This window comes from Natronolimnobius sp. AArcel1, assembly GCF_011043775.1.
Classification (GTDB): domain Archaea; phylum Halobacteriota; class Halobacteria; order Halobacteriales; family Natrialbaceae; genus Natronolimnobius.
Map to the genome: position 1 here is coordinate 393,167 of NZ_JAAKXY010000004.1, position 54,702 is coordinate 447,868.

Here is a 54,702-nt window from a genome sequence, read left to right on the forward strand (position 1 = left end):
GTCCAGCACGGACTTCATGATGGCACAGTTTTGCGAGCCACCGGAGATGTACGTCTGGACGCTCGAGCCGTTATCGGTGTGTTCAGCTTCGATGACGGGGCGCTCTTGGGAGAGCACGGTTCGTTCCTCGCTGGTGACGGTGCCGACATCGTCGACTTCAATCTGGACGAATGAGCCGTTCTCGACGGCGAAGTTCGCAACGCCAGTGTCGATTTTGACGCGGGCTTTGCTCCAGGAAGTATCCTGAACGACGCCGCCTTTGACAGCGGGGTGTTTGAGCAAGAGGATTTCACCGTCCAGCATGGCTTTCTGGATCTGAAGTTCGAACTCGTGGACCTCGGCCATCGAGATCAGGTGCACGTCCGCGCCGACGTTGATGCTGATGTAATCAGAAACCTTCGCGACAGTCTGATTGACGTCGTAGCGGCCCTTGATCGAGATGATCTCCGAGAGCGGGATCGTCCGCTTGCCGTCATTGCTCGCGATCACCAGTCGCTTGTTCGAAAGGACGATTCGCCCGTTTGTCCAGTTGGTATCCGACAGCTTCCGGCCATCGCGCAGTACCTGCGTGAACTTCCCCGTCACATCCGCGAGTTTCTGTTCGGACTTACTCATGCGAAGTCACCACTCATCGCGCCTGCACCGCCCAGTTTCGACAGCGCAGAAAAGCCACGCTTTCGAAGCCGGTCACTCTCAGTTCGATCGACAAACGACGAAATCCGGGTGCGAGACTGCTCCCCACCGATTTTCCCCAGCACGAACAGCGCCTTCACGCGTGTCTCCTCGTCGCGGTGGGAGTCATCAATCAACTCGAGTAGTCGCTTCTCGAGCCCATCGCCGTCGAGCAACGAGAGGCTGGTCGCGGCGAACTTCGAGGTCATTTCGTCGTCGTCAGCGAGCGTTTCGATCAGCGCGTCCTGGGCGACAGTTCGGTACTCGTCGCTTGCAATCCGGCCAAGGAGCCACGCTGCGTTGCGTCGCTGGGCCGTCTCCGTACTCCGATCGAGAATATCGATCAGCGGCTCGATTGCCTCACTGGCGGTTGCCTGCTCGAGTTCGCCGACGATCTTCTCGCGAACCTTGTGACTCGCAGAGGCCGGGGCTTCGGAGAGTAACTGCACCAGCGAGAACATCGCCGTTCGCCGGACGGCATCGGAGTCATCGCGTAGCGCCTCAGCAAGGACTTCAACGGCACGCACGCTGCCGAGACGTCCGAGGGCGTCGACGGCGATTCGGCGAACTGTTTCGTCCTCATCGTTTGCAACCTCGATCAGTTCACGCAAGGCGTTGTCCGTCCCGATATCAGCGAGTGCGTACGCAATCTCAATCCGGACGTCGTACTGATCGTTGTGAAGCCGCTGTGAGAGTGCCGGAACGGCTTCGGGGGCTTCGATTCGACCGAGCGCACGGGCGACCCGTTTTCGAACTCGCGGGTCCGGATCGGCAAGTCGCTCGGCGAGTGCGTTCAACACGTTGTCCTCGCCGATGCGTCCAAGGCCGGTCGCGGCCGCCATGCGCAGTTCGGGCCGGTCAGCAGAGAGCCCGCGTGCGAGCAGTTGGGCTTTCTTCCACTCAGCGATGTTATCAATATCCTGGCCAGAGACCTCGCCGATAAACTGCTCTAAGGCGTCCTGTCCAAACTGGTCGAGCGCGTCGATAGCGGCTGCACGCACGCTATCGGCGTCATCCTCCTGTGAGACGTCGACGAGGGCGTCGATAATCTCATCTCGAGGATAGCCATACTCCTCGCCCTCGCTGGTTTTCGACTCTAAACTGCCGATGATTTCGGCAGCGCGCGTGCGGATGTCGTCGTTTGGACTTTCCTCGAGATAGGTGAGGAGTTGCTCGAAGTCAGCGTTGCGCTCGAGTTCGAATAGCGTCATGCTCCCTGATCACCTGCTCGAGTCCGGACACGTCACTCGGCCGTGACTGGCGAACTGTTGGTCGGTCCGATGATCGATACGACGATCGTGTGCGTAGGTTCGGTCCGTCGCCGTCCGGTTACGCACCGCCATCGTGCTCCTCGTCGTCAGTCGTCGCCTCGGCGTCATCATCGCCGATGTCGTCTCCGTTGCCATCGCCGTCGCCGTCGGTATCAGTCTCGGCCTCCGGAGTCGAATCGACGGTCGTATTTCCATCGCTGTCCTCGCCGTCTGCATCGTCATCCTCGTAGGCTTTCGACTCCACGATAGCACTCCAGAGTTGGTTTTCGTCAATCTCACCGTCTTCGAGCAACTCGATCCACTCAGTTTCAATTCCCCACCCGGTGGTTTGGCCGTCAAAGCCGTCGACAACCTCCGTGTAGAGTGCCTGAACGTCCGATCCACGCTCGAGGAGTCCGCCGCTGTAGACCTGGTAGATGATTCCAATCTCGTCGTCGGATTCAACCTCGTCTTCGGCGTCAGATTCGTAGAACAGACTGAGCGTGTTCTCCTCAGTATCGTGATACAGCTCATCGACGGAGATGTCGTTTTGCTCGAGGAGGTAGTAGAACTCGCCGGGAGTCCCGTCTGGATCGTCACCCGGTGATTCGGGCTCGACCGACGCTTGGTTGCCCGTGATACTCGCGACCGAGTCTACACAGCCGGCCGTCGTACTGAGTGAGACGAGCCCGACGGCAGCGAGTGCGTGCCGGCGGGTCAGACCACGACTCGAGCCGGTCGCAGCCGGCGGTCGTCTCGAGTTGTCATCACCGTCAGCTTGGTCGCCCCCACCATCAGACTTGCCCAGTGTATTCACAGGACCCGTTGGCATCGTTACGATATCGTCACACCAATCAGTGAAAAGCGCGTCGGCCGTCCCTGTGGGTTCCTCTCACGATTCGTGACGTATTTGCCCAGAGAGTATATTACACACCCGCTCAAAAACTTCCGACAGACTGGTGCAGTCAATGTACGTGAACGTGACGCCGATCACCCGCTTCTTGGCCAGCGGCCGCGACGCCCTCGCTGGCCGGATTGTGTTCCGTTCGTTTCGCCTCGGACGTGCTCCCGAGGGTGACTCGGCTGTTGCCCACCGCGGCGCCATTGTGTCGTGTATCTCGCGCGCGTTTGCGCTGGCTGTCATTACCCTCGCCTTGATTGGGCTGGGGCTGAGTGCAAGTGCTGTACTCGCCTCGAGCGGGGCGAGTGGTGCTGTCGTGAGTGCAGATGCCGGTCCGGAGACGGATCACACGGGGGTTGCAGATATCGAGGACGCTGATCGAGATGACCCAACAGCTGAGCTACTCTCGAGTGGGGTCGCGTCGGCCCAAAGCGATAGCCCGATTCAGACAACGCCGCCGGACGACGAACGTGTTGTAGTTCGGTTTGATGACGACCACATCAGCACCGCCGCGGTCGCCGAGGAGCTGCCGCCTGAGCCGGCGATCACCGTCGAAGACGACGGTCCGGAAATCGTCATTGACGACCACGACGACTACGATTTACCCGTCATGCAGACAACAGACGGCGAGGTCGCAAAAGCCAATGGAGATACGATCCATCCGGTCAACGACAATCCAGATTTGGTTACGTTTGACAACGAGACCGAAACTGTCGGTGACGAACTCGAGGTCGACCGCAGCAGTGGAGAGGTCCAGACGATCGAGGGGGACGAGGTTAGGGTGGACGACGACCGCGTGGTCTATCCGGAGTACAACACGCGCGATTACTCCCTCGAAATCACCGAGGTTGAGGACGTCGACGAAGGGGAGACGCTCAGTGTCACCGCAACGGTCAACAACTCGCGGTGGGCCCACAGTGACGACGACACGGCCTCGTTGAATCTCTCCGGAGGGGAGCGCGACTTCCTTGCGGACGAGGAAAGCATCGACCTCGAGGACGACGATGAGACAGAGCTAAGCTTCGAGTACGAAACGGGGGCCGGCGATCACGACATCGACGAAGCGGAAGTCACGATCGAACACCAAAACGGCGGCGACACCGTCAACGGAGACAGCGACACGGCGGATCTCACCATCGGTGCGGCAGGCGTGGCCGTCACGATCACCGAGACGAACACGCCGGTCGAGGGGTCAGATCTGGTTGTAGACGCTGACATCACCCGGTACGGAGACGTGCCGGAGGGAACGCAAAGCTACCCGATCAGCCTCTTTGTCGACGGATCACAAGCACAGACGGAGGTGCTCTCGTTATCCCCAGGCGAGTCGACGACACAGACGTTTACGTACGAGACAACCGAAGACGACGTCCCCGAACTCGAGGCTGAAGTCGCAAGTCGCGTTGACTCGAGTTCAGAAACGGTCTCGGTGATGACCGTCGAGGAACACAAAGACAACATCGGCGCAGAAATCACGGAGACGACGATTGGTAACATCAGTGAGCCACTGACCGTCGATACGGCATTTACGTACGACGATGAGCTTCCCTCCGGCCAGACCGAGTTCGATGCGAACCTGACGATTGACGAGACTGTCGTCGATCAGCAGACGTTCGAGTTCGGCGGGGTGCCATCGACGGACGACCCCGTGACAGAGACGTTTACGTACGACCGCGACGCTGAAGACCCGCCGGTGACTGACTTCGCAATCGAAACCCCGGGCGGAAACGAGTCGGTCAGTCTCGATCACGACACTGCAATCTCGTTCTCGAACGTTACCGACCCCGCCGCACGAAACGAGACACTCGAGGCGACCGTCACGCTCGAGAACACCGGCGAAGTCCCGGGCCAAGAAACGCTCAACATTTCAGCGCTGAATCCGTCGGCTGTCGACTCGAATGCGACGATTGAGACGACCGCCGAACTGAACCCGGGCGAATCAGTCAGCGAAGACGTCACGTTCGATCTGAGTGACAATGCGCCGCCACAACTCGAGTTAGAAGTACAGACGAGTACAACGACGGAGACAACGACAGCCGAAGTTCGGGATAACGAACCGGAATTCGAGATTACAGACACGGCTGTAACGGAAGCCGACAGCGACGAAAACGCGACGCTGCTAACCGTTGCCTCAACGGTCGAGAACACAGGCGGCGTCGCTGGCACACAGGACGTATCGCTCAGTTTCGACGATGAGACCGTCCACACGGAGTCTGTCAGCCTCGAGCCTGACGAAGAAGCAACGATCACGACCGAAGTCGAGGTGACGGAGGACCAGACGTACGGCTACGGCACGACGACGGAGGACGATTCGGTGAGTGAAACCACTGATGTCGCATCGTCGGCCACCGCCGATACGGGCGGCATACTGAGTCTCCTCCCTGTCGGCAGCATCCTCACACTGTTGCTCGCGCTCTCGGTTCTCGGTGCACTCGTCGTTGGGGCGGCGGTTATCAAACGGCGAACCGATCCGACCGATCTGCCAGACGGACTCCAGGATCGCATGGCAGCACTCCAGCCTGCTGCCCAGCGACTCCAGAACGCCGCTCGCAATCTCGTCTCGAACGACGGCACAGGAACCGTCGTCGTCCAGAACAACCTGCCACGCGACGCGCTGGTTCGCATCCGCGTTCGCTCCGGTGACGAGATTCAGTTCTTAGAGGACTTCGAACTCGCCGCCGAGGAACGTCGCACACTCGAGTGTTTACCGACTGATACCCAGTTTGAGGTTGGCTCAGGTGTCGATGACATCGCGGCGCATGAAGAGCGCTTCGACGGTGGGACGAGCGAAGTAGGCGTTATTCTTCGCCCGGAAGGAATTACGATCAAACCACTCTGAAGGGAGTTAGTGTGTCAGAACTAGCAACTTCTCGGTAGTACTGGCGAGACAGAACGGCCGATCCGGTGGCGACTCGAAGGAGTGTGTTTCGCGTTCGGTCACGAACAGGCGGTCGAACGGCTGGTTACAGGCTGGACATCGAAGCCCCTTCCGATTCTCGAGAGTTCGCGTCTCGCCGGTGTCATTGTGCAGTTTTAACAGAGCGCGGTAGTCGTGGATACTGAAGCCATCCGTGAGGTCAATTCGAGTCATATCGGAAGATTTGTTGCCGGTAATTCATAGCCATCGGCCGATTGTCGCCTGACTGATACTGCAGTGAGACCAAAGATGACCCCCAGCCAGGGCTGCGCGCGAGGTGTTTTTCGTGTCGAGTTTCTCGCTGACCGGCCATAACAGTATTATATCTCCACCCTGACCACGAAAAAGACTATATTCGTACCATTATCGGCGCGATGGGAAGAGGATGTGTTTATTTTCCGGCATCATTTGTGTCGCGCGAACACATTCAGTGAAAAATAGAGTTATTATGTCCGGACACCGGAGTTGAACTATCGGAATCTGTGACGTTCTCTTCCCTGTGGTTTAATATCTGTCAGTCTAACCGGTTTAGTCGTCGTGCGGGATCTCGCACTCGAGTCAACTCGGCAGTGTGTGGCCGAGAGGGTGACGCGAACCCGCCTACGAACCCCCATGGTGAACGGTAATGCGTGAGGAGACAACCAATACATCGTCCGTGTTCGACGATCTGTCAGACACGGCAGTGGACACTCAGTCGGAATCGTACGAAAGCCCTCTTGGCTCACTCGAGGGATCGAAACACACGACCGAATCGGTCGAGCGCGAACTCGAAGCCCTGATGGAGCAGGTAAACGGGACGCTCGCGACCGAGGACGTGCAGTTCGATGAGGCGATGATCAAGGAGAATCTCGAAGAGATTTTGCTCTTGCTCATCGCCGTTCGTGGGGAAGCCCACGGCAAGGAACTGCTCTCTGATTTGACACAGTTGTTCGACGCAACGCTCAGTCCGGGGACGGTCTATCCCGCACTGCACGCGCTGAACGAAGCGGACGTGCTGGCGATGCACACCAAAGTGCGAACAAAAGAGTATTCCATCGACGACGGGGCACACGTCCGTGAGACCGTCGAGCAGACGATGGTACAGCACCTGGCGTTTGGACTCTTACTGTACGCATTTCTCGGCCGACTCTAATCGGACGATTGCTGTCTGGACGACTTTCTTTCGCGCTGTTTCCGCGTTCCAATGGAGAGAGACGTCCTCGAGATCGATCTACTGGCCGTCCTCGAGGCTCTTCGCGATATCGCTCAGGCTCTTGCTTGGTGGCTCGGAAGCGTCGTAATAGTTCGTTTGTCCAGGCTCGCGCAACCCGTACGAAAAGTCGGGTTCGATGACGTCAACGAGGATTGAGCTACCGGGTGAAATGCCGTGGTCGTCGGCCCAGTCTCCAAGCAATTCGCGCCCGCTGCTTGGGTCTCGAGCGGTGTCAGGTGTCTCGTAGATGCCGGGGATCGAGAGGCCGTCACCGGTCAGTGGGCGCTCGATGCGAGCAAACCGCTCGTCACCATCGAGAGAGATGCGGACAACCTCGTCGGTCGGGAAGGCACCAGTGTCTGTGGCTGGCAGTTCGATACGAACGCCGGTTGCTGTCTCGGTACACGTTGCACGGACGGTCTGCACTGATGGGTGATCGCTTGCAATTCGGTCTGCCATGTGAGAAGTGAACGGAAATCGGCGTCGTTACTCGTCGTCGCCGTCGCCGAGCAGTTCGTCGACATCGGTGCTACCGCGGCCGGTGATCGAGGCGTTGATCTGTGCAACAGCGTCAGAGACTTCACGACCACGGACCGTGATACGGCGGCGCTCGCCGTCACGCGCTGGCTTGTAGCCAGTCTGGCGACCAGTCATCAGCACTTCGCTCAGGTTTGCACCGCCAACGTCCGGGCTGAGCGGGCGCCCAGCATCGTCGGATCCACCGGTGATCTCGAGCGTGTAGCCGTCAAGTCCAACGGCGGAGCCGTCGACTTCCTCGCCGATCGACTTGCCAATGAACCGGTTTGCATCCTGTTCTTCTGCCTCGAGCTGGTAGGACGACCCGTCTTCTGGGTCGCCAACGACGACAGTGAAACTTGCCATGTGGGACGGAAGACGGTCGCTGCTCAAAAGAACATCGATCGAACGCGGCCGACCCACCGCTGAGACTCAAGTGCCCTGTGCCCGTTTGTTGGGGCGTGTCTCTCGATTCTGATCGGCTTGAAACACGCCTGAATGAGGCGTTTGGTGGGTCAACAGGTGAGGCTCGAGTCGTCTCGCGCCAGGCGACAGATCTCGCGGAGTCAGGCCAGTACGAGACCGATACCGGAATCCAGCTGACCGCCGATATCGTCCTCGAGGAACTCACTGATGCGCCGGGCGGAACGCCCGCAGACCGATGGAACTGGTGGATCGGCGCACTCGAGATTGCCTACGGTGGCTATCGAGTGTTTGGCATCCGCCAGTATCGGAGGTGACAACCTGTGCGAACGAAACGACTTTTATGGGTACCTGACCAAGTAGTCAGCTAGTGACCGATCCCGACGTTCGCAACGCGATTATGACAGCGACCTACGAGGCCCTGTGTGCCCATGGGTATACCGACCTCACGGCACAGGATATCGCTGATAGGACTGACAAGAGCAAGTCGCTGCTGTTCTACCATTACGACTCCAAAGACGACCTGGTAGCGGATTTCCTCGTATTCCTACGCGAACTGTTCGACGAGCGATTCGACGACACCGACGACCAATCGCCGGCGGATCGACTCGCGATGTTCGTCGACTGGTATCTCTACGGTTCGACCGACGGCGACGAACGCCAGTCGTTCCACACGGCGATGCTCGAGTTGCGAACGCAGGCACCGTACAACGACCAGTTCCGACACGAACTCCGGAAAACGGACGATCACCTCCGAGAGATTCTCGAGACCATCCTCGAGGATGGCATCGAGGAAGACGAGTTCACGGATCACGATCCCGAAGAAACTGCCGCCTTGCTCATCGCCGCAATCGACGGCGCGCGAATGCGCCAGCTTACACTGGATCGCGATGAGTACCTTGGTACCGTCCGCTCGGCGATCATCACCCGTGTGTTCGATGATCTGCTGGCAGACAACGTTTCGTTCCCAACAGAACCGGTTTCGAACGAGTTGCGGACCAGCAATCTCGAGACATCCACTGATGCTGCGGCTACAACCCAGTCGACAGACGAATCCACCGACGAGTCATGACCGAACACCCTCCAACAGCCGAACACCGTTTCGCCCACACGCACGAGCCACCAACAGTAGGACTCACGCGCTCGTTTGACGACCTCTCGCCGACGGTTCGAACGATTGCCACCGACGCGGTCGTCTCGCGTGATCACTCCGTTCCCGTTGCACTCTGTGCCATCGCCGGCACAGTCGCGACCCACATCGAAGATCAGGTCGCTACCGGCACCGTGTTGCAGACAACGGCAGACAACACTGTCCCTGAAACCCCCGCCGAACGCCTCGAGGCCGCGTCGCCGACTGAACTCGAGGGCGTCCTCGAGGCCGCGTCGCTGCTCGAGGCGTACGTCCAGATTCGTGTAGCGCTGCTCGAAAGCGACCGCTACAGCGAGGATGAACAGCGAGACGCCGCCATTTTAGCCAGTGACTTCCTGCACGCGGCGGCGTATGAACCAATCGCAGACTGTGGCGTTCCCGCTCGTCGCGCCAGCGAACTGTATCAGGTGCTCACCTCCGGCTCCGGAACGCTTGCCGTGCAATTCTTGCACGCCGAGGGCGCAGAGACAGAACAAGAATTGTCGGCTGTCGATGCCAACGGCGACACCGACGGCAGCGCTCACGCCGATAACACGAACGAGTCAATGCCGCCCCAGGCTGTCCTCGGCGGCATCACGGCAACACTCGGGGCAACCGCAGTCGGTGCGTCGGCAGAGATCCGAACCGCACTCGAGCGCTACGGCCAATCGCTGTCCGCTGTGCTGTGTCAGGCATCGTCGGAATCAGTTCCGGCCGATCGCCACGAAACGACGGTCCGTGCCCTCGCCGGCGAGACGGGGCCGACGCCTACTGAGACGGACAACTGCTGTCCAACCACGGAAACTCACCTCGAGCGCGCCCGCGAGGCCTGCCACACGCTCGAGGGCTGTCTTGGCTCGACAGGAGATCGCGGACCGCTTGCTTATCTCGAGCGGGCAACACGTATCCCGTTCCATCACGAATCCTAATACGATTCCCTATGACTGACCGCTCTCGGCCACTCTGGCCTGCGTACCTGCTGACGGTGTTTGCAGCCGGCCTTGGCCACTGCTATCTCGGGCAGTGGAAACGCGGCGGGAGCTGGTTCGGCCTGTACGTCATCGCGCTTGCCTTTTTGAGCGCGCGGACGCTCACGGGCGCACTCGAGCCGGGCGAACCCTTTGTCATCACCGCCCTCCAGTTCGATTCGGTCGAGTACGTCGACGTCGCCGTCCCGCTTGCGGTCCTGATCATCTGCGTACTCGATATCTATCTCATTGGGCTTACCCGACGGACCGACGTCGCGGCCAGCGGGAACGGCGGCGGCGTTGCCGAGTGAGACGGATTGGTGTCCCGATGTCACTGTGCAACCGCCGCCCGAGTCGCGGTTGCGCCGGAACTGGGGACAGTACCCGTCTGCGAGCGCCCCAAACACGAAGAGCCAAACCCCTCGAGTGGCTACGACGAGTGAATGGAGGTCGAGTTTCTCGGTGGTGCGGGTGAGGTCGGGCGAAGCGCACTCGTAATCGATGATACCCTCCTGCTCGATTACGGGATGGATTCGGGGAATCCGCCTGCGTTCCCGCTGGGAGATGTCGACCCGGAAGCTGTCGTCGTCAGTCACGGCCACCTCGATCACGTCGGCTCGATTCCAACGTTGTTGTCGGGTGATGCCCGGCCGGCGATCCACTGGACGCCACCGACGTATGAACTGACGATGACACTCGCACGCGACACGCTGAAGCTTCACGGCGGGACGTACGATTGCCCGTTCACTGAGGCGGAACTGGCCCGCGTAACGCAAGTCTCTGAAACGCACGGCTACCGCGAGACGTTCGAGGCTGCGGGGTACGAGGTGACGTTCTTTGAATCCGGCCACATCCCGGGCAGCGCACACGTCCTCGTAAGCGACGGCGAGACACGACTGCTCTACTCCGGCGATTTCCACACTGAAGACCAACAACTGCTCTCGGGGACGACCGCTAGACCCGACGCCGATACCGTCATCTGCGAGAGCACGTACGCGGACACGACGCGAGGACCCCGCCAGCAGACCGAAGCCAAATTCGCCGACAGCCTCGAGCAGACGATCTGGAGTGGCGGCACTGTCGTCGTCCCCGCGTTCGCAATCGGGCGCACCCAGGAGATGCTCTGTCTGTGCGAGCAGTACGACCTCGAGTGCTACGTCGACGGGATGGGCAAACGCGTGACAGAGATTTTCCTGCGCGAGGGCAACCGTGAGTTCCTGCGCGATCCAGAGCTGTTGCGTCGCGCGAAAGGCAACGCCCGCTTTGTCGATGGCCGCGACGGACAACGCAAGCGCATTGCCGAACAGAACACCGTCATCATCACCACCAGCGGGATGCTCCACGGCGGCCCCGCGATGACGTACATTCCGGAAATTCGCTCGCATCCGACGAACAAGATCGCCATGACGGGCTACCAGGTCGAGGGTACCCCCGGCCGAAGCCTCCTCGAGACTGGGAGCGCCGAAATCGACGGCCGGATGCTGCGCGTCAGCGCCCAGGTCGAACAGTACGATTTCTCCGCCCACGCCGACCGCGAGGGCCTGCTCGCATTCCTCGAGTCCTACCGGGACAGTGAGGTGCTGGTCAATCACGGCGACCGCTGCGAGGCGTTCGCCGAGGAACTGTGCGCAGATGGTTTCGAGGCGCGAGCGCCAGAGCTTGGGGAGCGTCTCAAGGTGTAAGCGCGGTAGAAAGGGAAATTACTTGTAAATAAGCATAGATTAGATTGTTGTTAGGTGTAGTTGGATTATAGTATGAATCCGTATACCCTCCCTGTTTGTGCTGCGTTAATTGGCGTCCTTATCCCTATTCAGCGGCATTCAACCGCCATCTGGTTAGAACTGTCATCCTCGGGACCGTCAGCCGGGACGCTGACACAAATGACGCTTGGTGGCCGGTTCGCGGTGTTTGTCGCCGTCTACGGCGTGTTGCTCGGACTTGCCACGCTGGTTGGCCGCCGCGGAGAATCAACGGTAAGCGACCGAGATGTTGTTCTCCTGACCGGGATCGCTACTGCGATCTTCGCACTCGTCAGTACCATCCTCATCTTCTGGACCCTCGGAAACGGCATTGAGGCTGAATTGCTTGTGTTGGCCGCTGGTTTCGGCATGGCCATTAGTGCTGGCATCCAGTCAGCAGTCGTCTCATTTGCCGGGATTTGCCTGGGCCGTCGGTACCGCTGACACGCCGGTCGCTTTCATAGGGATCGCTGGTGAACGTGTCATATGTCGCCACTCGAGACGCCAGACCACCACAACTCTCGCCATCGCTGTCAGCTACGTCGAACAGGTCCCCACACTCGAGGTGCACTATGAGTCGCGTTCTGGTTGCCGCCGGCTCGAGCGAAGGCCAAACAACAACGATTGCCGAGCGGATCGGTGACGTACTCGCCGAGGAGAGCCACGAACCGACGCTCGTCCACCTGAAACACCCGCCCGCTGATCTCGATCTCGAGGACTATGACAGCGTGATCATCGGCGCGTCGATCCACGCTGGCACCCACCAGCGGTACGTGACGGCATTCGTCCGCGAACACCGAGAGGTGCTGAACCAACTGCCGACGGCATTTTACTCGGTGAGCCTCACTGCAGCGTCAGCCGATCCGGAGAGCCAAGCAACAGCCAGGGAACTGCTCGAGGAGTTTCTCGAGGAGACGGACTGGGAACCGGACGTGACATTGGCGGTAGCGGGCGCGCTCAGGTACACTCAGTACGGCCTGCTCAAGCGCGTCGTGATGCGACGGATCGCGGGCAAGGAGAGCGGTGATACCGACACCTCGCGGGACTACGAGTACACCAACTGGGACGACGTGGTGATGTTCGCACGGCAGGTCTCAGCGTTGTTGCGGTGACTCGTTGGGATAGAGAAGGCTACAGGCGGAACAGGCCGAGGCGGTTCACAGGAGCCCAACCGAACTCACCACGAACAATGCGAGAAGGGCCACCGCGAGCGCGGTTCCAACTGCCAGCGGCACGTTCTCGGCGGCTTTCTCGTGGATCGCCATCTCCTCGTACTCCTCGCGGAAGGTCTCGAGATTCGTCTCGTCGTAGAAGTACTTCGTTTTCAGCGCGAACCGTTCAGTGACCGCACAGCCCGTACAGACTGGCTCGGACTCGAGGCGCTCCACTCGAATGTGGTCGTCGCAGTTGATGCTGCCGCAGTTGTCGCAGTAGGTGACCTGATCCGCGCTCGTTCCGCAGTGAACGCACTCGTGGAACTCGTTCGCCGTGGTTGCTCTCGAGGGGCCAGCGGCGTAGTAGGCGAACTCGTAGTCGTACTCGCCAAGCGTGAGTTGCGAGCGGATGTGCGGGACGTAGACGGGGTCGATATCCCGCACGGTAACGTCCGACACCTTCGGCGTGCAGGTCTTCTCATAGTCGACGTTGTTCCCGCCCGTGTAGTGAACCGTCGTCGTGTGTGCCTGCCGAAGTCGGTCAACGGCCCACTCCTTATACTCGGTCTCGGTCTGGCCGAATCGCTTGCGCTCGCACAGATCGAACCGAGTCTCGAGATCGTGCTCCTCGAGTGCAATCCGCGCGTTCCGACTCCCGGCACCCGTCACAAGTGACTGGACGGTCGCGCCGGGCACTCGAGGCGAGTCGCCATCGGCCAGCAACACGAGGTCGTCCGTTTCGTCGACACGGTGAATCACGCCGACGGAGGTTTCGAACGTCGCGTTTGTCTCCGCCGAGACCGTGACGGTCGGCTCGAGGACGAGCGCCGTATCGGGCGTCGGAATCGTCGCCGGCTCGAGGTTCTCGACGGGCTGGACGGCCTCGAAAACAGGTGCGTTTCGGTCGGCAGTGGGGTGAGTTGGCCGGAGGGATTCGTCACAGAGGATTTCGATACGGCCGTTGTAGAGATCCATTCCGATCTCGTCGCCGATTTCGCGGAGATCGGTGCCGTCAAGCAGTTCGATGCCGCCGTCTGTCGTGCCGCCGAGGTCGGCCGCGTACTCCTGTGCTGGAGCGGTAAAGCGCCCGGTCGTGACGACCATGCCCCGTTTCGGGCCATCGTAGTCGTAGGTCGCGACCGCCGAGTGAAGTTTCTGGACGACCGGTCTGCTGACCGTCTCGGTGTGTTTGCACTCGACGACGACGGCTCGCCGCGTCCCGTCGACGACTTCTTCCATCAGAATGTCCCGTCCCTCGTCTGCGGCTCGAGTCGACTGGCGGACGTTTTCGTACCCCAGATGCCGAAACACGTCCTCCATCAAATCCTCGAACTCGTACCCCGAAAGCTCATCGAGCAGCGCCATTCGTTCAGACGATTCTTTCAATCACTCGTAGATAATGGTTCGGGCAGACGAAACCGGCAGCCGTTGCCGTCCCTGGAACGTCTTTTGAACCGGTCGTGGTCCACACGCTATGTCTCCCGATGCAGACAACGGCCCCGGCGACAGCACAGGCCCCGACCTCGAGGCCCTCGAGTTGACGGAAACTGAAGAAGACGCCTTGCACGACCTGCAGTTGGGCATCGAGCACGTCCACCGCGCCTACGGCACCTTACTCGAGTTTCACCATCAACTCGGTCATGCGATGGATCGGATGAGCAACGCTGAGGAGGAACTGCGCGAGGCCGGCCACGACCAGTGGGCGAATCGCCTGCGCGACGAGCACCTGCCGGCGGGTGCGATCAGCGATCAATGGACCTACGAACTCGTCGAAGAATTCTCCGCAGAGTTTCTCGAGGACGTCGACGCCTTCGAGAGCGAAGTCAGAGACGAACTGGCGGACGGCATCGACCACGTAAGCGAGCGCAAGCAGCAACGACAGCTCCGAGAGCGAATGCAGGATAACTCGAGCAGTGAGGAGTGACTGATCGCCGGAGACGCCGCTGAACACGGATCGCGGAGTGCAACGGTCGACCCGCCTCGCCGACTGCAGAGAGTGAGAAGTATTTTCGCCAGCCTCGTTGTACCGCCGTCCATGAGCGACCAGTACGACGTCATCGTGATCGGGGTCGGCGGCATGGGCAGTGCAACCGTCGCCCACCTCGCAGACCGTGGCGTCGACGTGCTCGGCCTCGAGCGCCGCGATATTCCTCATAGCTATGGATCGTCTCACGGCCACTCACGCATCTTTCGGCTCGCCTACGGCGAGGGCTCTGGGTACGTCCCGCTCCTCCAGCGCGCCGAGGAGTTGTGGGAAACTCTCGAGGACGAACACGACCGGCAACTGCTGTATCGAACCGGCTCGATCGACGCCGGACCAGCCGATTCGGACTTCCTTGGGGAGTCACAGCGGTCGTGCGATAAACACGACCTCGAGTACGAACGGTTCTCGAGCGACGAACTCACGGAGCGCTATCCCGGCTATCAGCTCCCCGAGGACTACGAGGCGATCTACCAGCCCGACGGCGGCTTTCTGGCCCCCGAGGAGTGTACCGTTGCCCACGTCAATCGCGCCCACGAGGCGGGAGCGACGATCCGTGCCCGCGAGCGCGTCGTCGACTGGCGGGCGCTCGAGAGCAAGAGTGACAGCGAGGATGATGGAAGCGACCAACACGGCGGCGTCCGTGTCGAGACCGACCACGACGCCTACGAAGCCGACAACCTCGTGATCACGGCAGGCGCGTGGGCCGCCCGCTTCGTGGACGCACTCGAGGACGTCCTCGTTCCCGAGCGACAGGTAACAGCGCGTCTCCAGCCGACCGAGCCTGCGCAGTTCGACCGCGAGCAGTTTCCCGTCTGGAATCTCGAGGTACCCGACGGGCGCTACTACGGCTTTCCCGTCCACGGCGTGCCTGGATTTAAATTCGGCCGCTACCATCACCGCGAGGAGACGGTTGCGCCCGACGCATTCGAGCGCGAACCGACACAGGCCGACGAGCGACTGCTTCGAGAGTTTGCGGACACGTACTTCCCGGCCGGCGCAGGGCCGACAATGGGGATGGATACCTGTCTCTTTACGAACACGCCCGACGAGCACTTTGTTCTCGATACCCTCTCAGCACATCCGCAAGTCACCGTCGGCGCGGGCTTTTCTGGCCACGGCTTCAAATTCGCCAGCGTCATCGGTGAGATTCTGGCCGATCTGGCGCTCGAGGGTGAGACCGACCACGATATCTCCATGTTCGGATTGGATCGGTTCGCAGAGTAGGTGAGAAAATTGATTGGCCCTCGAACCGCTCGAGTCGCAGTTAGAACTCGCCCATCACGTCGTCGACGAACCGGTCGATTGTCTCGGGATCGTTCTTCGGGACGCCGATCTGGAAGCGATCAACGTTGAGAGCCTGATACTCCTCGATACCAGCGGCGACCTCCTCCGCGGTGCCGATGAGTCCCCGGAACTCGTCTCGAGGCGTCGTGTCTTCGTCAGTTTCCTCGAGCAGGTCCTCGTAGACCGCGTGTGCGTCGTCGGTGTCGTCGCGGATAATTGTCGGAATCGTGACTGTTGTGTCGATCTCGTCGTAGTCGCGACCGGCGTTTTCGCAGTGCTCACGGAGGACAGAAAGCTTGTGTTCGTACTGCTCAGGCGTGACGCCCGGGAGGTTCCACCAGTCAGCGTACTCGGCAGTGAGCCGGAGAGTAAGCTGTTCGCCGCCACCGCCGACCAGAATGGGTACGTCGTCGGGTTTGGGGTTCAAATAGAGGTCATCGACGTCGTAATACTCTCCCTCATAGCTAACTGGTGACTCCTCAGTCCAGACGGTCTCACAGAGCTTGATAGCATCCCGAAGTTGTCGAATCCGCTCGTCTGCCGGCGGAAACTCCATGTCCATCGCATCGTACTCGTCCTCGTACCAGCCCGCACCGATACCGAGCACTGCACGCCCCTCCGAGAGCGCATCGAGCGAACTGACGACCTTCGCGAGATAGACTGGATTCCGATAATGAACGCAGGTCACGAGCGCGCTCAGCGTGATCTCGTCCGTCGCGGCTGCAACCGCTGACAGTCCCGAATAGCACTCCACAAACGGCTCGTCCCGATGCCCATGAAACGGGAGTTGCCAGAGATGATCCATCAGCGAGAGCCAGGTGAAGCCGTCGTCCTCGAGTCGTTGTGCTCTGTCGATGAGCGCCGCAGCGGGGGAGCGGTCGTCGTGGGTCGCGAACGAACTGTGGTGGTAGCCAAACTCCATGGGTGTTCATTCTCGACTGGGAAGTAATACGGTCGGGAGGGGGCAAGACCGTCGCCAAGCGGCTCACACGGCATCGATGATTTCATCCGCAAACCGCGAGAGCGCCGCTTCACTGTCGTCGTTGCCAATCCCGACGATGACGTGGTCGACGCCGTAGTCTGCGAGTTGGCGGAAATAGTCTTGGAACCACTCGACACCGGCTCGGTACCCGAGGTGCAGTTGCTCCGGCTGAGCAGTAGGGTCCTCGGCCAACTCCACGCGAACCGCCATCGCATAGGGCTTGTCGCCCGCCTTCTCGCGCCAGTCGAACAGATAGTCCGCGAGCGTGCGCTCTGGAAGATGGTAAAAGAGCCAGCCGTCGCCGTGTTCGGCGATCCACTCACGAGATTGGCGGGCGTTCCCCGTCGGCAGCATCGGAATCGTCTCCGTCGTCGGCTCTGGCACGACTGAGAGTTCGCCGGTTAGGGACCCCCACTCGCCCTCGAGCGAGGGTGCATCCTCGCGCCACATGGTTCGAATCGCCTCGAAGCGTTCTCGGAAGGCCTCACCGCGCTCGGCTTTCTCGAGGCCGAATGCGGGAAACTCGGGGTCGCGGTCGCCCGAGGCCACGCCGAGGACGAGTCGCCCGTCGGAGAGTTGATCGACAGTCGCTGCCGACTTCGCGACGTGAATCGGATGCCGGAGCGTGAGGACGATGCTTGCCGTCCCAAGTGCGATCTCGTCCGTGTGTGCGGCGACGTGAGAGAGCCACGGCCACGTATCGAACGTCTGGCCCGCATCGCCGAATTTCGGCCAGTAGGTCGGTACGTCTCGAGCCCAGAGCCCGTCGAACCCGACCGCCTCGGCGTGTTTCGCGAGGTGGAGTTCGTCGTGTCTATCGGGCGTGGAGCGGTTCGTCCCCGTCAACGGAAAACTCGCACCGAAGGTCATCTCCTCGGTCTCGAAGAGTCGCTGATAGCCGGCGTTTTCGTGGGACATGGATTCGCTCGAGCTATCGGCTCGGAGCGGATGTCGCTACCGGTTCGCGCCGTCTATGAGTCGTCGGGCACCGCTCAGATATCGACGGCAAACGGTGCGAACTCGCCGGCGCGACTCGCGAAGCCGCCAAGCAACGTCGCCACGTCCTCGAGGTCGTCGGTGTCGATTACCTCGACAGGGGTGTGCATGTACCGGTTCGGAACGGAGACGACCTGCGATGGGATCCCACCCGCTGCCGTGAAGAAGCCATCTGCATCCGTTCCCGTCCCGAGACCGAGCGCCTCGAGTTGCACATCGACCTCGCGGTCTGCGGCGACCGAACGCAATGCCTCGAAGAGCACGGGATGATTCGAACTGCCGCGGCCGAGCGCGGGTCCACCACCGAGGTCCATCCGACTCGTCTTCTCACTCGGCGCGGAGGGATAGTCGACTGCGTGCCCGACGTCGACGACCACGACGGCATCCGGCTCGAGATCGAACCCGACCATCTTCGCGCCCTCGCGGCCGACCTCCTCCTGAACGGTTGAGACGGCGTAGACGGTCGCTTCGGTATCGGTTTCGACTGCATTTCGAAAGCCCTCGGCGGCGGCCCACGTCCCGACTCGATTGTCGATTCCGCGGGCGGCGAGACGCGTCTCCGAGAGCCACGAGACCGTCGATGAGAACGTGATGGGATCACCGATCTCGAGGCGCCCGCTCGCTTCAGCCTCACTTTCGGCGCCGATGTCGATCCAGAGGTCTGAAATCTCTGGGTCGTCGTCGCTCTCGTCGCGAAGGTGGATCGCAGTCTGTCCGACGACTCCCTCGACGGGGCCGTCTGCGGCGTGAATCGTGACGTGTTGGCCCTGCGAGACCGACGGGTCGCTGCCGCCGATGCGCCCCGGTCTGACGAAGCCGTCGTCGTCGATAGCGCGGACGATAAAGCCGATTTCGTCGGCATGCCCCGTCAGGACGACCTCAGGTGCGTCGGGATCGCCCTCGTGGACAGCGATAGCGTTCCCGTAAGCGTCTGTCCGTACGTCGTCTGCGAACTGGTCGACGTAGTCCAGCCAGACGCGCTGACCGCGAGTTTCGTACCCTGACGGCGAGGGCGTCTCGAGCAGTTCGACGAGGAAGTCACGTGACGAAGCGTCCATGGTTCATTCTTGTGGACAGCGTGTCGAATACGTGACGGTACAAAATAGCGGAATCTGGCTGCCAGTGCAAAAATCGAATCAGTTCGGAACGCGCCGATCAGTCGTCAGCCGGCGCAGCGCCGCTGCCACTTTCTTCGGCCTGTGCTTTCGTCCAGGCGAGTTTGCCACCGGCGGCGAGGATGTCGCGTTCGCGCTCGGAGGCGTCGAGCGTGGCGGTGTACTCCTCACCGTTGACTTCGACCGTGAACTCCTCCTGACCGGAGGTGACGCCCTCGTAGACGTCGTCGACGATTTCGATCTCGTCGCCCTGATCGATGTCGTCGTAGGTGTCCTCGTCAATCGTCAGCGGGACGATCCCGAAGTTAAAGAGGTTCGCGCGGTGGATGCGTGCGAAGCTCTGTGCGAGGACGCCCTCGATGCCGAGATACATCGGACACATCGCGGCGTGTTCTCGAGAGGAGCCCTGGCCGTAGTTTTCGCCAGCGACGAGGAAGCCGCCGTCGGCGTTTTTCGCGCGCTCGGCGAAGGTGTCATCGACGCGGGAGAGGGTGAACTCGGAGAGTTTGTCGATGTTCGACCGGTACATCAGGATATCCTGCGTTGCAGGGATGATGTGGTCGGTCGTGATGTTGTCTTCCATCTTGAGGTGCACGTCGCCCGTGATATCGGAGCCGAGCTGATCTTTCAGCGGCACGTCACCGATGTTTGGCCCTTTGACGAGTTCGTCGTCGATGGCCTCTTCGGGCGTGATGAGGTCCGTCTTCGAACCGTCGTACTCGTCTGGCAGCTCGATGCCTGGATCCTCGAGGTCGCCGAGTTCGTCGGCGAGGTTCCGTGGATCGATGATTTCGCCTTTGATCGCCGCAGCGGCAGCGACCTCTGGCGAACAGAGATAGACGTTGTCATCTTCGATACCCGAACGGCCCTCGAAGTTGCGGTTGAACGTTCGCAGCGAGACCGAATCGGAAGCCGGCACGTGACCGATCCCGATACAGGCACCACAGGTTGCCTCGGAGAAGTTGACGCCAGCGGCCATCATCTCCGCGACCCAGCCCTCGCGAGCGAGCATCTCACTCGCTTGCTTGGAGCCAGGTGCGACGATCATCTCGGTGGCCGGGTTGATCTCGCGACCCTCGAGCATCTTCGCGGCGGGGAGAACGTCCTCGTAGCCGCCGTTCGTACAGGAGCCGACGATGACCTGCTCGACGGACTCGCCCTCTACTTCGCTGACGGGGACGACGTTGTCCGGCATCGATGGCTGCGCGATCAGCGGCTCGAGATCCGAGAGATCGACAACGATTTCGTCGTCGTACTCGGCGTCATCGTCCGGCTGGATCTCCTCGTATTCCTCCGCGCGGTTGACGCGCTCGAGGTAGTCTTTGGTCTGCTCGTCGGTCGGGAAGATCGACGAGGTGGCACCGAGTTCGGTGCCCATGTTCGTGATCGTCATCCGCTCGGGCGCGGTGAGCGTCTCGACACCGGGGCCGGTGTACTCGAGAATCTTGCCGACGCCGCCTTTGACGCTGAGTCGGCGGAGCATCTCGAGGATGACGTCTTTTGCGGTGGCCCACTCGGGGAGTTCACCCTCGAGGCGGACGTTGACGACTTCTGGCATCTCGATGTAGTACGGTGCGCCGCCCATGGCGACGGTGACGTCGATCCCGCCCGCACCGATTGCGAGCTGGCCGAGGCCGCCGGGGGTCGGCGTGTGGCTGTCGGAGCCGAGCAGCGTCTTCCCGGGCGCGGCGAAGTTTTCGCGGTGAACGTTGTGGCAGATGCCGTTACCGGGGCGAGAGAAGTGTGCCCCGTAGGTTCCGGCTGCAGAGCGCAGGAAACGGTGGTCGTCGGTGTTTTTAAAGTCGAACTGATACGTCTGGTGATCGCAGTACTGGGCTGCAATCTCGGTCTGGACTTCGTCCAGTCCCATCGCTTCGAACTGGAGCCAGACCATCGTCCCGGTCGTATCCTGGGTGAGCACCTGGTCGATCTCGATCCCGATTTCCTCGCCGGTCTCGAGTTCGCCCTCGACGAGGTGGTCGTCAAGTACCTTTTCGGTGAGAGTCTGTCCCATAGCACCCAGAAATGCGCTTTCCGGCGTGATAAATCCAGCGTGTTACTATGAGGATTGACCGTGTGAAACCCGTCCTCGACGGAATTGTATGCGCGTTACGTACCCAAGTAGTAGACATTCATCCAATTTTATGTCTTATTGCCAGACTCGAGTGGACAGTTGTAGGATTGGTACGAGACGACTGCAGTCGTCGAAATCGATGTGAGCGACGGGCGATGAGCCTCAAGCGAGGCCGCGGGGACGAACGAACACGCTTTTTTAGCGTCCATCCCGTCGGCTACGGACATGTTCCGTTCTGGCGCGTTCGTCGCGGACCACATCTCCCCGACGACCGACGAGCAAGTCCAACCCAATGGGGTCGACCTCACCCTAGATATCGTCTTCGAACAACTCGAGCCGGGTCGAATCGGCCGCGATGGCAAAGAGATCGGTGACCGTGTCGCTCGCCCACTCGAGGAACTCGAGAAGAAAGAACCCGATACGTACTACCTCCCGAAGGGCGTCTACGTTGCCCGCTACGGCGAGCGCATCGAGATTCCGGAGGGCCACGTCGGCTTCGTCTACCCCCGCTCGTCACTGATGCGCAACTCCTGTATGCTCAACACGGCCGTCTGGGACGCCGGCTACCAGGGCCGTGGCGAGGGTCTCCTGCAGGTCCACCACGATATCCAGATCGAACGCGGCGCGCGGATCGCCCAGATCGTATTCGCTGAAGCGAGCCACGACGACGTCTACGACGGAAGTTATCAGGGCGAAAATCTCGAGTAACTGCTTCCCGTTACTTCCAGACTGAAGGTAGCGTTCGCCTCGATTTTCTACACCGTCCATCGATCAGATATCTATACTTATTACAGCGGGAGCAGTGCTGTGTCCTATGAGTTGCCCTCCAGCGCTCTCTCGGCGTCGACTTCTCGCCAGCGCCGGCGTCACGACGATGACGGCGCTTGCTGGCTGTACAAGAATCTACAGCACCCTTCCGGATCGAATTACCTACGCTCGGACAAGACGGCGTGAGATCCCCACCGTCCCTTCGCCGGTCTTCGGAACCGACGCTCACCTCCACGATCTAGCGGACGAGACCGCAGAGTACGTCGATCCGGGGCTCGAGGCGTGGGAGCGGGTGGGTGAACGCGAACACAGGGTCCACTACACTCAATCAAGACTAGAACGTGCCGCCGAGTTCGCTGCGGAGCGCGACTGGGAGTCGCCGACCACCGAGACCGTTCAATCAGGTCGTGCACACCTCTGGAATGCTGCGGGCAGCTACGCCTACGCGACGGCTCAACTCGACGAATTCGACCGTGATCCGACAGCTGGTGCTGCCGACTCTCTCGAGGAAGCCGAGACTCGCCACCAGGAGTTCGAGTACGCGACCGGTGATCCGGCGATATTCCTTGCCTACGGACGGTACGTCGAACGAGAACTTCAGCAGGCGCACAGTCTGCTCTCCCGTCGAGTCGACGCCGAGGTAGAAGACCGACGGGAACGGACGAGTCGCGCCGAGCGGATCGCAGAGCTATACAGCGGCGTTCGCCAGGCACAAGCGCGAATCGACAGCGCTGTTGCCTATCGCGAGGCTCTCCGGGAGCACGACCCCGGCAGTGATCCGTTCGGCGAGGCAATGGCAGACGCTCGAGCGATCCTCCACGACCGGGTCGACCCCCTGCTCGAGAGTCGCGAGGAGTGGTCCGAGCGCATCGGCGAGTTTGACGGTGACGGGATCGGTGAGTCCGAAACCGGCCGTCGAGACGTCCATGACGCGCTTTACTCGCGGTCCAGCTACGGCGAGTCGGCGGTCAGCGACGCCAATCGACGCGTTGACGGCGGTTACGATGTCTACGGAACCGTTGAACTCGCCAACGGATGGCTCCACCTGGCCGCTGCTCGCGCTGAGTGCGAGCGGATCGAGTCCGACGGGATCGACTTGCTCGACAGTGGCGCGATCGACGCCGCCAAACGCGCTGCGATCGACCGACTCGAGGGCGTCCTCGCCGATGACCCGGGTCAACTCACGCTGTTTTTCGCTGCGGAAGCACGCAGCTGGATCACTGCCGGCGACAGCGGAATCGAACGGAGTTCGCTCGATGACGCCGAAGAAGAGTGGCGCTGGAGTCAGGCCAACGGCTACGCCCGGTACCTGCTCGCGAAGGGTATCCTCGAGCGGATCGACGAGGCAGTCGCCGTAGTTACCGACACCGGTGAGTGAGACACCGCTGAAACGAAACGCGAGACGGATGAAGAGATCCTTTTTGCTGCCTCGGGTCCGAACACTTGCTATGGTCGGTGACCGTCGATGATGGCGACCACCCACGTCTTCGCCGCCCTCGCAGTCGTCGCGCCAGTCGCGTACGTCGTTCCCGAATTCGCGACGCCGCTGGCCGTCGGCGCGATTCTCGGTGGGCTCGCCCCCGATTTCGACCTCCCGCTCGAGCACCGCCGAACGTTTCACTTTCCGCTGCTCGGGCTCGCGGGTGCCGTTCCCGCGGTTGGACTCGCGGTCGTCGTGCCCTCGAGCGGAACCGCCGCGCTGGCCGCGTTCGCCGTCGCCGCGTGGCTCCACGCTGCAAGCGACGCTCTCGGCGGCGGGCCGGAGATGGACCCGTGGAATGGCCGAACCGAGCGCGCGGTGTACGATCACGCACACGGGCAGTGGATTCGCCCTCGACGGTGGATCCGCTACGACGGTGCGCCCGAAGATGCCGCGCTGGCGGTTGCGCTCGCAGTACCCGGACTGGTGGTCTTCGATGGCTGGGTCGCTGCACTCGTTCTCGGTGGTATCACCATCTCTGTCGGCTACGCGCTGGTTCGACGCCGCGTCGTCGACTGGACCGGCGAATGGGACTGGCTCGAGTGACGGTTGCGCCGAATCCGGACCGGGACTGGCTCGAGTAGCTGGGTACCCCAATCACGGAAACGTACCCAGGCGCGAGTCGGAACGCTGATACCATCAGTGTCCGAGACACTCGTATGGTCGATACGTTCCTCGCGCAGACAACACACCTGGTGTTTGCCGCGATCTGGGCCGGCAGCGTCTTTTACGTCGCGTTTGTCGTCCTGCCACTCGCCCGTGACGGCGAGTTCAACTCGACGAAACCACTCGAGGTACTCTCGGGGAAACTAACGATGATTTCGCGGGTGAGTGCGCTCGTGTTGTTACTCTCCGGTGGTCACCTCGCAGGCACGCGGTACACGTCTGAAACGCTCATTGAGACGACGAACGGCCAACTCGTTATCTTGATGGTCGTCCTTTGGCTTGTCCTCGCGGCACTCGTCGAGATCGGTGCCAAGCGCTTCGAGTCCGGACTCAACGGGAAGAAACTGCGCGAACCAGCGGCGAACGCGCTGGGACTGTACCGGCTGGCGGCCGTCGTCGCGATTGCGCTGCTCGTTGTGTCCGGCGCGATTACGACCAACCTCGCCGCAGTGTTCTAGTCGAATTGATTCACAGAGTGCTCGAGTCGACTGGAACCTCTTTGTGTCGGTTCTGATTTGTTTTGACAGCCAGCACTGGTATGTGTCGAACTACCATTGCGCCAGTTCAGCAGGGACAGCCCTCAAGAACCAACTATTTGGGTATTCCCGAACACCTCGAGTCCGTTAGACACTACTCACATAGTTGTCATTCAGCCATAGAAAGCGGACATTCTTGCGAAAGATACTTAGTGGGTTACTGTAACGTACTCCCATGATGCTCAGGGGAAAAGACGTTGCACTCTCGCTGCTCGCAGTCGGCACGGCCGCCGTCGCGGGCTACGTACTTCGGTCCGAGCACTCACAGCCGACCGCCGCGCACTCGAAAGCAGACCTTGGCGCACGAATCATCGACTCACACGACATTCCAAGCGGCGCAACCGTCGTCGAGGCCTCCTCCCGGCGACTCGACGATATCCCGGGCGCACGCCGCGCGCTCAAACGCGCGATCAGAAACGACGCTCGAGACGAGTGGGAACACGTCACGCTCGAGCGCGAGGGTGCCTGGTCGGTCGTCGATACTGTTCGGAGTTCCCTGCCGTACTACGATGGGTCTGGGACGGAGTACAACGGCGTCTACGTCCGCTACCGTGACCAAGTCGTCGTGCTCGATGCGATTGGCTGGGCGCATCTGCAGGAGCCACTACAGTAACTGCCGGTCGCGCTCTGTCAGTCTCGCTCTCGCCCTCGAGTGGACGAGCCTTCTCAACCACACCGAATTCACTCACTTACTCCCTCCCAGTCCTCCGCCACGGTGAATCACAACCACTACCTCCCAGCCCCGCAGAGGTGGCCGTATGCAACTGGGCGTAATCGGACTCGGACGGATGGGACAGATCGTCGTCAACCGCACGCTCGAGGCAGGCCACGACGTCGTTGCCTTCGACCTCGATGCAGAAGCCGTTGCGACCGCGGCTGATGCCGGCGCAACGGCCGCAGACTCACTCGAGGACCTGCTCGAGCGACTCGGCGACGAGAAGCGCATCTGGCTGATGGTCCCCGCGGGCGAGGCAGTCGACGTGACACTCGAGGAACTCGAGCCACACCTCGAGAGCGACGACGTGGTTATCGACGGCGGAAACTCGTACTTCGAGGACTCGGTGCGGCGAGCCGAGGCCTGCCCGGCGGCGTATCTGGACTGTGGCACCTCCGGCGGCCCGGCGAGTGCAGAGTTTGGCTTCTCGCTCATGGTCGGTGGCCCCGAATGGGCCTACGAGGAGTGCGTCCCCGTCTTCGACGCTGTCGCGACTGGACCCGACGGCCACGAACGCATGGGTCCGGAAGGTTCGGGCCACTACGTGAAGATGATCCACAACGGCGTCGAGTACGCCCTGATGCAGACCTACGGCGAAGGCTTCGAACTCCTCCACGAGGGTCGCTACGATCTCGACCTCGAGAACGTCGCCTCGGTCTGGAACAACGGGGCCGTCATCCGCTCGTGGCTGCTCGAACTCTGCGAGGAAGCGTTCCGCGAGGAAGGCTCGGATCTGGGCGACGTTGCAGACCGCATCGAGGGTGGCTCAACCGGAACCTGGACCGTACAGGAAGCCCTCGAGCAGGAGGTTCCCCTGCCGTTAATCTACACGGCGTTGTCCGAGAGATTCGGCTCTCGAGCGGATGATGGACGGTTCTCTCGGCGGCTGGCGAACCGACTCCGATACGGCTTCGGTCGTCACGAAGTCCCGCGACGCGAGTAACCGAACTGTCTCACTGTCTTGGTTTTCGCGGTCTTGGTTGTCGCTGTCTTGTTCGTCGCTGGTCTCTCTTCCTCGAGGACGTGCCACAACTGGGTGAGAGACACCACTGTTGCAAGTGAACCAGCGAATAGAGAGGGAGGGGGTCTGGACTGAGAGCGCTGTGGAGTTCATCGGGGAAGTTCGAAAGGAGAGGAATGGACCGATAACCAGCCTGTAGAGAGATATATTGGGTATGGACTCGAGAAGGAGTTGTCAGCGCTTTAGATGAAATTCTGCACTGTTGTTCACTAGTTCGTTCTCTACACTAGATTCACATGAAACAGTGGTGTGTGTGAGTTCACTTGTATCAGATGAAAACATGGTTTTAAATAGTATATCTCTCTTGGTAGAGATATGCCGCGGTTCGAGCGGAAGCAGAATATCTTCCGAAACAAGGATGCGTTGGGGGAGTCGTACCAGCCGGAACGGATCGAAGAACGCGACGAGGAGATTGAAGCGTACATGGACGCACTCCAGCCAATCATCGACGGCTGGGAGCCAAACAACGTCTTTCTCTACGGCAACACCGGCGTCGGAAAGACCGCCGTCACAGACTATCTACTCGATGTACTACAGGAAGACGCCACCGAGTACGACGATATCGATCTCTCCGTGCTCAGCGTCAACTGCAAAACCCTGAACTCCTCGTATCAGGTCGCAATCGAACTCGTGAACACGCTTCGCCCTGATGGCGCAGAGATCAGCACCACTGGCTACCCCCAACAAACTGTTTTCAAAAAACTCTACAGCGAACTCGAGGCTCTCGGTGGAACAGTCGTCATCGTCCTTGATGAGATCGACTCGATTGGCGACCGGGACGAACTCCTATACGAACTCCCACGGGCGCGCTCGAACGGCTACCTCGAGTCGACGAAAGTCGGCCTTATCGGGATCAGCAACGACTTCAAGTTTCGCGAACAACTCGATCCGCGAGTGCAGGATACGCTCTGTGAACGCGAACTGCAGTTTCCACCGTACGAAGCCTCCGAACTGACGAACATTCTCGAGTCGCGGGCAACGGTCGCCATCGCCGACGGCAGTTACGACAGCGGGGTGCTCAATCTCTGTGCGGCACTCGCCGCTCGAGACAGCGGGAGTGCGCGACAGGCCCTCGACTTGCTCCGGCTCGCAGGCGAAGTCGCAGAGAACAACGACGAAGAGATAATCCAAGAGACACACGTCGATCAGGCACGCTCGAAACTCGAGCAAGAGCGCGTCGAAGAGGGCATGCGCGAGTTGACGACGCACGGGCGACTCGCCTTGCTCGCTGTCGTCTCGAAAGCAGCCAAAGAATCGACACCCTGCCGGACGCGAGAACTGTATCAGGAGTACGAAACGCTCTGTGAGTCCTCGGGAACAGACTCGCTTGCCCAGCGGTCGGTGCACAACCACCTCTCGGATCTCCGGATGCTCGGCATCCTCTCGGCCAAGGAGAATCGCAGCGGCTCCCGCGGGAACTACTACAGCTACGAACTCGACGTGCCGTTCTCGAGTGCGGTCGACGCGATGGCCGACGTGCTCTATCTCGACGACGAAATCGAGACGATCCGCGAAATCGCTCGGATGAACGGCGTAGCCTGAGACAGGCAGGAACCGACAAGACACAGCTCGGCATGCGACCCCACACCACTGTTTCGAGTGAACACGAGAAAAATAGCCCCACACTCGCATCTGTTTTCACTTGCAATAGTGGTGTGACACACTCCTCGAGCAGGGAACAAGACGCTCCAGAATCAGACTCGAGTCGGTGACTCCATCGCCCATGTCTGTGCGTGTTCACGTGCAGTGGTGGTGTGGGTACTTCACATGCAGTGGTGGTGTCCCGTGGACAGTTCACATGAAAGAGTGGTGTGTTCTGGACGAACTTCGTGTTCCGTCCTCCAAAGCGTGCAACTCAAAGATTGTCTATCACTTCGCGTACAGCCCTAAAGCGGCTCTCGCAACGCCCACACGTCCGCAGTCGGCTCGAGTCGGTGTGGCTCCGCGCCACGCTCAGTCAGGATTCCCGTGTGATACAACATGGCTTTCAGCTGGAAGACGGTCGGTGAGTGATAGACAGATCCGTCTGCAAGCGCCTCACGTCGAAGGTCGCCGTTCTCGGTGAGGACGCGACGACGGGCGTCGTCGGTCCCGCGGATGAACAACTCGATAGCCAGCGTCGGCTGGACGGTATGGAGGTGCACCACGAGATCGACGAGCGACGGCTCGGGCTGCCAGTCGTCGTGCATCGTCTGCAGTTCCGTCACGAGCCACTCCGTCGCCGGGTATTCGAAGACGACCCGACGAGCGAGGTGTCCCCACGCCGGTGCGAGATCAATGAATCGCGTTCGGGAGCGATACCAGTCCTCGAACGCCTCGAGTGCGGCTTCGACAGAGCCATACCGATCCTTTCCAAAGCGGACCACCTCCGCGCCGAGCGAGGTGAGTTCGACGCGCGGGCCGTCCTCGATCAAGCCAAGAAACGCTGCTCCTTGTCGCGCATCGTCGACCGCGCTGACGACCTTGTACGCCGACAGGAGTTCGGCGGTGTCGCCATCCGCGTAGTGTGCCAGCGGATAGCCCAGATAGTTCTTCGGATGATTCAGGCTGAAGGATTTGTCCGCAACACCCTGTGCACCGGCCTGAAACCGAAGCGCCGTCGCCTCACTCGAGGATCGATTTCCAACAACGCGGGCTGGCTCGAGGACGGCAACCTCGCCGTTCGAATCGACACCGAGGACGCCGACGTTGAGTTCACGCGCAAGCGTGCGGTCGGTTTCGGAGATTGCACGTGCCGGGGCCGCGACGTAGGCGGCGTTGGCCTCGTGAAGTCGGTCGTAGGCCTGGACGATCCCACGCTCCGTATCGACGCCGGCGCTCGTGACGCCTTTCGCTTCGATGGCGACCAGCGGCGGTTCGTCCCCGACGCGTTCGACTGCGAGTACCTCGGACTCGAGTGGTGAGACCCCGACGAGGTCGGGAAAGCCACCGCCGATCTCGACGTGGTTGAACGGCGCAAGACAGTCCCGAACGGCCGGGTCGATGGGAGAGCCGGGACGCCACTCGTCCTGTGAGAACTGCGTATCGGCGACGACGTACGACGACGGCTCGTTGTCGTTCGGAAAGAGCCGCCGCTTGGTGTGGGCCAGCACCTGCGGTTCCGACAGCGGCTGTGCCGCACTGCTCATGGAACTGGAATGGCCGAGCTCGGCCAATAATGTTCCGGCGTGCGTGACAGTCAGCTCGCTCGAGACCAAACGTTTGTATCTCCATCCCGTACGAACACCTATGAGCGACACCGATGCAGTACTCGTCTTCGACGACGACTGTGGCTTCTGTACGTGGTGGGCCGACTATGTCGAGGCGCGCTCGGCGATTACGCTCGTTGGCTTCTCCGAACTCACCCCCGAGTTACGCGAACGCCTGCCCGAACACTACGAGGCCTGCTCACATCTCGTGACCGACGACGAGGTCTACTCCTGTGGCCGCTCTCTCGAGGAGGCCATCGCACGTGTCGATGATCACGGTCCGATCCGCAATTCGGTCGATTTCTTCCGAAACTTCGAAGATTACGAACGGCTGCGTGAAACCGGCTACCGCTGGGTTGCGGACAACCGAGACAAGTGGGGCCAGGTCATGTCAAAGACGCCGCCCGTGCGACGCGAATCCGACGCTGAATCCGAATCAGACCGGTGAGTCGCCCTCTGTCCCTCGAGTTGGGGCTCAAGGGTCCACCACGCAGTGTCACAAGCAGTGACTATCGGAGTCGAACGGCAGTCCCGTAGGCCATCACTTCGGAGCCACCGTCGGTGATCTGTGAGGTCTCGAGGCGGACGTTGACAACGGCATCTGCACCCAGTCGCTCGGCGTCTTCTTCCATGCGCGTGATCGCTTCGTCGCGGGCTTTCGAGAGGAGGTCGGAGTAGGCTTTGAGTTCGCCACCGAAGACGTTGCGAATGCCCTGTGTAATGTCTTTCCCGGCGTTTTTGGCTTCGACGGTGTTGCCGCGGGCGATACCAGGCACCTCAACGATTTCGCCATCCGGGACGGTTTCGGTGTTTGCGATGTACATGCCAGACACAGCACGCGCTGCCCGCATAGGCGTTCCGCGCAGTTTCTGGGGACGAAATTGGTACTCGAGGATGCCGGTCCAGCGATCCGCGAGAAGACTGACCCTGACTTCCGCACGCTCTCCCCTCGCTACGGGCCGCTATACTCCTCGAGCCACGACTCCACCGTTCCCTGCAATGCGCCGGTCGTACTCCCGAGATTGAGCATCCCGTAGCCCGCCTCGGCCTTTTCGTTGACATCCGCCATCCCAAAGCCAAGCCCACCAAGTGGCACGTCTGCCTCGAGTGCCTGCTCGCGTATCGTCTCAACGTGTGACTCGACAGCCTCGTGTGTCGGCTCGCCGGGATGGCCCGTCGAGACAGCGAGATCCAGCGGACCCGCAAAGACAAATCCGAGGTCGGGCACCTCGAGAATCTCCTCGAGATTCGAAACGGCAGTCGGATTCTCGATTGTTACCCCGACGACGATCTCTTCGTCCTCGGTTGCGACGTACTCCTCAGCCATCCCCCAGCGACTCGCACGCGGACTGGCAAAACCCCGGGCTCCGGGTTCGCCGTCGTAGGTAAATCGCGACGCTTGAACCGCCTGCCGAACCTCTTCGGCCGACTCAATGCGCGAGACGAACAAGTTCCGTGCCCCCGCGTCCAGTGCCTTCCGAACCATCCCGGGATCGGGTTCGGGGAGTCGAACGAGCAGTTCCGTCCCGGACACGTCTGCGGCCCGCAGCAGGTCCTCGAGTCGCTCGCCATCGAACGGACTCGGACCGGCGTGCTCGAGATCGATCCAGACGAAATCCAGCCCGAGTTCGCCGTAGAACTCGACGAGCGTCGGTGAGTACGTGTTCTCGAGAATTCCGAGTGCAACGTCGTCTGACTCGAGGGTCTGGCGAAGGTCGTTCGACCGCGATGAGTGTGTCGGCATAAACGACGGGCACCGCGACTGGACATAAACCTTCCAGCGGCGTCTGCACCGTCTGGGTCGCGAATCCGTTTCCGAGCGGTGTATCGAACATATGTGTTTTTGTGCCATCATGTAGTTGGGTACGCATGGACAGCAAGCACCTCGGCGTCATTGCAGTACTCATTGGGATCCTCGGATTCGGACTGCAGCACGCGCCGTCGCTGCTCCTCGAGAGCGCAGTACAAGACGGATTCGGCGGGGTGATTCCATCGGTCGGAACGACTGGGCAGAGCCTCGTCGTCTATAACGGCGTTGTCGGAGCCGTCGCCCCGCTTGTCACCGTCGGCGTGGCAGCCGGGGGTGGCTATTTCGCCGCCAACCGACTTGAGATTGCGCGAGTGTACCGAGCGTTCGTCGGGGCCGTCGCTGTCGGCAGTTCGGCCGGTGTGTTGCTCATCAGTTCGCCGCTGTACCTCGAGTCGGCACTGGCTGGCGGCGTCGAGACAGTCGTTGCACTCGTCTCGCTCGCGTCGGTGATCGTCTCTGTGTCCCTCCTCGTTACTATCGGCGCACTCGCCGGTGCAGCGATTTCGCACTTCCGGCAGACAACGCCCGGTGGCGACGATCCGGCGGTAACAGGCAGTCACTCCCCGTCAGCCACCAGTACGAACACAGACGCGACTGACTCGAGCGGACAAACTGACTCACTTCATTAGAACCGAACCGCTGCCCTGTCAAGCACGAACAGGTTGCAGGGTCACGGCGACACTGACTCGAGAATTAGCCCTTCGTCGCCGACGGCAACTGCTCGGTCGCTCCCGAGTGCAATCGCGCGTAGCGGACGCGAAGTCTCGAGATCCGAGCGCTCCCAGTCGCTTGCGTCTCCGCTGCGCTCGTAGACGTCTCCAGCAGTGGTACAGACGAGTGTTCGTCCCCCATCGCCGCGGCGAGCGAGTCCCGAGATACCGTCCGCAGCAACGCGCTCCGAAGTCCACGTTCCCGGCCCGTCGTAGCGGTGGACGACACCGTCGTCAGCGCCGACTAGACAATCGCTCTCCCCTGCCGTCGCAATAGCCGCGAGCGTCCCGTCGGCTCCCTCGAGCCCAACACGGTCGAACGACTGGCCGCCCTCGAGAGTTTCAAAGACGCCGTCGTTGGTGTCACAGCAGTAGCCGACCAGCGATCCGTTGTCCTCCGTTTCGACGAGTTCCACCGCCGCCAGACTCGAGCCACTGCCCGGCGTCACGGGGTCGTCCCACTCGAGCGCGCCCTCGTCGTACTGGCCGCGAAGCACCTCGCCAGAGCCGTTGATCAGCAAGACAGTTTCCGCGCCCGCTGGGCCACCAACGGCGATACCCGCGAGATTGTCGGTGCGGCCTGCGGGTGCCGTGTAATCCGTGTGACGGGTGCTTTCAGTCTCGAGACGGCCGAGCGCGCCGTTGTCACCGGCGACCCAGACGGCGTCGCCGTCGCTCGTCGCGTCGACGCCGTGGAGGGTGTTGCCCTGCGCGGTGGGGCCATCCTCGAGGACAGGGTCCCATCCCCCGCCGGTATCCGCGACGACGAGGCCGTCAGTTCCGACTGCGTAGCTGGTTTGTGCTCCGACGATGACAACGTCGAGAAGTGTCGACTCAGCAGTTACATCCGCTACGTCGACGGAATGCCATCCGCTGCGCTCGTCGTCCGTGTCCTCGTTTTGCCGCCCAGTATCGCCGCCGTCGTGCTCACGATCTCGCTGGGTTGGGTGCGCCTGTGCTCGAGTCTCTCCCTCGCTGTGGTCGGCAGCCTCATCATCTTGATCGCCAGCTCCGTCGGCGTGATCAGCAGTCCCATCGGCGTGATCCACAGCCCTGTTGCTCTGATCCACAGTCGTCTCCTCTCCTGTGCTCGCAGCGTGTCCAGCAGCAGCCTTGCGGGCGCTCTGATCGGCCGACTCTCCCGCTCTAGTGGCTGCGGATTCGGCGTCGGTTTCTACTGTGGACTCCGTCTCGGACTCAGCTTCAGCCCCGGTTTCGGACCCAGTTTCAGCCCCGGTTTCGGATTCGGCTTCTGACTCGAGTTCCGATGACGACCCGGTTTCGGCCGCCGGCTTGGGTCCCGATCCCGGTTGCGACTCCGGTTCGCTTTCGACATCGCTTCCCGACGAAACGGCATCACCGCCTCTCGGGCTGGTATCACCACCACCTGCGTCAGTGGTTGCAACAGTAGAGTCCCGAACCTGCGTCGCCGACTCAGACGGCGCTGCTGAGGCGGCTTCGCGCTCGTGGCGGCGTAATTTCCGCCAGTAGAGCACTATCGGCGGGATGACGTACGTAACAAGCGCGAGAAGCGCAAACCAGTTGTTGACGAACGTCAGCATCCCGAACGCGGTCAATCCGACCGTCGAGACGGTGTGGATCCACGTCTTCGTATACTGGCGGAAGAAGGGCACGAAGCCGCTTTCGTCCGGATCGGTGTTCGTAGCCATAGCCACCTCTCGAGTGTGCGGGAATCGGCTGTGCTACCGGATACGCGGTCAAAAGGCTGATGCAGGCGACCGCGACGCCAGCCTAGAGATAGCCCAGATCCGCCAGTCGCTCTTTCGTTCCGTCTCGCATCGGCGTCTCATCCGCTGTCATTGCTGTAGACGTGCCGAACGGCTCGAAGCGCTCCTCGAGTCGGTCGCGCATCGCTTGTACCTGCTCCGGTTCCGCCTCGCTTACGTCCGTCCGTTCCATCGGATCGGTCTCGAGGTGGTGCAGGCGCTCGAAACCGTCGTCGCCGCAGACGTATTTGTACTCCTGCGTTCGGACGGCGCGCAACCGCCGGTCGTACTCGCGGACGCGGTCCGGAATATCGCCGAATCGGGCCTCGAGGCGGTCGATAGAGGGCTGTGGGGCGACGTACTCCGAGAAGACGGCCTCACGTGAGTCGGCGTCCGAATCGGGATGGAGCGACTGACCCGCCTGCTGCTCGCGGAGGGATGAATCGTCGATTCCCGCAGAGTCGAGCAGCGTCGTGGGAAGGTCGAGCAGTTGCACGAGGTCACGGGAGCGGCCGCCGCCGGTAAATGGCCCCCCGTGGAGGACGAGCGGAACGTTGGTCAGCGTGTCATAGAGGTTGTACTGGTGCCCGAAGAAGCCGTGTTCGCCGATGTGTTCGCCGTGGTCGCCACAGACGATGAACAGCGTGTCCTCCCACTCGCCTGCCTCCTCGAGTGCCGACCGGAGAGCCGCGAGTTGGTCGTCGACGTAGGCGAGTTCCGCCCGGTAGAGTCCACGGAGCATGTTGAATTCGGCTTCCGAGAGGTCATAGTCCCGGCAATCGTACGCGCGTGGGTCTTGCCTGATCGCCGTTGCCTCCTCGTAGCTTGCGTCCTGGGGCAGGAATTCCTCGGCGTACTCCCGCGGCGGATCGTACTCGACGTGAGGTTCGATAAAGTTACAGAACAGGAAAAAGGGACGCTCGTCGGCTCGAGTCTGGAGCCAGTTGTCAATCCAGGATGTGGCCCGATCCGAGCCATCGTCACCCGCGGGTTGGAACAGTTCGCTGTAGAGGATGTTGGCTGCGTTGACGACCGGGTTGCCGTCGAACAGATGTGTTCGGGTTGCCTCGAGTTTCTCGCGGAGGTCTTCGCCGCGGACGACCGCGCCCATGTCGGCGTCGGACTGGACGTACTGCCAGCCCTTGCGCAAGTCGTCGAAGCCGCGGTGAAAGCCGAACTCCTCGGTGATCCAGGTGTTGTTCGAGATGCCGAGTGTCTGATAGCCGTTGGCCGCAAACGCCTCGGGGAGGGTTCGAAGGTCAGGGTTCAGCGAGAAACTGTCGCCGTGGGTGCCGTGGTCGGACGGGTAGAGTCCGGTAAACATCGAGGCGTGAGAGGGAAGCGTCCACGGTGCAGTCGCGAAGGCGTTCTCGAAGGTTGTCCCCTCCGCCGCGAGAGAGGTGAACGTTGGCGTTGTTTCCGGCCCGACGCTTTTCGCCCGCGCAGTATCGAGAACGACGAGAACGACGTTCCGAACAGTCGAATGTGAGGGTGATTCACGTCCGTTAGACTCAGCCATAACGATACTACCTCCGCCGCTCCGAGGGAAGGTCATCAGCCCCGAATATGCCGGGGCCATATTACATCTTACACGCTCATGTAGACTCTCACGGTCGCTGAATACTTGCGTGGCAATATCAGTCCGAACGCTTACTCGAGTGTCACGCAAAGACACCCCATGGACAACCCGAACATCGTTCTGGTGCATTGTCACGACCTTGGAAAGTATCTGGGGTGCTATGACAGTGCGGTCGAGACGCCACAGGTTGACGCCCTCGCCGACAGCGGCGTTCGATTCGACCGCCACTTCGTGACCGCACCGCAGTGTTCGCCGAGTCGCTCGAGCCTGATGACGGGACGTCACCCTCATCAAAACGGCATGCTCGGACTCGCACACGGCAACTGGGAACTGCACGACGACGAGCAGGTGCTCCCGGAACTATTGCGTGAGGCAGGCTACGACACGCACCTTTTCGGGCTTCAGCATATTACCGAGTACCCCGACCGACTCGGCTACAACCAGATGCACTCCGACGAGCCGCTGACGGCTGATGCGCCGCCGTCTGTCCACGAGTCCGCCCGTGCACGCGAGGTCGCCGACGAGTTCGCCACAATGCTCGAGGATGGTGACCACGACGATCCGTTCTTCGCCTCTGTCGGCTTCTTCGAACTCCACCGTGTCGAGGAAAACGGTGACTTCGGCTTCGAGGGCGAGCGCTACGGCGCGCCCAACCCCGAGGATGTCGAACCACTTCCGTTCTTACCCGACGAACCCGGGATTCGGTCCGATATCGCCGAAATACACGGCATGCTCAGTGCAATCGACGACGGCGTCGGAACCATCACCGACGCACTCGAGTCGGCCGGACTGACCGAAGACACGCTGGTCGTCTTTACGACCGAACACGGGCTCGCGATGCCGCGGGCGAAAGGCTGTTGCTCGGACCAGGGAATTGGCGGCGTCTTGCTGTGGTCACATCCCGGTACAATTGAGCCGACGGTCGTCGATGACCTCGTGAGCAACGTTGACGTCTTCGCAACGTTGCTCGAGGTCGCTGACGCTCCTCACCCCGAGACTGAACTCGCTGGCCAGAGCTTTCTCCCGCTGCTCGAGGACGACGTCGAGGAGTTCCGCGACCGAATTTTTGCTGGCATGACCTGGCACGACCGGTACAACCCGATGCGAGCGATTCGAACTGACCGCTGGAAGTACGTCCGCAACTTCTGGCACCTCCCCGACGTCTACCTCACGAGAGACATCTTCTGCAGCGCCGCCGGCAACGAGGTCCGAAAAACGAGTTACGGCGAGCAACGGCCCTACGAGGAACTGTACGATCTCGAGGCGGACCCGCTCGAGAAGGAGAATCTGCTTGCGGATGGCGACCTCGAGGATTCGCCAGCCAAGACTGCGCGTGACCGATTGCGAGCGGACTTGCTCGAGTGGATGGAGTCGACGGACGATCCGCTACTCGAGGGACCGGTTCTGCCTGACGATTGGGACGAGATTCAGCTGCAGAATGAGGTCTGACGCGAGTGGTCTACGGAAGAAGCAACTCCAGCGACCCAAAGACAATCCAGACGATTGCGACGTAGTTCAACAGCGTCGAGGTGAACGCATACACGGTTGCCCGTCGAATCGAGTAGCGCGCGATTCCCGCTGGGATCATCACGAAACTCCCAACATAGGGCACCAAATTCGTCACGAAAATGCCCGCCCCGCTGTAGCGTTTGAACACGTCATTTGCCTGCTCGAGTTGCTCGTCACTGATTGAGACACGCGGAATCGCGTGGATGACGTCGACGCCGCGGGTTGCGGCCAGCCAATAAATGACAAGCTGACCGCTGACGTAGCCGATTGAGGCAACGAGGATAACGAGCCAGATTGACTCCTGGGAGGGTGACACCGCGATATACCCCGGTAGAAAGACCGACGTCGGAAACGGCTTTCCAATGATCGCCCCTTTCAGGACGAACAGCGCGAACAGCGCTGGGAGGTCGAACGTGACCAGCAGGGAAAAGCCAAGATCAGTAAGCGAGCTGAACATTATTTCCAGAGAGTGGTGGCCGTACTCGTACGTGACGTTACCGGCCGGAGTATTTGAGTTCCGCGGTCTGTCAGAAAAACTCAACAAACCATCATTTAATCACGTCGGTCGCGCGTCTCCCGACTCGAGGAGTCGCTCGAGCGAGTCGCCCAGAATTGTTCGGAACCGGTCGTAGTCGGCCTCGAGTGCAACCGTGCCGTTGACCGGTGTGTCAGTACTTCCACGGGCGTCCGGAACGAGCGCGCCACGCGCGAGGTCACCGTCGGTGCCGACCGTCAGCGGATACTCTGCCGTCTCGAGGACATCCTCGTCGATCAGTTCCGCGATCACAAGAGCGTCGTGAATCGCCGCCGACTCGATGCCGTAGCGCTCGAGCGTGGCGTCGTCGTAGTAGGTGAGCCACTCGGCGATTGAGCGACCAAGTGGGTCGTCCCGCGAGAGTGCCTCGAGGCGGTCAGGCGGGAACGTTGCGTTTGCCGTCACGTCGAGGCCGACAATCGTCGGCTCACACTCTCCAACGACTCGGTGGGCCGCGTGGGGGTCGGAGTGGAAGTTTGCCTCCGCCAGTGGGGTGACGTTGCCCTGAGCGAACGCCGCCCCGCCCATGATGATGAGTTCGTCGAGCAACTCGGGGAGGTCCGGCTCGAGGGCGTGTGCCAGCGCGACGTTCGTGAGTGGCGCAATCGCCGCCAGCACGAGGTCGCCGGCGTGTTCGTGGGCCTGCTCGACGATGAACTGCGCGGCGTGGGTGTCGACCGGGTCGGTCGCCGCCGTCGGCTCCGGCACCCCGCCGCGGATGCCACCCTCGCCGTGGATGTGCTCGGCCGTCTCGAGGGAGACGTTCTGTGGTCGATCAGCGCCGACGGCAATCGGGACATCTGCTCGGTCGACGAACTCGAGGATACCCCGAGCGTTTGCCGTCGTCTCGGAAACAGGCGCGTTCCCGTGGGCAGTCGTGAGCCCCACCACCTCGAGTGCAGGGTGCTCGAGTGCCAGGAGTATCGCAACCGCGTCGTCACAGCCGGGGTCCGTATCGATCAACACCGGTCGTGTCATACCGTGTCGTGGGGCAGCTGGACGCATAAAACGCCGGGAGACGGCAGCGACGCGTCAAATGTGTTCGGACAAACGCTTACCAGCGTTCATGATGACACAGTGAACGCTATGGCAGACGAACTCGAGGATCCCGCGACCGAACTGCCCGCAACTGCTGGGACACTCGCTGAGGAGTATCCCGACGTCTGGGACGCCTACGCCGACCTCGGCGAGGCCTGTGCTGAGTCCGGGCCGATTGACGACGAGACGAAACGGCTCGTCAAACTCGGGATGGCCGTCGCCGCCCAGTCCGAGGGCGCCGTCCACTCCCACACCAGACGCGCACTCGAGGAGGACGTTCCGCCCGAAACGCTGCGCCAGGTCGCCGTCCTCGCGATTCCAACGGCTGGCTTTCCCCAGGCGATGGCCGCACTCAGCTGGATTACGGACATCACCGAGGAAGAATAGGAGTCCGACTCGCTCGAGGGCGAGTTCGACGCCCCTAACACGGTGTTTCGCGTAGGCAGCCCAGAGACTGACCGATGTCGTCCAGTTCACTGCACGCGTTCCGGGTCGCCTACGACGGCACCGGCTACTACGGCTTCCAGCGCCAGCCCGACGTTCCCACCGTCGAAGATTCCATTTTCGACGCGCTCCGTGGTCTCGAGGTGCTCGCACCCGACGCCGCCAAACCCGCCGGCTACGCTGCAGCAGGGCGAACCGACGCCGGTGTCTCGGCACTCGCCCAGACGATTACGCTCGAGGCTCCCGACTGGCTCACGCCGCATGCGCTGAACAGCACCCTCCCAGCCGACGTTCGCGCGTGGGCGAGCGCGGACGCGCCCAATGACTTCCACGCAACGCATCACGCGAGCCGGCGGACGTACACCTACTACCTGTACGCGCCCGAAACCACCGTGGACGACAACCGATTCGCTGCGGCCTGCGACGCACTCTCCGGCCCGCACGATTTCCACAACCTCACGCCGGACAATCACAACACCGAGCGCGCGCCAACGCTCGAGGCGGTCCGCGATGGCCACTATCTCGTCCTCACCGTCACCGCCGGTGGCTTCGCCCGCGAACTCGTGCGCCAACTGGTCTCACTCGCCCACGATGTTGGGACTGGCAGGGCGACCCTCGAAACACTCGAGCGCGCGCTTGACCCCGACCCGCTGCCTGGGCATGAGGGAATCGCCCCCGCACCGCCGGAGCCACTTGTCCTGACCGGCGTCGACTATCCCGACCTCGAGTTTGCGGTCGATCCGGACGCGGCCGACAGCGCCCAGAAGGTCTTCGAGACACGCCGACTCGAGCGCCAGACCGCGGCTCGAGTGGCCAGCCATATCGAATCGGGAATCGATGGCGACGCGAACGAGCATGATGGAGACGCCCTCGAATGAGGTCCCGCTGTAGGCGGTCGTGTACAAGCGTTTTTCACGGCAGGCTTCACACGAGCGAGCATGGAACTGTCGCCGGAGGAGTACGGTGCGTACTGGCGGGCCTCGTTTCGGATCGCAGCAGGACTACTCGTCATCATGATCGGACAAACGGCGACCGCGCCGCTGTTTGGCTACGGGAACGTCGGTGCAACCGCGTTCGGGGTGTTCTTGCTCGTCGCGCTCGTCCTCGCAGGATCGTTCATCACGGTGCTCGGTGTTTCTCGCGTCGTCAGAACCGCAGTCGACGCTGAGATGCGCGGCTGAGACGACACCGACAACTGAATCGCAACGCCTTACGCCACGCATCTCCGAGGGCGACTATGACCTCGAGTTCGGACATGATCCGTGTCGTCTGGGGAACTGGGTCCGGTCCCACGGCGATGTCATCATACGACACCGCACTGGCAGCGGCCGGTGTCGAAAACTACAATCTCGTGTCGGTTTCCTCGGTTATTCCGGCGGACACCGACGTCGAGGCCGTCGGCACCGCACCTGATCTCGGCCCCGCAGGCGAGCGACTCACCGTCGTCGAAGCACGAGCCACCACCGCCGGACCCGGTCGCGCTAGCGCAGCACTGGCCTGGTCGCAGTCCGTCGACGACGGCCCTGGCCTGTTCTACGAGACCGCCGGCGAGATGGACCGCGAGGATGTCGAGCGCCGCGTTCGCGAGGGACTGGCCGCCGGTCAAGAGCTTCGAGACTGGGAGTTCACCGAGCCTCGAGTCTGCGTCGAGAGCAATCGCGCTGAGTCGGGTACCTACACGACGGCACTCGTACTGGCAGTATACGGCGATAGCGACCCAATCATCTAATTGCTGCGGTGATTGTCTGAAGGCGAACGCTTTTGACCCGTCGGCACTTTGATAGCGGTACGCATTTCTCATGAACGGAAATACGCCGTACGCAGGGATACCAGGGGAGACAGCTGCTGGGAAGCGTGCCGCGGCGGACGTTCCGAACCTCTCGAAGGATGAAAAGCGACTCCTCCATCGAGACGTGTCCCGCATCGCCGCACAGACACGTGAGTTCCTCCCGAACGAGTACATTGTCGATTCCGAAATCTCAACCGGTGCCACCGGCCCGCAGGTGACCGTCGCGGTCCGCCCACCAATCGGCCACGCCGTCAGCGCCGGCTTTACCCCAAATCTTGACGACGGTGACTCCGAGAGCGACACACCTGACCTCACCGACGGCGTTATCGCACCCGACGAACGCAGCGAAGTTGCCCGTGGACTCGCCGCAAGCGCCGCCCTGCAGGTCAAACAGGCCATCGGCAACAACGTGACGCCAACGGCTCGATAACTCGGCCCACCCGCTCGAGGTCACATCTCTTCCCCCGTCTCAGTACAGTAACTGCTCGAGTTGGTGCTGTCGACGCTCAAGGTCGATTGCTGGCTCAATCTCCGGGTCCGCACAGAGATGATCAATCACCAGTAACGGATCCGCTCCCGCCCGTTCGACCGCCCGCAGGAGTGATTCGATTGCCTCTCGATTCGTCGCCACCGAGGAACACAAGCCGAGTGCGAGCGCGAGTGGGATCGCCCGCTCGAGGCGCGTCGGGAAGGCGTCGCTGATGCGCGAAAAGTCAGGTTCATCTGAGGCGTGGCGCTCGGCAGCAGCCTCGTGCGAAAGACATCGGGTACAGATGCTCGCAGCATCGTCAGGAACGTGGCTCCGATACTCCGCAGGCAGCGCAAACGGAATCGTCGGTGCGTCGCAACTGGCACACGAACTGGTCATAGCAGTAGTATGGTCGGCAGTACCAACAAGATACGCGTTACGTCCCCCAAATTCGGCGCGCGGCGTTACTGATTCGCTGCCGGTGACTGAGCCGACGTATCCGGCTGGACGTCCTCGAGGTCGTCCCCGTCAGCTGCCGCCTCGGCTTCTTCCTCTGCTTGACGCGCTTCTTTCTCTTCCTGTTCTTTCTTCTCTTTGATCTTCTTCAGACGGAACGTCTCCTCGCGTTCCTGTTCCTCAAGTTTCTGCTCGATGTACTCCTGGCCCTCGTAGAGGTCTGGAAGGACCTTGAACTCGAGTGCGTTGACGCGGCGTTTCGTAGTCTCGATCTCGCGAAGCATCTTCTTCATCGCCGTCTCGACCTCTGCGGCGAGGATAATGCTCTCGAGGAGGTCCTCGTAGGCTTCCGCGGCTTCGTCGATCCGAGCCGAGGTCCCCATGATCCCGTAGCCACGCTCATCGAGGCTCTTCGAGACGCGTGAGGATTCGATCTGTGGGACGACGACGCCCATGATGTTCTTCGATTCAGTCGTGATCTCGGGGTGTTCCTGCAGTGCTGCAGCGGCCCCGCGAACGGCGACGTCGCCCTCCATGGCACGCGCCATGTTGATCTTCTTCTGGGCGTCCTGATAGTCGTCTGCGAGGTCGCCACGAACGTCCTGGGCCTTGTCCAGGATGTCCATGAATTCCATGATCAGCCCGTCCCGTTTCTTCTCGAGTGTCCCGTGCCCCCGCTCGGAGAGTTCGATCCGATCCTCGATCTCCATTAGGTTCTTGCGGGTGGGCTTGACGTCCTTGGCCATCTTGAGGGGAGGTTGCGCTCCCAGTCGGATAACTGTTTACAGTTTCAGTCACGTCTGAAGAGGGTCAACGTAGTAGGGACCACTCTCGAGTGACTAGTAGAGAAACTCCGCACCGAGAATCGGGACGCCAACACCCACGGCCAGAAGCCCACCCAGCGTGTATCCCGCGCCACGCAATAGCAGCCGACGTCGGGTTTCGCTTTCCGTCGCATCCGAGAGCAGGAACGTTGAGGCACCCTCGCCGTCAATTGTCACCTCTGCGTCGACCCCAGCTTGCGGCCGGTGTGCAGTCCCGACAGCGTAGCAGTGCCCGCCAACGTCGAGGCGTTTCTCCGTGTAGCGCTTGTTGTTCAGACCGACCCCACCCATTCCGGGGATGTTCAGCGACATATTGAAATTCCACGTGCTATCGTCCGGCACCGGATCGCCAGCCGCGTTCGTCTTGCGTGTTCGCTCTTTCTCGAGCGAGAGCGACGCCCCATCGGGGTCGACGTACGCCGTCCCCGACTCGTCTTCGATCACGAACGGCCGACGCCCCTCACCAGAGTCAATCGTCCGCCAACTCGAGCCCGAATTTTTGTTCGAGCTACGCCGACGCTTCTCGATTTTGTAGTCGTAGGCGACACACTCCTGACCAAAGAGTGGCGACTCCTCGCTCGAGTCGTGGGGTCGAACTGTCCCCTCGATTTCGACGAGTCCATCGGCGGCGACTGCCTGATTGATCGCGACTGGTTCCTGTTCGCCGAGTTCTCGCCAGCGACGAAGCGAAACCGAGCCATAGCCGATGCCGGCAATGCCGAGACCGCCGATCACGAGACCGATCAGTACAGTTACCAGATCCATGCTGGGTAGCTTGTTTCCAGCTATAATTATGTTCTGTCCTGTTTCTAGCTAGAGAAATACTGAACAGCGAGTCTACTCTACTCGAGAAAAATAAAAGAAACGCCGACAGCGGGCAGTTAGTCGGCCTGGGCGGGTTCAGCGGCTGCGCCCTCGCCAACGTCTTCGCGGTAGTGCTCTTCGATGAGCGCTTCGTCGATACGGTTGAGTTCCGTTTTCGGCAGTGCCGACAGCAGATCCCAGCCAATCTCGAGTGTTTCTTTGATGATTCGGTTGGTGTTGTAGCCCTGCTGGACGAACTCGGCCTCGAAGCGGTCTGCGAATTCGAGACCTCTCCGTGGACATCGTAACCCGCCAGTGCTGTTTTCTGGTTGCCATTGTCTGAGAGTCGTCGTATGATAGTCTTGTTGTCGAGTGGGTTTTGGGCCACCTGTGCCCAATCATTCGGTCTTTTTTCTACTCCTCCTGGCGGAGTTCACACTATTATATAGATGAAGTAAAATACTGGCAGCACCAGCATTAATTCGCCATAGGGAAGCATTTATTTTGCCTGAACGTCTGTGATAATTCGAATGTACCCCACCAGAAGGAGCGTCCTCGCACTTAGTGGAATATCTAGTACTGCGTTCCTTGCTGGTTGCAGCGACGTGTTATCGGAAACTAATTTTCTCTCGCTGACAGTCGTGAATTTCACCGACAACTCACACGAGGTCGCAATCGAGGTGCTCTACCGGGACGCATCAACCTACCAGGAATCGGTCGCAATAGCAACATCGTACGAACTCCCGGCGCCGGACGACGACGTCTCGACCAGCGTCGAGGAAGATCAACTCCTCGAGACCGACCGATTCATCGTCAACGTTGAACTCAAGGCAAACCCCGCTGTCAGCGACTCGTATTACTTTTACCCCGCACTCGAGGACGACGACCAGGACGATCACCTCTTCGTCGAAATTCGAACCCAACCTGAGAGCGACGCGTTGTACATTGACTTCGACCAGAGCCACTGACCGATGGCACTGTCGTGGATCGAAGTCGAGGGTCCCGACCTACTCACAATTTGGAGTAGCAGTAAGCGAAGACAGAACGCTCTGTGACCATGTAAAACGCGAGAGAGAAGAACCCGAAAAGACGCCGGATTAGTCGGCCGAAACGGCTTCGGCTTCCTCACCGGCTTCGTCTTCGCGGTAGTGCTCTTCGATGAGGTCTTCGTCGATACGGTTGAGTTCCGTTTTCGGGAGTGCCGACAGCAGGTCCCAGCCAATCTCGAGGGTTTCCTCGATGGTTCGGTTGGTGTTGTAGCCCTGCTGGACGAACTCGGCCTCGAAGCGGTCTGCGAAGTCGAGGAACTTGTTGTCCCGTTCGCTGAGTGCTTCACGACCGACAATGTTCACGAGGTCACGCAGGTCTTTCCCCTCTGCGTAGGCCGCGAACAGCTGGTCGGCCACGTCGCCGTGGTCCTCGCGGGTGAGGCCCTCGCCGATCCCGTCGTCCATCAGCCGCGAGAGGCTTGGTGAGACGTTGATCGGTGGCTCGACACCCTGGCTGTTCAGGTCACGATCCATCATGATCTGGCCTTCCGTAATGTAGCCAGTCAGGTCAGGAATCGGGTGCGTGTCGTCGTCGCCGGGCATCGTCAGGATCGGCACCTGTGTCACCGAGCCCTCGCGCCCTTCGATTCGACCGGCACGCTCGTAGAGCTGTGCCAGGTCAGTGTACATGTATCCGGGGTAGCCACGTCGGCCCGGGACCTCCTCACGTGCGGCACCAATCTCTCGGAGTGCCTCACAGTAGTTGGTCATGTCCGTCAGGATAACCAGCACGTGGTAATCCTTCTCGAAGGCGAGGTACTCTGCGGTCGTCAGGGCCAGTCGCGGCGTGACCTGGCGCTCGACTGCCGGGTCGTCCGCGAGGTTCATGAAGACGACCGAGCGCTCGAGTGCGCCCGTGCGCTCGAAGTCGTCCATGAACTCGTTTGCCTCTTCTGCGGTAATCCCCATCGCACCGAAGACGACTGCGAACTCCGATCCCTCATCGTCGTCGCCGTCTTCTTCTTCAGGCACGGTTGCCTGACGAGCGATCTGCAGTGCGAGTTCGTTGTGTGGCAGACCCGATGCCGAGAAGATCGGCAGCTTCTGGCCACGAACCAGCGTGTTCATGCCGTCGATGGCAGAGACACCGGTCTGGATGAACTCCTCTGGGTACTCACGCGAGTAGGGGTTAATCGCTTCGCCGACGATGTCTTGTCGCTCGTCGGGGACGATTTCTGGGCCGCCGTCGATTGGGTTCCCGGAACCGTCGAGAACGCGACCGAGCAGGTCCTCAGTGACGGGCATCTTCATCGTCTCGCCCAGGAACCGAACGGAGGCGTTGCGGTCGATCCCGCTTGTCCCCTCGAACACCTGAATCGCAACGAGTCCGTCACTCGATTCCAGCACCTGCCCACGCAGGGTATCACCCTGTGGCGTCTCGATTTCGACGATCTCGTCGTATCCGACGGGCTCGTCGACTTCGGCGAACACCAGTGGACCGCTGACTTCCGTAATCGTTTGGTATTCTTTCATCGTTAGTACAGTGCTCGCAGTTGTTCTTGGAGCTGCGCTTCGACCTCGTCGATGAACTCGTCGTACTCCTCGGCCGTTCCCATCCGGTTGAGCCGCGGTGCCGCATCGACACTCTGGATCTCCTCGACCGGGACGCCAGCCTCGAGCGCGTCGAAGGCTTCGTCGTTGAACGTCTTGATCGCGGTCAGCATCCGGTAGGTCTTATCGGGTTCACAGTAGGTGTCGACGTCGTGGAGCGCGTTCTGCTGAAGCCAGGCCTCACGGAGGTAGCGAGCTACCTCGAGCGTGAGCTGCTGGTCTTCCGGCAGGGCGTCCTTGCCGACGAGCTGGACGATCTCTTGGAGTTCGTCCTCCTCGTCGAGCACGTCGACGGCCCACTGTCGCACGTCGGACCAATCGCCCGCGACGTTGCCTTCCCACCACGGGTCAAGCTGGTCCTTGTACAGCGAGTACGATTCGTTCCAGTTAATCGATGGGAAATGTCGACGCTCGGCGAGGTCGGCATCCAACGCCCAGAAGGTCTTGACGATACGCAGCGTGTTCTGGGTGACTGGCTCGGAGAAGTCCCCGCCCGGTGGCGAGACTGCGCCGACGACCGAAATCGATCCTTCGCCGCCATTGATCAGCTGGAACTTGCCGGCGCGCTCGTAGAACTCCGAGAGCGACGCGGCGAGATATGCTGGATAGCCCTCTTCGCCGGGCATCTCCTCGAGTCGGCTCGAGATTTCACGCATGGCCTCTGCCCATCGGGAGGTGGAGTCAGCCATGAGTGCAACGTCGTAGCCCATGTCGCGGTAGTACTCTGCAATCGTGATTCCCGTGTAGATACAGGATTCACGCGCTGCGACGGGCATATTCGACGTGTTCGCGATGAGGCAGGTCCGGGCCATCAGCGGGTTCCCGGTCTGTGGGTCGGGCAGCTCTGGGAAGTCCTCAATGACCTCAGTCATCTCGTTGCCACGCTCACCGCAGCCGATGTAGACGACGATGTCCGCGTCGGACCATTTCGCGAGTTGCTGCTGCGTGACGGTCTTCCCGGAGCCGAACGGACCGGGAATCGCTGCCGTCCCGCCCTTTGCGAGCGGGAAGAGACCATCCTGAACGCGCTGTCCGGTGACGAGCGGCTCAGTTGGGGTCTCCTTGTCACCAGCGGGTCGGGCCTGACGGACCGGCCACTCCTGGTGCATCTGGATCTCTTCGCCGTTGTCGAGTTCCGCGATCGTCTCTTCGACGTTGAAGGCACCACTCTTGACCGACGTGACCTCTCCGCCCTCGTAATCCGGCGGGACCATCACTTTGTGGTCAATGGTGACCGTCTCCTCGACGACACCGACGACGTCGCCGGGTTCGACGACATCGCCTTCAGAGACTTCCGGTTCGAACTCCCACTCCTTCTCGAGGTCGATACCGGGGGCGTCGACCCCACGGTCGAGGAATGCGGTCCCCATCTTGTCCTCGAGGACGTCGAGTGGGCGCTGGACGCCGTCGTAGATGGAGTCCATCATGCCCGGTCCGAGGTCGACACTGAGCGGTTCGCCCGTGTTCTGGACGGGTTCGCCCGGGCCGACGCCGGAGGTCTCTTCGTACACCTGAATCGTGGTCAGGTTCCCTTCGATCTCGATGACCTCGCCCATCAGCCCTTCGTCGCCGACGTAGACGACGTCGTTCATCCGGGCGTCGAGGTCCGTGGCGGTCACAACCGGACCACTCACGCTTTCGATTACACCGTCTTCGTCGACGGTCTCAGGTTGTTCTGCCTGGCTCATAGTTTAGCTGTCTTCCTCGTCTTCGTCCATAAGGTCGATACCGATCGCTCGCTTGATCTGGTCGCGCAGTCCGCCGCCACCAGTACCGCTACCGATAGTGACGACGACCGGCTCGACACTCGTCTCGACGTTCTGGCGAACGCCTCGCGAGAGATACTCGAGGTCTTCGTCGTGCATGACGACGATGCCGACGCCGTCGTCTTCCAAGACCTCGGTGACGGCGTCGTCTAACTCCGCTTCCTTCTCGTCGTCCGGCACGTTCTCGGAGCGGCGAACGCCCGCGAGTCGGAAGCCGGTCGTAAACTCGGGACTGCCAACGACTGCGATTTCCTGACTCATAGGATCACCAGCTCCTCTTCGATCTCGCTTTCGGAGAGTCCGACCTCGCGACCGCGTGCGATGGCGCGGATGTTCTCGACCTCGCGTTCTTTCGCGAGGATGTACGACAGCACGGCCGAGACCGAGACCGGATAAATGCTCGAGAGCGTGTCGGCGTACTGGAGCAACGCAGCGTCTAGTGCGTGCTCGAACTGGATAAGGCTGTCAGCCTCACGCAGCCGACGGAGTGCTCCCGAGAGTCGGTCGCCGTAGCGTTTGTTATCCGCGATGTGATCGACGAGATCGTCGTAATCGGTGACGAGCTGGCTGAGCTCTGACCCGTCGAACAACACGCCGCCCTCAATGTAGTAACTCGCCGGATCGAGGTCGGCACCGCTTCGAGCGAGTCGAAGGGCGTTCCGTGCGTTCCGGAAGTCGATTTCAGCCTGCAGGAACTCGACGTACTTCGCCTGTGGCCCTTCTCGAGGCCGGCCGAGATCGTCGAGCAAGTGCTCGTAAAACTCTCGGTCGAGGGCGTTCTCGAGCGGGACGAGCGTCCCGGTTTCGGCGAACGCCTCGAGTTCGGCCGAGAGTGGGTCGTAGTAGATCGTGTCTGCGAGAACTTCGATTGCATCCTCGATCTCGTCGACCTCGAGCAGTCGATCAATCGTTACGTCATCGAGTTCGCCGGCCATGATCAGGTCCGTCCTGATCTCCTCAGCTGGCGTGTCGGTGTAGATCCCGCGGATGATCGTCTTTAGATTCCAGACGTCGAATTTCCGCAGGTAACGACTGATCAGGTCGTAGATGCGACCCTCGGACCACTCGAGCAGTTCCTGGAAGTTCTTCGCGAGGTTTCGGTTCAACGCGTACTCGATCAGATCGACTCCCGAAAAGCGTGCCCCGAGCTCGTTGATCTCGCGTTCGTACTCCGACTCTTCCATGAACCGGGCGATACCGCTTGGCCCCATCCGGACCAGCTTCCGATAATCTTCGTCACTGAACAGCTTGGCTCGTCGTGACCGAACGCGAGCATTGACGTATTCCGTGTTCGAGGCACCTAGGCTCATTGCTCGAAGAGTCTGTTACTGATCTCCTGAAGGTTGTCTTCCCAGACGTCCTCGAGCACCGAGTCGAACGTGTTGTTGACTCGGACGCGAGACTGGTCACTCTCGACGACGACGCCGCCAAGGCAGTCGTACTCGCCGGCGTACTCGTAGCCGTCGTAGTCGGCAAGGATCGACTCGAGCAGCTCTTGGTCGTCCGCACGACCATAGACGCTGACGTCATCTCCCTCGTCGAACTCGACGCGTGCAGCCTCGAGAAGATCGCGAGTCAGTTCCTCGCGAGTCTCGCCCTCGAGGTCGACGAGTTCTGACTCGACTTGCTCGCGAACGTCACCGAGGACGTCCCGTCGGGCCTCCAGACGCTTTTGTTTCGCCTCCAGTTTGGCACTGGAGAGGCGCTGTTCGCGCAACTGCTCGACCTCGCGCTCGACCTCACGCTCGGCGTCGGCGAGAATCTCCTCGGCATCCTCCTCGGCGGCCGATTCGATCTCGGTAGCGCGAGACTCGGCGTCGTCGCGGATGTCCTCCGCACGCGCGTGGGCCTCTTCTCTGATGTCTTCGACGACTGTGTCCAAACTCATTGGTGAGAGAAAGGGGGTGGTGTCTAGACGAAGACAACGACCAGCGCCAGAATCACAATCGTCTCAGGAAGGACGGTCATGATCAGGCCTGGAACGAACAGATCGTCGTCCTCGGCGATTGCGCCGATTGCGGCTGCACCGATACCGCGCTCTGCATAGCCTGCTGCGATTGCAGCCAGACCGACGGCCAGAGCGGACGCAGCGTCACCCTCGAGGAAGGGTGCTTCGTTCACTTCACCATTGTTCAGTACGCCATTTACCATTTCCGCAAGTGCAAGTTCCATTGTTATTGATCCTCACTGTGGTTTCGATCGGTTCCGAACGGTTCGTAGTTCTTGCCACCGCCTTCATAAAACTTCCCAAAGAACTCGACGTACTCGAGCCTGATACCCTGTAATCCGGCACTTGTGATACCAAGTAGCAAGACTACAATGTGGCCAACGATCAGGACGAGAATACCGGCAACGAAGGCAGCTGGGCCCATGTGGAAGAGGCCTTCGAACATGACCTCTCCGTCAGCCGGTGTGTAGCCAGTCCATGGGGCGATGAAGGGGCGTGAGCCTTCTTCGGTCTGGACGGCACCGAAGGCGAGTAGGTTGACGACGAACGCCATCCCACCCTTGGCGAGCAATACGGCCGTGATCCGTGCATACGAGACGACGTGTGCGAACGGCATCACGAACTCTGCGAGTTCTGCAGGGTCACCGAGACCAAGCAGGATGAGGCCAGCGACGATCATCAACAGCGGAAGCGTAATATCGAGTCCGCCGATGAGAGCGATACCAGCCGGGATAGTGAACACGTCCATCAACGGGAAGCCGCTAAATCCGAGTGCGAACGGCTCGCCGTCGAAGGTCGTGTAGATCCATTCTGGCTTGGTGCCAGCGCCCTGTGCCGAGAACACCCAGATCCAGATACCGTTGAGCATCAGGAGCCACGAGCCACTGTGGGTAATCGCTCCCCAGAGGCCGTGACCGTGCAGGATGTTCTCTGCGAAGTCGATGATCCACCCCATATTCAGATGGAGCACACCGAGCAAGACGGCGATGATCAGCCATGCGTAGACGAAGTCAGATGTCGCTGGCGAGAGACCCTTGTCTCCCATCGGCGCGCCGCCCTCGCCAAAGAGCATGTAGCCGAGTTCGTGGAGGCCGAAGAACTCTCCGAACAGGATGCCGAAGAAGATCGTGAACGCTCCACACCACATCGCAACGCCGCCAAGACTCGAGATTCCAGGGCTTTCGAAGCTCTGGAACATGTAGAATCCGACCAGTACGTACAGCAGTCCGTACCCGACGTCACTGATCATGAAGCCGAAGAACAGTGGGAACGTCAGGAACAGGAAAATCGTCGGATCGAGTTCGGTGTATTTGGGTCGATTGACCGCGTTGACCAGCGCCTCAAAGGACTTTGCACCCTTCGGGTTGTTCTGGATCGTCGGCGGTTCGTCGCCCATGGTGACCGCAGAGCCGCCATCGGTGACGGCCTTTTGCTGCTGGCTATCCTCTTCTGCATCGGGACCCTCGCCTTCGTCGTCGGCTTTTGCCTTCTGGGTCCCCTGTGCGATATCCTCGGTATGGGTCGAGCCGTGTCGGTCGTAGCTCGCCCGCTCGAGTTCTTCGATTTCGACACTCTCGCCGACGGCCTCACGCAGCGCCGAAGCGAGCTTTTCGTACTCCTCGCTCGGGAGCCAGCCTTCGGCGATGAACGCCCGATTCGTCGTTGCAAACTGCAGGGGCGCATCCGTGATCTGGGCCTCGACCGAGAGGTCCTCTTCGACACGAAGCAAGAACGGTCCTGCCTCCTGTTTCAGTCGCTCGAGTTCCCCGTCGATCTCGTCGATTCGGGTCTCGAGGTCGCGCTTTTGATCCTCGAGTTCGCCGACGTAGGCCCGCGGGCCGCGGTCGGTCTCGGGAATCTCGTGGCGCTGGAATTCAACGCCGACGAGTGCGTCGTCGATGATACCCTCGCCAGCGCCTTCGGCAGGCGCAGCGACGATGGCGACGACGTCGCCGCCAGTGAACGTCTCGAACGCACGGACGTTCTCGTCTGCGGCGAGTGCCGTTTCGACGGCGTTCGTCGACCCCTCGCCGACGAGGACATCGACCGACTCATACCCCGAAAGCAAGTCGAGTTCGATCCCCAGTTCCGCAAAGGGGGCGACGCGGTCGATGCGCTCGTCGACCTGACGCAGGTCCTCGCGGACATCGCTGCGCTGATCGTCGAGGTCGTTGATCTGCGTTCGAATGTCCTCAAGTCGCTGTTCCCAGTCGTCTCCGAGCGGACCTGACTGTGGAGTGACGTCGCCTTCTGAGAGACCGAGCGTGCTTTCGAGTGCACGAACGGTCACCAGTTTTTCGGAGACGTCGTCTGCTCCTTCGATCGGGTTGCCGTTGTCGAATCCGTCCCAGGTGCCATCGTAATCGGAGAGATGGACCAAGTTCAGGTCGTGGATCGCCTCGATGACCGTCGGCATAACTGCCTTGGAACCGGTCACCGAGACCTTGCTCATCTGCTCAGGTCTGAGCATGGACGTCCTCCTGGAACAGGTCGACGACGTGGTCTGTCACCTCGTCGATTCGGTCCTGCGCCTGCGACGCAAGGGCCTCCCGTTCGCCTTCGCCCTCTTCGAGGACCGCTTCGCACTCCTGGTCGATTTCATCGCGCGCCTCCTCGAGGCGGCGCTGTTTGCGTTCCTGTGCCTCTTGGTGCGCTTCCGAACGAATCTCCTCGGCTCGTTTCCGGGCCTCGGCTATTCGCTCGTCGCGCTCCTGTTCCGCCGTTGCGACGATTTCATCGGCTTCATCCTCCGCCGACTGTATTCGTTCGAGAACCTCTGGCCTCGGCATACTCTAAGCAACCGAACGTTTGATAGAGCGCGTATATGGTAGTTGCGAAACCCACCCGACTCCCAGACAGGCGTCGACACAGTAGCACGTGATTACCACCGCCATACAACCAACCAGCTCGTGCCAGCGCCGGAACAGCAGACATATCCCGCTCGCATCGAAACACCAACCAATGGGAATCCTCGAGAACAAAGCCCGGGCTCGGCTGTTCTACAAGTACCTCTCGAAGGTTTACGACCAGGTCAATCCCTTCATCTGGAACGAGCAGATGCGCAGCGAAGCGCTCTCGCTGCTCGAGATTGAAGAGGATATGACCGTCTTGGATGTCGGCTGTGGCACCGGCTTCGCAACCGAAGGCCTCCTCGAGCACGTCGACGAAGTGTACGCGCTCGACCAGAGCGAACACCAACTCGAGCAGGCCTACGCGAAATTTGGCAAGCGCGCGCCGCCGGTCCACTTCCACCGCGGCGATGCCGAACGCCTTCCGTTCGCCACGGATACGTTCGATATCGTCTGGTCCTCGGGATCGATCGAGTACTGGCCAAATCCAATCCTCGCACTGCGAGAGTTCCGCCGCGTGCTCAAACCCGGTGGGCAGGTACTGGTCGTCGGCCCGAACTACCCCGACAACGTCATCGCACAACACCTCGCGGACTCAATCATGCTCTTTTACGACGAGTACGAAGCAGACGCGATGTTCAAACGCGCTGGCTTCGACGACGTCAAGCACCTGTTCCAGGGACCATCCTACGAACCTGAGGTCGCAATTACAACAATCGGGCGCGCACCCGAATAGCGCTACTCGAGTCACTTTCTTCAGGTTGCCTCCGTCTCGAGCGTCGCGATTACCGTCTCATCGACAACGAGCCGAACAGTGACTACATCGCCTGACTCGAGTGTCGGACTGTTCGTACTCGCAATCGTCAGTTCGGCGCGCTCGCCCGCGTGCCAGTTCGGATCTGCCTGTTCGTTGAACGGCCCATCCGGAAACCCGTAGTAGCCCTCCTTTCCAGCGGATGGAACTGACGGCTGCGACGAAAGCGGCGTATCGTTGATCGTCACAGTCACCGAAAGCTCCCGCACATCGATCGAATCGCCCGCAGTGTGTTCGATCACCAGTGTGCTAGTGTCTCCATCAGCGCTGAGGTCGAACGCGGCAGTCGTCGGCTCCGAGACGGACCACGTCGAGAACCCGACCGCGACCACGGCAACGAGACAGACCGTAATCGCGAGCAGTGCAATCGTCCCGATAACCGGGCTCACGCCGCGATGGTTTGCAGACCATCTCAGTGAGTGGCGTACTCGAGGTGAACCATCGGTGTCCGTCACACCCCGGTCTGGGTTCGCTTTTGTTTATAAATTACAGCCCTACTACCGAGAAATAGGAGTTTCCATGGGGTTGCAATGCGTTCTGTTCGAACTCAAGCTTGGACACGAACACGAGAGTCACCACCAGAACGTAAACAACTGCTATTCGTCCGAGCCGTTCGAAACAGTGGTATTCGTACTTCTCGTCGACGTTTCGATCGACAGTTCGTACTCATCAGTCGAGGGCACGTACCAGAGCGTTCCATCGTCGGCGTCACCCTCACCGACTTCGACGCCGTTGACCGAGACTGTTGCCGCCTGTGGCTCACCGCTCGAGGACTCACGGACTGTGATTTCGCTTGGGCCGTTAAGCGGTGTCTCGTTGAGCGTCATCTCGAGGCCGCCGGAGGTCCACTCGTACTGCTCGGTGACGGGAAGTTCCGAGAGCGTGAGTTCCTGATACTCGTGGTAGACATCACCCGTTCCGCCATCAAAGAAGACCTCGATGTTGTTGTTATTGATATCGTATTCGACTGAGTATAATTGCGCAAGTGTATACGATTGTGATCCCCTGCTGCCACCGGCATTTTCAGCCGCCCATGGATAGTGCTCGCTTGCGATGTCGAACAACGATTCTCCCTGGAGGTCATCTGAGGAGTCGACATCACGGTTATCAAACCGTTTTGTCTCTATGAGCACGTCGTCTCCATCAATCATCAGCAGACTGTATCCGTTTTCAGCAGTCCGAACCTGGACCTGACTTGGCTCGGAACCGGTCGCACCATCGCTTGCACCATCCATATTCTCTCGAAGTTGAGACTGATGTAGTTCTGGGATGACCGTATTCGCTCGATCCTGTTGATTCGTAATCGTATAGCCAGATACCTGATCGGCTCGTTCTGCTAACTCGTCGTAGCCGTCAATGATCGC

At 60.8% G+C, this 54,702-nt stretch carries 61 protein-coding genes and 1 pseudogene (2 of these 62 only partly in view); 29 read left to right on the forward strand and 33 right to left on the reverse strand.

From position 1 onward, the window contains the following. From G6M89_RS14285 to G6M89_RS14295, 3 genes are all read right to left on the reverse strand, one after another. Positions 1–615: the 5' portion of a CheF family chemotaxis protein gene (locus G6M89_RS14285; protein ID WP_165162493.1), read on the reverse strand. The gene continues 249 nt to the left of window position 1, outside the view; only the first 615 of its 864 coding nucleotides appear in the window; it begins with the start codon at positions 613–615; its stop codon lies off the left edge, out of view. Next, positions 612–1,883 carry a HEAT repeat domain-containing protein gene (locus G6M89_RS14290; protein ID WP_165162494.1) on the reverse strand — a complete coding sequence of 424 codons (1,272 nt, stop codon included), beginning with the start codon at positions 1,881–1,883 and terminating at the stop codon, positions 612–614. The genes G6M89_RS14285 and G6M89_RS14290 overlap by 4 nt, the downstream gene beginning before the upstream one ends. 118 nt (positions 1,884–2,001) lie before the next feature. Next, the gene (locus tag G6M89_RS14295) at positions 2,002–2,754 is read right to left on the reverse strand and encodes a hypothetical protein (protein WP_165162495.1); all 753 of its coding nucleotides are present in this window, start codon (positions 2,752–2,754) and stop codon (positions 2,002–2,004) included. Between the two features lie 136 nt (positions 2,755–2,890). Between G6M89_RS14295 and G6M89_RS14300 the strand changes: the two genes are divergently transcribed. After that, entirely contained in the window at positions 2,891–5,659 is a 2,769-nt protein-coding gene (locus G6M89_RS14300) for a hypothetical protein (RefSeq protein ID WP_165162496.1), read from the forward strand. 6 nt (positions 5,660–5,665) lie between these two features. On the opposite strand, the gene G6M89_RS14305 is transcribed toward G6M89_RS14300, so the two are convergent. Beyond that, on the reverse strand, positions 5,666–5,911 hold the full coding sequence (locus G6M89_RS14305) for a flagella cluster protein (RefSeq protein WP_165162497.1): 246 nt from the start codon (positions 5,909–5,911) through the stop codon (positions 5,666–5,668). A gap of 451 nt (positions 5,912–6,362) precedes the next feature. On the opposite strand from G6M89_RS14305, the gene G6M89_RS14310 reads away from it, so the two are divergent. Continuing rightward, positions 6,363–6,869, forward strand: coding sequence for a helix-turn-helix transcriptional regulator (locus tag G6M89_RS14310; protein WP_165162498.1), 507 nt, complete (start codon positions 6,363–6,365; stop codon positions 6,867–6,869). 78 nt (positions 6,870–6,947) lie between these two features. Here G6M89_RS14310 and G6M89_RS14315 read toward each other — a convergent pair whose 3' ends face one another. Further along, on the reverse strand, positions 6,948–7,388 hold the full coding sequence (locus G6M89_RS14315; protein WP_165162499.1) for a hypothetical protein: 441 nt from the start codon (positions 7,386–7,388) through the stop codon (positions 6,948–6,950). A gap of 27 nt (positions 7,389–7,415) precedes the next feature. After that, the gene (locus G6M89_RS14320) at positions 7,416–7,811 is read right to left on the reverse strand and encodes a 30S ribosomal protein S6e (protein ID WP_165162500.1); all 396 of its coding nucleotides are present in this window, start codon (positions 7,809–7,811) and stop codon (positions 7,416–7,418) included. A 95-nt stretch (positions 7,812–7,906) separates the two neighbouring features. Here G6M89_RS14320 and G6M89_RS14325 point away from each other — a divergent pair, with 95 nt between their 5' ends. The 8 genes from G6M89_RS14325 (at position 7,907) to G6M89_RS14355 (ending at position 12,816) form a co-directional block, all read left to right on the forward strand. Next, a complete protein-coding gene (locus G6M89_RS14325; RefSeq protein WP_165162501.1) occupies positions 7,907–8,185 on the forward strand; it encodes a hypothetical protein in 279 nt (92 codons plus the stop codon). Between the two features lie 53 nt (positions 8,186–8,238). Then, positions 8,239–8,940 (forward strand): TetR/AcrR family transcriptional regulator, encoded by a 702-nt coding sequence (locus G6M89_RS14330; RefSeq protein WP_165162502.1) that lies wholly within the window; start codon positions 8,239–8,241, stop codon positions 8,938–8,940. Then, entirely contained in the window at positions 8,937–9,926 is a 990-nt protein-coding gene (locus G6M89_RS14335) for a hypothetical protein (protein ID WP_165162503.1), read from the forward strand. The genes G6M89_RS14330 and G6M89_RS14335 overlap by 4 nt, the downstream gene beginning before the upstream one ends. A gap of 11 nt (positions 9,927–9,937) precedes the next feature. Then, positions 9,938–10,276 (forward strand): hypothetical protein, encoded by a 339-nt coding sequence (locus G6M89_RS14340; RefSeq protein ID WP_165162504.1) that lies wholly within the window; start codon positions 9,938–9,940, stop codon positions 10,274–10,276. 9 nt (positions 10,277–10,285) lie between these two features. Further along, the gene (locus G6M89_RS22580) at positions 10,286–10,408 is read left to right on the forward strand and encodes a hypothetical protein (protein WP_255488189.1); all 123 of its coding nucleotides are present in this window, start codon (positions 10,286–10,288) and stop codon (positions 10,406–10,408) included. Beyond that, complete coding sequence (locus tag G6M89_RS14345; protein WP_165162505.1) at positions 10,409–11,647, forward strand: MBL fold metallo-hydrolase; 1,239 nt, start codon at positions 10,409–10,411, stop codon at positions 11,645–11,647. It abuts the gene before it with no gap. A gap of 198 nt (positions 11,648–11,845) precedes the next feature. Beyond that, a complete protein-coding gene (locus G6M89_RS14350) occupies positions 11,846–12,148 on the forward strand; it encodes a hypothetical protein (protein ID WP_165162506.1) in 303 nt (100 codons plus the stop codon). 128 nt (positions 12,149–12,276) lie between these two features. After that, positions 12,277–12,816 (forward strand): flavodoxin domain-containing protein, encoded by a 540-nt coding sequence (locus G6M89_RS14355; RefSeq protein ID WP_165162507.1) that lies wholly within the window; start codon positions 12,277–12,279, stop codon positions 12,814–12,816. A gap of 45 nt (positions 12,817–12,861) precedes the next feature. On the opposite strand, the gene G6M89_RS14360 is transcribed toward G6M89_RS14355, so the two are convergent. Further along, a complete protein-coding gene (locus G6M89_RS14360; protein WP_165162508.1) occupies positions 12,862–14,223 on the reverse strand; it encodes a restriction endonuclease in 1,362 nt (453 codons plus the stop codon). A 109-nt stretch (positions 14,224–14,332) separates the two neighbouring features. Between G6M89_RS14360 and G6M89_RS14365 the strand changes: the two genes are divergently transcribed. Continuing rightward, entirely contained in the window at positions 14,333–14,782 is a 450-nt protein-coding gene (locus tag G6M89_RS14365) for a hypothetical protein (protein ID WP_165162509.1), read from the forward strand. Between the two features lie 111 nt (positions 14,783–14,893). Beyond that, positions 14,894–16,066 carry an N-methyl-L-tryptophan oxidase gene (gene solA / locus G6M89_RS14370; protein ID WP_165162510.1) on the forward strand — a complete coding sequence of 391 codons (1,173 nt, stop codon included), beginning with the start codon at positions 14,894–14,896 and terminating at the stop codon, positions 16,064–16,066. 40 nt (positions 16,067–16,106) lie between these two features. Here solA and G6M89_RS14375 read toward each other — a convergent pair whose 3' ends face one another. The 5 genes from G6M89_RS14375 to G6M89_RS14395 all read right to left on the reverse strand — a co-directional run bounded on the left by G6M89_RS14375 (position 16,107) and on the right by G6M89_RS14395 (position 21,520). After that, complete coding sequence (locus G6M89_RS14375; RefSeq protein WP_165162511.1) at positions 16,107–17,048, reverse strand: TIGR03560 family F420-dependent LLM class oxidoreductase; 942 nt, start codon at positions 17,046–17,048, stop codon at positions 16,107–16,109. Between the two features lie 63 nt (positions 17,049–17,111). Continuing rightward, the gene (locus G6M89_RS14380) at positions 17,112–18,026 is read right to left on the reverse strand and encodes a TIGR03571 family LLM class oxidoreductase (RefSeq protein WP_165162512.1); all 915 of its coding nucleotides are present in this window, start codon (positions 18,024–18,026) and stop codon (positions 17,112–17,114) included. A 74-nt stretch (positions 18,027–18,100) separates the two neighbouring features. Then, positions 18,101–19,162, reverse strand: a complete 1,062-nt coding sequence (locus G6M89_RS14385; protein ID WP_165162513.1) for a M20/M25/M40 family metallo-hydrolase — start codon at positions 19,160–19,162, stop codon at positions 18,101–18,103. A 97-nt stretch (positions 19,163–19,259) separates the two neighbouring features. Further along, on the reverse strand, positions 19,260–21,233 hold the full coding sequence (locus G6M89_RS14390) for an aconitate hydratase (protein ID WP_165162514.1): 1,974 nt from the start codon (positions 21,231–21,233) through the stop codon (positions 19,260–19,262). A gap of 128 nt (positions 21,234–21,361) precedes the next feature. Further along, positions 21,362–21,520, reverse strand: coding sequence for a hypothetical protein (locus G6M89_RS14395; protein WP_165162515.1), 159 nt, complete (start codon positions 21,518–21,520; stop codon positions 21,362–21,364). On the opposite strand from G6M89_RS14395, the gene G6M89_RS14400 reads away from it, so the two are divergent. From G6M89_RS14400 to G6M89_RS14430, 7 genes are all read left to right on the forward strand, one after another. After that, entirely contained in the window at positions 21,519–22,001 is a 483-nt protein-coding gene (locus G6M89_RS14400; RefSeq protein WP_165162516.1) for a deoxyuridine 5'-triphosphate nucleotidohydrolase, read from the forward strand. The two genes, G6M89_RS14395 and G6M89_RS14400, sit on opposite strands and share 2 nt — an antisense overlap. A 106-nt stretch (positions 22,002–22,107) precedes the next feature. Beyond that, complete coding sequence (locus G6M89_RS14405) at positions 22,108–23,439, forward strand: hypothetical protein (RefSeq protein ID WP_165162517.1); 1,332 nt, start codon at positions 22,108–22,110, stop codon at positions 23,437–23,439. Between the two features lie 87 nt (positions 23,440–23,526). Further along, positions 23,527–24,087 (forward strand): metal-dependent hydrolase, encoded by a 561-nt coding sequence (locus G6M89_RS14410; RefSeq protein ID WP_165162518.1) that lies wholly within the window; start codon positions 23,527–23,529, stop codon positions 24,085–24,087. Positions 24,088–24,200: 113 nt separating this feature from the next. Beyond that, on the forward strand, positions 24,201–24,665 hold the full coding sequence (locus G6M89_RS14415; RefSeq protein ID WP_165162519.1) for a copper resistance protein CopD: 465 nt from the start codon (positions 24,201–24,203) through the stop codon (positions 24,663–24,665). Between the two features lie 253 nt (positions 24,666–24,918). Next, a complete protein-coding gene (locus G6M89_RS14420; protein ID WP_165162520.1) occupies positions 24,919–25,356 on the forward strand; it encodes a hypothetical protein in 438 nt (145 codons plus the stop codon). 145 nt (positions 25,357–25,501) lie between these two features. After that, entirely contained in the window at positions 25,502–26,401 is a 900-nt protein-coding gene (gnd, locus tag G6M89_RS14425) for a phosphogluconate dehydrogenase (NAD(+)-dependent, decarboxylating) (RefSeq protein ID WP_165162521.1), read from the forward strand. 393 nt (positions 26,402–26,794) lie between these two features. Next, positions 26,795–28,021, forward strand: a complete 1,227-nt coding sequence (locus G6M89_RS14430) for an orc1/cdc6 family replication initiation protein (protein ID WP_165162522.1) — start codon at positions 26,795–26,797, stop codon at positions 28,019–28,021. 344 nt (positions 28,022–28,365) lie between these two features. Here the strand turns inward: G6M89_RS14430 and G6M89_RS14435 are convergent, their stop codons facing one another. Continuing rightward, entirely contained in the window at positions 28,366–29,607 is a 1,242-nt protein-coding gene (locus G6M89_RS14435; protein WP_165162523.1) for a hypothetical protein, read from the reverse strand. Positions 29,608–29,707: 100 nt separating this feature from the next. Here G6M89_RS14435 and G6M89_RS14440 point away from each other — a divergent pair, with 100 nt between their 5' ends. After that, on the forward strand, positions 29,708–30,115 hold the full coding sequence (locus tag G6M89_RS14440; RefSeq protein ID WP_165162524.1) for a DCC1-like thiol-disulfide oxidoreductase family protein: 408 nt from the start codon (positions 29,708–29,710) through the stop codon (positions 30,113–30,115). 61 nt (positions 30,116–30,176) lie between these two features. Here G6M89_RS14440 and G6M89_RS14445 read toward each other — a convergent pair whose 3' ends face one another. Then, positions 30,177–30,491 carry a YbjQ family protein gene (locus tag G6M89_RS14445; protein WP_165162525.1) on the reverse strand — a complete coding sequence of 105 codons (315 nt, stop codon included), beginning with the start codon at positions 30,489–30,491 and terminating at the stop codon, positions 30,177–30,179. Positions 30,492–30,619: 128 nt separating this feature from the next. Continuing rightward, entirely contained in the window at positions 30,620–31,411 is a 792-nt protein-coding gene (locus G6M89_RS14450) for an HpcH/HpaI aldolase/citrate lyase family protein (RefSeq protein ID WP_165162526.1), read from the reverse strand. A gap of 125 nt (positions 31,412–31,536) precedes the next feature. Here G6M89_RS14450 and G6M89_RS14455 point away from each other — a divergent pair, with 125 nt between their 5' ends. Continuing rightward, the gene (locus G6M89_RS14455; protein ID WP_165162527.1) at positions 31,537–32,106 is read left to right on the forward strand and encodes a hypothetical protein; all 570 of its coding nucleotides are present in this window, start codon (positions 31,537–31,539) and stop codon (positions 32,104–32,106) included. Between the two features lie 41 nt (positions 32,107–32,147). Here G6M89_RS14455 and G6M89_RS14460 read toward each other — a convergent pair whose 3' ends face one another. Next, complete coding sequence (locus G6M89_RS14460) at positions 32,148–33,857, reverse strand: hypothetical protein (RefSeq protein ID WP_165162528.1); 1,710 nt, start codon at positions 33,855–33,857, stop codon at positions 32,148–32,150. A gap of 82 nt (positions 33,858–33,939) precedes the next feature. Then, a complete protein-coding gene (locus tag G6M89_RS14465; protein WP_165162529.1) occupies positions 33,940–35,433 on the reverse strand; it encodes a sulfatase in 1,494 nt (497 codons plus the stop codon). Positions 35,434–35,592: 159 nt separating this feature from the next. Here G6M89_RS14465 and G6M89_RS14470 point away from each other — a divergent pair, with 159 nt between their 5' ends. Beyond that, positions 35,593–36,942, forward strand: coding sequence for a sulfatase (locus G6M89_RS14470; protein ID WP_165162530.1), 1,350 nt, complete (start codon positions 35,593–35,595; stop codon positions 36,940–36,942). 10 nt (positions 36,943–36,952) lie between these two features. Here G6M89_RS14470 and G6M89_RS14475 read toward each other — a convergent pair whose 3' ends face one another. Both G6M89_RS14475 and G6M89_RS14480 read right to left on the reverse strand, forming a co-directional pair. Continuing rightward, entirely contained in the window at positions 36,953–37,459 is a 507-nt protein-coding gene (locus tag G6M89_RS14475) for a DedA family protein (protein ID WP_165162531.1), read from the reverse strand. A gap of 99 nt (positions 37,460–37,558) precedes the next feature. Then, a complete protein-coding gene (locus G6M89_RS14480) occupies positions 37,559–38,515 on the reverse strand; it encodes a nucleoside hydrolase (RefSeq protein WP_165162532.1) in 957 nt (318 codons plus the stop codon). Between the two features lie 108 nt (positions 38,516–38,623). Here G6M89_RS14480 and G6M89_RS14485 point away from each other — a divergent pair, with 108 nt between their 5' ends. From G6M89_RS14485 to G6M89_RS14505, 5 genes are all read left to right on the forward strand, one after another. After that, positions 38,624–38,962, forward strand: a complete 339-nt coding sequence (locus G6M89_RS14485) for a carboxymuconolactone decarboxylase family protein (protein ID WP_165162533.1) — start codon at positions 38,624–38,626, stop codon at positions 38,960–38,962. Between the two features lie 74 nt (positions 38,963–39,036). Beyond that, positions 39,037–39,897, forward strand: a complete 861-nt coding sequence (gene truA, locus G6M89_RS14490) for a tRNA pseudouridine(38-40) synthase TruA (protein ID WP_165162534.1) — start codon at positions 39,037–39,039, stop codon at positions 39,895–39,897. A 60-nt stretch (positions 39,898–39,957) separates the two neighbouring features. After that, entirely contained in the window at positions 39,958–40,200 is a 243-nt protein-coding gene (locus G6M89_RS14495) for a hypothetical protein (protein WP_165162535.1), read from the forward strand. A gap of 56 nt (positions 40,201–40,256) precedes the next feature. Then, a complete protein-coding gene (locus tag G6M89_RS14500) occupies positions 40,257–40,748 on the forward strand; it encodes a pyruvoyl-dependent arginine decarboxylase (protein WP_206335563.1) in 492 nt (163 codons plus the stop codon). A gap of 70 nt (positions 40,749–40,818) precedes the next feature. Beyond that, on the forward strand, positions 40,819–41,238 hold the full coding sequence (locus tag G6M89_RS14505; RefSeq protein ID WP_165162536.1) for a DUF5811 family protein: 420 nt from the start codon (positions 40,819–40,821) through the stop codon (positions 41,236–41,238). Between the two features lie 39 nt (positions 41,239–41,277). On the opposite strand, the gene G6M89_RS14510 is transcribed toward G6M89_RS14505, so the two are convergent. The 4 genes and pseudogenes from G6M89_RS14510 to G6M89_RS14525 all read right to left on the reverse strand — a co-directional run. Next, entirely contained in the window at positions 41,278–41,676 is a 399-nt protein-coding gene (locus tag G6M89_RS14510) for a DUF6276 family protein (protein ID WP_165162537.1), read from the reverse strand. A 65-nt stretch (positions 41,677–41,741) separates the two neighbouring features. Continuing rightward, entirely contained in the window at positions 41,742–42,479 is a 738-nt protein-coding gene (locus tag G6M89_RS14515; RefSeq protein WP_165162538.1) for a V-type ATP synthase subunit D, read from the reverse strand. Positions 42,480–42,572: 93 nt separating this feature from the next. Then, the gene (locus G6M89_RS14520; protein WP_165162539.1) at positions 42,573–43,322 is read right to left on the reverse strand and encodes a GIDE domain-containing protein; all 750 of its coding nucleotides are present in this window, start codon (positions 43,320–43,322) and stop codon (positions 42,573–42,575) included. A 116-nt stretch (positions 43,323–43,438) separates the two neighbouring features. Beyond that, positions 43,439–43,648: pseudogene (locus G6M89_RS14525) on the reverse strand (V-type ATP synthase subunit B); the annotation flags it as partial. A gap of 318 nt (positions 43,649–43,966) precedes the next feature. On the opposite strand from G6M89_RS14525, the gene G6M89_RS14530 reads away from it, so the two are divergent. Next, the gene (locus G6M89_RS14530) at positions 43,967–44,329 is read left to right on the forward strand and encodes a hypothetical protein (RefSeq protein ID WP_165162540.1); all 363 of its coding nucleotides are present in this window, start codon (positions 43,967–43,969) and stop codon (positions 44,327–44,329) included. Between the two features lie 129 nt (positions 44,330–44,458). Here G6M89_RS14530 and G6M89_RS14535 read toward each other — a convergent pair whose 3' ends face one another. From G6M89_RS14535 to ahaH, 8 genes are read right to left on the reverse strand one after another with little or no spacing between them, the layout of a single operon-like run. Next, complete coding sequence (locus G6M89_RS14535) at positions 44,459–45,883, reverse strand: ATP synthase subunit B (protein ID WP_165162541.1); 1,425 nt, start codon at positions 45,881–45,883, stop codon at positions 44,459–44,461. Positions 45,884–45,885: 2 nt separating this feature from the next. Next, positions 45,886–47,649, reverse strand: a complete 1,764-nt coding sequence (locus G6M89_RS14540) for an ATP synthase subunit A (RefSeq protein ID WP_165162542.1) — start codon at positions 47,647–47,649, stop codon at positions 45,886–45,888. A 3-nt stretch (positions 47,650–47,652) separates the two neighbouring features. After that, positions 47,653–47,988 (reverse strand): V-type ATP synthase subunit F, encoded by a 336-nt coding sequence (locus G6M89_RS14545; RefSeq protein WP_165162543.1) that lies wholly within the window; start codon positions 47,986–47,988, stop codon positions 47,653–47,655. Further along, a complete protein-coding gene (locus G6M89_RS14550; RefSeq protein ID WP_165162544.1) occupies positions 47,985–49,037 on the reverse strand; it encodes a V-type ATP synthase subunit C in 1,053 nt (350 codons plus the stop codon). Before G6M89_RS14550 ends, G6M89_RS14545 begins: the two co-directional genes overlap by 4 nt. After that, entirely contained in the window at positions 49,034–49,615 is a 582-nt protein-coding gene (locus G6M89_RS14555) for a V-type ATP synthase subunit E (RefSeq protein ID WP_165162545.1), read from the reverse strand. Before G6M89_RS14555 ends, G6M89_RS14550 begins: the two co-directional genes overlap by 4 nt. A gap of 23 nt (positions 49,616–49,638) precedes the next feature. Further along, entirely contained in the window at positions 49,639–49,899 is a 261-nt protein-coding gene (locus G6M89_RS14560) for a hypothetical protein (RefSeq protein ID WP_165162546.1), read from the reverse strand. Positions 49,900–49,901: 2 nt separating this feature from the next. After that, positions 49,902–52,145 (reverse strand): V-type ATP synthase subunit I, encoded by a 2,244-nt coding sequence (locus G6M89_RS14565; RefSeq protein WP_165162547.1) that lies wholly within the window; start codon positions 52,143–52,145, stop codon positions 49,902–49,904. Continuing rightward, complete coding sequence (gene ahaH, locus G6M89_RS14570) at positions 52,132–52,464, reverse strand: ATP synthase archaeal subunit H (RefSeq protein ID WP_165162548.1); 333 nt, start codon at positions 52,462–52,464, stop codon at positions 52,132–52,134. Before ahaH ends, G6M89_RS14565 begins: the two co-directional genes overlap by 14 nt. 172 nt (positions 52,465–52,636) lie before the next feature. Here ahaH and G6M89_RS14575 point away from each other — a divergent pair, with 172 nt between their 5' ends. Then, positions 52,637–53,260, forward strand: a complete 624-nt coding sequence (locus G6M89_RS14575) for a methyltransferase domain-containing protein (protein ID WP_165162549.1) — start codon at positions 52,637–52,639, stop codon at positions 53,258–53,260. 20 nt (positions 53,261–53,280) lie between these two features. On the opposite strand, the gene G6M89_RS14580 is transcribed toward G6M89_RS14575, so the two are convergent. Then, on the reverse strand, positions 53,281–53,727 hold the full coding sequence (locus tag G6M89_RS14580) for a type IV pilin N-terminal domain-containing protein (protein WP_165162550.1): 447 nt from the start codon (positions 53,725–53,727) through the stop codon (positions 53,281–53,283). 207 nt (positions 53,728–53,934) lie between these two features. Continuing rightward, positions 53,935–54,702 carry the 3' portion of a hypothetical protein gene (locus G6M89_RS14585; RefSeq protein ID WP_165162551.1) on the reverse strand. Its footprint extends 519 nt past the window's final position, so only the last 768 of its 1,287 coding nucleotides appear in the window; its start codon lies off the right edge, out of view — the gene reads right to left on this strand; it ends in the stop codon at positions 53,935–53,937.

Excerpts from the sequence above, each read along its gene's own strand:
- G6M89_RS14290 (WP_165162494.1), bottom strand. The coding sequence starts at position 1,883 with ATGACGCTATTCGAACTCGAGCGCAACGCTGACTTCGAGCAACTCCTC.
- G6M89_RS14295 (WP_165162495.1), bottom strand. The coding sequence starts at position 2,754 with ATGCCAACGGGTCCTGTGAATACACTGGGCAAGTCTGATGGTGGGGGC.
- G6M89_RS14300 (WP_165162496.1), top strand. The coding sequence starts at position 2,891 with ATGTACGTGAACGTGACGCCGATCACCCGCTTCTTGGCCAGCGGCCGC.
- G6M89_RS14305 (WP_165162497.1), bottom strand. The coding sequence starts at position 5,911 with ATGACTCGAATTGACCTCACGGATGGCTTCAGTATCCACGACTACCGC.
- G6M89_RS14310 (WP_165162498.1), top strand. The coding sequence starts at position 6,363 with ATGCGTGAGGAGACAACCAATACATCGTCCGTGTTCGACGATCTGTCA.
- G6M89_RS14315 (WP_165162499.1), bottom strand. The coding sequence starts at position 7,388 with ATGGCAGACCGAATTGCAAGCGATCACCCATCAGTGCAGACCGTCCGT.
- G6M89_RS14320 (WP_165162500.1), bottom strand. The coding sequence starts at position 7,811 with ATGGCAAGTTTCACTGTCGTCGTTGGCGACCCAGAAGACGGGTCGTCC.
- G6M89_RS14335 (WP_165162503.1), top strand. The coding sequence starts at position 8,937 with ATGACCGAACACCCTCCAACAGCCGAACACCGTTTCGCCCACACGCAC.
- G6M89_RS14340 (WP_165162504.1), top strand. The coding sequence starts at position 9,938 with ATGACTGACCGCTCTCGGCCACTCTGGCCTGCGTACCTGCTGACGGTG.
- G6M89_RS14345 (WP_165162505.1), top strand. The coding sequence starts at position 10,409 with ATGGAGGTCGAGTTTCTCGGTGGTGCGGGTGAGGTCGGGCGAAGCGCA.
- G6M89_RS14350 (WP_165162506.1), top strand. The coding sequence starts at position 11,846 with ATGACGCTTGGTGGCCGGTTCGCGGTGTTTGTCGCCGTCTACGGCGTG.
- G6M89_RS14355 (WP_165162507.1), top strand. The coding sequence starts at position 12,277 with ATGAGTCGCGTTCTGGTTGCCGCCGGCTCGAGCGAAGGCCAAACAACA.
- G6M89_RS14360 (WP_165162508.1), bottom strand. The coding sequence starts at position 14,223 with ATGGCGCTGCTCGATGAGCTTTCGGGGTACGAGTTCGAGGATTTGATG.
- G6M89_RS14365 (WP_165162509.1), top strand. The coding sequence starts at position 14,333 with ATGTCTCCCGATGCAGACAACGGCCCCGGCGACAGCACAGGCCCCGAC.
- solA (WP_165162510.1), top strand. The coding sequence starts at position 14,894 with ATGAGCGACCAGTACGACGTCATCGTGATCGGGGTCGGCGGCATGGGC.
- G6M89_RS14375 (WP_165162511.1), bottom strand. The coding sequence starts at position 17,048 with ATGGAGTTTGGCTACCACCACAGTTCGTTCGCGACCCACGACGACCGC.
- G6M89_RS14380 (WP_165162512.1), bottom strand. The coding sequence starts at position 18,026 with ATGTCCCACGAAAACGCCGGCTATCAGCGACTCTTCGAGACCGAGGAG.
- G6M89_RS14385 (WP_165162513.1), bottom strand. The coding sequence starts at position 19,162 with ATGGACGCTTCGTCACGTGACTTCCTCGTCGAACTGCTCGAGACGCCC.
- G6M89_RS14390 (WP_165162514.1), bottom strand. The coding sequence starts at position 21,233 with ATGGGACAGACTCTCACCGAAAAGGTACTTGACGACCACCTCGTCGAG.
- G6M89_RS14400 (WP_165162516.1), top strand. The coding sequence starts at position 21,519 with ATGTTCCGTTCTGGCGCGTTCGTCGCGGACCACATCTCCCCGACGACC.
- G6M89_RS14395 (WP_165162515.1), bottom strand. The coding sequence starts at position 21,520 with ATGTCCGTAGCCGACGGGATGGACGCTAAAAAAGCGTGTTCGTTCGTC.
- G6M89_RS14405 (WP_165162517.1), top strand. The coding sequence starts at position 22,108 with ATGAGTTGCCCTCCAGCGCTCTCTCGGCGTCGACTTCTCGCCAGCGCC.
- G6M89_RS14410 (WP_165162518.1), top strand. The coding sequence starts at position 23,527 with ATGATGGCGACCACCCACGTCTTCGCCGCCCTCGCAGTCGTCGCGCCA.
- G6M89_RS14415 (WP_165162519.1), top strand. The coding sequence starts at position 24,201 with ATGGTCGATACGTTCCTCGCGCAGACAACACACCTGGTGTTTGCCGCG.
- G6M89_RS14420 (WP_165162520.1), top strand. The coding sequence starts at position 24,919 with ATGATGCTCAGGGGAAAAGACGTTGCACTCTCGCTGCTCGCAGTCGGC.
- gnd (WP_165162521.1), top strand. The coding sequence starts at position 25,502 with ATGCAACTGGGCGTAATCGGACTCGGACGGATGGGACAGATCGTCGTC.
- G6M89_RS14430 (WP_165162522.1), top strand. The coding sequence starts at position 26,795 with ATGCCGCGGTTCGAGCGGAAGCAGAATATCTTCCGAAACAAGGATGCG.
- G6M89_RS14435 (WP_165162523.1), bottom strand. The coding sequence starts at position 29,607 with ATGAGCAGTGCGGCACAGCCGCTGTCGGAACCGCAGGTGCTGGCCCAC.
- G6M89_RS14440 (WP_165162524.1), top strand. The coding sequence starts at position 29,708 with ATGAGCGACACCGATGCAGTACTCGTCTTCGACGACGACTGTGGCTTC.
- G6M89_RS14445 (WP_165162525.1), bottom strand. The coding sequence starts at position 30,491 with ATGTACATCGCAAACACCGAAACCGTCCCGGATGGCGAAATCGTTGAG.
- G6M89_RS14450 (WP_165162526.1), bottom strand. The coding sequence starts at position 31,411 with ATGCCGACACACTCATCGCGGTCGAACGACCTTCGCCAGACCCTCGAG.
- G6M89_RS14455 (WP_165162527.1), top strand. The coding sequence starts at position 31,537 with ATGGACAGCAAGCACCTCGGCGTCATTGCAGTACTCATTGGGATCCTC.
- G6M89_RS14460 (WP_165162528.1), bottom strand. The coding sequence starts at position 33,857 with ATGGCTACGAACACCGATCCGGACGAAAGCGGCTTCGTGCCCTTCTTC.
- G6M89_RS14465 (WP_165162529.1), bottom strand. The coding sequence starts at position 35,433 with ATGGCTGAGTCTAACGGACGTGAATCACCCTCACATTCGACTGTTCGG.
- G6M89_RS14470 (WP_165162530.1), top strand. The coding sequence starts at position 35,593 with ATGGACAACCCGAACATCGTTCTGGTGCATTGTCACGACCTTGGAAAG.
- G6M89_RS14475 (WP_165162531.1), bottom strand. The coding sequence starts at position 37,459 with ATGTTCAGCTCGCTTACTGATCTTGGCTTTTCCCTGCTGGTCACGTTC.
- G6M89_RS14480 (WP_165162532.1), bottom strand. The coding sequence starts at position 38,515 with ATGACACGACCGGTGTTGATCGATACGGACCCCGGCTGTGACGACGCG.
- G6M89_RS14485 (WP_165162533.1), top strand. The coding sequence starts at position 38,624 with ATGGCAGACGAACTCGAGGATCCCGCGACCGAACTGCCCGCAACTGCT.
- truA (WP_165162534.1), top strand. The coding sequence starts at position 39,037 with ATGTCGTCCAGTTCACTGCACGCGTTCCGGGTCGCCTACGACGGCACC.
- G6M89_RS14495 (WP_165162535.1), top strand. The coding sequence starts at position 39,958 with ATGGAACTGTCGCCGGAGGAGTACGGTGCGTACTGGCGGGCCTCGTTT.
- G6M89_RS14500 (WP_206335563.1), top strand. The coding sequence starts at position 40,257 with ATGACCTCGAGTTCGGACATGATCCGTGTCGTCTGGGGAACTGGGTCC.
- G6M89_RS14505 (WP_165162536.1), top strand. The coding sequence starts at position 40,819 with ATGAACGGAAATACGCCGTACGCAGGGATACCAGGGGAGACAGCTGCT.
- G6M89_RS14510 (WP_165162537.1), bottom strand. The coding sequence starts at position 41,676 with ATGACCAGTTCGTGTGCCAGTTGCGACGCACCGACGATTCCGTTTGCG.
- G6M89_RS14515 (WP_165162538.1), bottom strand. The coding sequence starts at position 42,479 with ATGGCCAAGGACGTCAAGCCCACCCGCAAGAACCTAATGGAGATCGAG.
- G6M89_RS14520 (WP_165162539.1), bottom strand. The coding sequence starts at position 43,322 with ATGGATCTGGTAACTGTACTGATCGGTCTCGTGATCGGCGGTCTCGGC.
- G6M89_RS14535 (WP_165162541.1), bottom strand. The coding sequence starts at position 45,883 with ATGAAAGAATACCAAACGATTACGGAAGTCAGCGGTCCACTGGTGTTC.
- G6M89_RS14540 (WP_165162542.1), bottom strand. The coding sequence starts at position 47,649 with ATGAGCCAGGCAGAACAACCTGAGACCGTCGACGAAGACGGTGTAATC.
- G6M89_RS14545 (WP_165162543.1), bottom strand. The coding sequence starts at position 47,988 with ATGAGTCAGGAAATCGCAGTCGTTGGCAGTCCCGAGTTTACGACCGGC.
- G6M89_RS14550 (WP_165162544.1), bottom strand. The coding sequence starts at position 49,037 with ATGAGCCTAGGTGCCTCGAACACGGAATACGTCAATGCTCGCGTTCGG.
- G6M89_RS14555 (WP_165162545.1), bottom strand. The coding sequence starts at position 49,615 with ATGAGTTTGGACACAGTCGTCGAAGACATCAGAGAAGAGGCCCACGCG.
- G6M89_RS14560 (WP_165162546.1), bottom strand. The coding sequence starts at position 49,899 with ATGGAACTTGCACTTGCGGAAATGGTAAATGGCGTACTGAACAATGGT.
- G6M89_RS14565 (WP_165162547.1), bottom strand. The coding sequence starts at position 52,145 with ATGCTCAGACCTGAGCAGATGAGCAAGGTCTCGGTGACCGGTTCCAAG.
- ahaH (WP_165162548.1), bottom strand. The coding sequence starts at position 52,464 with ATGCCGAGGCCAGAGGTTCTCGAACGAATACAGTCGGCGGAGGATGAA.
- G6M89_RS14575 (WP_165162549.1), top strand. The coding sequence starts at position 52,637 with ATGGGAATCCTCGAGAACAAAGCCCGGGCTCGGCTGTTCTACAAGTAC.